General features: G+C 54.3%; 57 protein-coding genes (2 of these 57 cut by a window edge). 28 read left to right on the top strand and 29 right to left on the bottom strand.

All coding sequences use genetic code 11. From position 1 onward, the window contains the following. Nucleotides 1-642 carry the 3' end of a b(o/a)3-type cytochrome-c oxidase subunit 1 gene (locus DFG60_RS05430; protein WP_114570719.1) on the top strand. The gene continues 1050 nt to the left of window position 1, outside the view, so only the last 642 of its 1692 coding nucleotides appear in the window; the start codon falls outside the window, past its left edge; it ends in the stop codon at nt 640-642. A 49-nt stretch (nt 643-691) separates the two neighbouring features. On the opposite strand, the gene DFG60_RS05435 is transcribed toward DFG60_RS05430, so the two are convergent. The 5 genes from DFG60_RS05435 to DFG60_RS05455 are packed head-to-tail and all read right to left on the bottom strand — an operon-like array spanning nt 692 to nt 4139. Next, entirely contained in the window at nt 692-1321 is a 630-nt protein-coding gene (locus DFG60_RS05435; protein WP_114570720.1) for a response regulator transcription factor, read from the bottom strand. Then, nucleotides 1318-2343, bottom strand: coding sequence for a sensor histidine kinase (locus tag DFG60_RS05440; protein ID WP_114570721.1), 1026 nt, complete (start codon nt 2341-2343; stop codon nt 1318-1320). The genes DFG60_RS05435 and DFG60_RS05440 overlap by 4 nt, the downstream gene beginning before the upstream one ends. Further along, complete coding sequence (gene liaF, locus DFG60_RS05445; RefSeq protein WP_114570722.1) at nt 2340-3059, bottom strand: cell wall-active antibiotics response protein LiaF; 720 nt, start codon at nt 3057-3059, stop codon at nt 2340-2342. The genes DFG60_RS05440 and liaF overlap by 4 nt, the downstream gene beginning before the upstream one ends. Nucleotides 3060-3118: 59 nt before the next feature. Further along, a complete protein-coding gene (locus tag DFG60_RS05450) occupies nt 3119-3730 on the bottom strand; it encodes a PspA/IM30 family protein (protein WP_114570723.1) in 612 nt (203 codons plus the stop codon). Between the two features lie 28 nt (nt 3731-3758). Continuing rightward, complete coding sequence (locus DFG60_RS05455; protein WP_114570724.1) at nt 3759-4139, bottom strand: lmo0954 family membrane protein; 381 nt, start codon at nt 4137-4139, stop codon at nt 3759-3761. A gap of 289 nt (nt 4140-4428) precedes the next feature. Between DFG60_RS05455 and rsgA the strand changes: the two genes are divergently transcribed. Together rsgA and DFG60_RS05465 are read left to right on the top strand one after the other, a co-directional pair. Continuing rightward, nucleotides 4429-5460 (top strand): ribosome small subunit-dependent GTPase A, encoded by a 1032-nt coding sequence (gene rsgA / locus DFG60_RS05460; protein ID WP_198661555.1) that lies wholly within the window; start codon nt 4429-4431, stop codon nt 5458-5460. Nucleotides 5461-5773: 313 nt separating this feature from the next. Beyond that, on the top strand, nt 5774-6313 hold the full coding sequence (locus DFG60_RS05465; protein ID WP_114570726.1) for a GNAT family N-acetyltransferase: 540 nt from the start codon (nt 5774-5776) through the stop codon (nt 6311-6313). Between the two features lie 70 nt (nt 6314-6383). Here the strand turns inward: DFG60_RS05465 and abc-f are convergent, their stop codons facing one another. The 3 genes from abc-f to pflB all read right to left on the bottom strand — a co-directional run bounded on the left by abc-f (nt 6384) and on the right by pflB (nt 11348). Continuing rightward, complete coding sequence (gene abc-f, locus DFG60_RS05470; protein ID WP_198661551.1) at nt 6384-8060, bottom strand: ribosomal protection-like ABC-F family protein; 1677 nt, start codon at nt 8058-8060, stop codon at nt 6384-6386. Between the two features lie 282 nt (nt 8061-8342). Continuing rightward, entirely contained in the window at nt 8343-9065 is a 723-nt protein-coding gene (pflA, locus tag DFG60_RS05475) for a pyruvate formate-lyase-activating protein (protein ID WP_114570728.1), read from the bottom strand. 33 nt (nt 9066-9098) lie between these two features. Beyond that, nucleotides 9099-11348 carry a formate C-acetyltransferase gene (gene pflB / locus DFG60_RS05480; protein WP_114570729.1) on the bottom strand — a complete coding sequence of 750 codons (2250 nt, stop codon included), beginning with the start codon at nt 11346-11348 and terminating at the stop codon, nt 9099-9101. Nucleotides 11349-11690: 342 nt separating this feature from the next. Between pflB and DFG60_RS05485 the strand changes: the two genes are divergently transcribed. From DFG60_RS05485 to DFG60_RS05495, 3 genes are read left to right on the top strand one after another with little or no spacing between them, the layout of a single operon-like run. Continuing rightward, nucleotides 11691-12116, top strand: a complete 426-nt coding sequence (locus DFG60_RS05485) for a hypothetical protein (RefSeq protein WP_114570730.1) — start codon at nt 11691-11693, stop codon at nt 12114-12116. A 29-nt stretch (nt 12117-12145) separates the two neighbouring features. Then, nucleotides 12146-13315 carry a DEAD/DEAH box helicase gene (locus tag DFG60_RS05490; RefSeq protein ID WP_114570731.1) on the top strand — a complete coding sequence of 390 codons (1170 nt, stop codon included), beginning with the start codon at nt 12146-12148 and terminating at the stop codon, nt 13313-13315. Then, nucleotides 13312-13953, top strand: a complete 642-nt coding sequence (locus DFG60_RS05495) for a hypothetical protein (RefSeq protein ID WP_114570732.1) — start codon at nt 13312-13314, stop codon at nt 13951-13953. The genes DFG60_RS05490 and DFG60_RS05495 overlap by 4 nt, the downstream gene beginning before the upstream one ends. Before the next feature lie 84 nt (nt 13954-14037). Here DFG60_RS05495 and DFG60_RS05500 read toward each other — a convergent pair whose 3' ends face one another. From DFG60_RS05500 to DFG60_RS05515, 4 genes are all read right to left on the bottom strand, one after another. Continuing rightward, nucleotides 14038-15918, bottom strand: a complete 1881-nt coding sequence (locus DFG60_RS05500) for an ABC-F family ATP-binding cassette domain-containing protein (protein WP_114570733.1) — start codon at nt 15916-15918, stop codon at nt 14038-14040. After that, nucleotides 15915-16619: a lysophospholipid acyltransferase family protein gene (locus tag DFG60_RS05505; protein WP_114570734.1), complete on the bottom strand. Its 705-nt coding sequence runs from the start codon at nt 16617-16619 to the stop codon at nt 15915-15917. Before DFG60_RS05505 ends, DFG60_RS05500 begins: the two co-directional genes overlap by 4 nt. A gap of 73 nt (nt 16620-16692) precedes the next feature. Then, nucleotides 16693-16950, bottom strand: coding sequence for a hypothetical protein (locus tag DFG60_RS05510; RefSeq protein WP_114570735.1), 258 nt, complete (start codon nt 16948-16950; stop codon nt 16693-16695). A gap of 28 nt (nt 16951-16978) precedes the next feature. Further along, a complete protein-coding gene (locus tag DFG60_RS05515) occupies nt 16979-17287 on the bottom strand; it encodes a hypothetical protein (RefSeq protein ID WP_114570736.1) in 309 nt (102 codons plus the stop codon). A gap of 522 nt (nt 17288-17809) precedes the next feature. On the opposite strand from DFG60_RS05515, the gene DFG60_RS05520 reads away from it, so the two are divergent. From DFG60_RS05520 to map, 5 genes are all read left to right on the top strand, one after another. Further along, complete coding sequence (locus DFG60_RS05520; RefSeq protein ID WP_114570737.1) at nt 17810-18664, top strand: S1-like domain-containing RNA-binding protein; 855 nt, start codon at nt 17810-17812, stop codon at nt 18662-18664. A gap of 334 nt (nt 18665-18998) precedes the next feature. Next, nucleotides 18999-20585, top strand: coding sequence for a DEAD/DEAH box helicase (locus DFG60_RS05525; protein WP_114570738.1), 1587 nt, complete (start codon nt 18999-19001; stop codon nt 20583-20585). A 102-nt stretch (nt 20586-20687) separates the two neighbouring features. Continuing rightward, nucleotides 20688-20948 (top strand): hypothetical protein, encoded by a 261-nt coding sequence (locus tag DFG60_RS05530; protein ID WP_232818638.1) that lies wholly within the window; start codon nt 20688-20690, stop codon nt 20946-20948. Between the two features lie 77 nt (nt 20949-21025). Further along, nucleotides 21026-22216 carry an EAL-associated domain-containing protein gene (locus DFG60_RS05535; protein ID WP_114570740.1) on the top strand — a complete coding sequence of 397 codons (1191 nt, stop codon included), beginning with the start codon at nt 21026-21028 and terminating at the stop codon, nt 22214-22216. 13 nt (nt 22217-22229) lie between these two features. Further along, nucleotides 22230-22976: a type I methionyl aminopeptidase gene (map, locus tag DFG60_RS05540; RefSeq protein WP_114570741.1), complete on the top strand. Its 747-nt coding sequence runs from the start codon at nt 22230-22232 to the stop codon at nt 22974-22976. 77 nt (nt 22977-23053) lie between these two features. Here map and menC read toward each other — a convergent pair whose 3' ends face one another. From menC to DFG60_RS05570, 6 genes are all read right to left on the bottom strand, one after another. Continuing rightward, entirely contained in the window at nt 23054-24124 is a 1071-nt protein-coding gene (gene menC, locus DFG60_RS05545; RefSeq protein ID WP_114570742.1) for an o-succinylbenzoate synthase, read from the bottom strand. After that, entirely contained in the window at nt 24121-25497 is a 1377-nt protein-coding gene (gene menE, locus DFG60_RS05550) for an o-succinylbenzoate--CoA ligase (RefSeq protein ID WP_114570743.1), read from the bottom strand. The genes menC and menE overlap by 4 nt, the downstream gene beginning before the upstream one ends. A gap of 78 nt (nt 25498-25575) precedes the next feature. Next, on the bottom strand, nt 25576-26400 hold the full coding sequence (menB, locus tag DFG60_RS05555) for a 1,4-dihydroxy-2-naphthoyl-CoA synthase (RefSeq protein ID WP_114570744.1): 825 nt from the start codon (nt 26398-26400) through the stop codon (nt 25576-25578). Further along, nucleotides 26397-27179, bottom strand: coding sequence for a 2-succinyl-6-hydroxy-2,4-cyclohexadiene-1-carboxylate synthase (gene menH / locus DFG60_RS05560; protein ID WP_114570745.1), 783 nt, complete (start codon nt 27177-27179; stop codon nt 26397-26399). Before menH ends, menB begins: the two co-directional genes overlap by 4 nt. Then, the gene (menD, locus tag DFG60_RS05565) at nt 27176-28816 is read right to left on the bottom strand and encodes a 2-succinyl-5-enolpyruvyl-6-hydroxy-3-cyclohexene-1-carboxylic-acid synthase (protein ID WP_114570746.1); all 1641 of its coding nucleotides are present in this window, start codon (nt 28814-28816) and stop codon (nt 27176-27178) included. The genes menH and menD overlap by 4 nt, the downstream gene beginning before the upstream one ends. Continuing rightward, a complete protein-coding gene (locus DFG60_RS05570; protein WP_114570747.1) occupies nt 28806-30182 on the bottom strand; it encodes an isochorismate synthase in 1377 nt (458 codons plus the stop codon). The genes menD and DFG60_RS05570 overlap by 11 nt, the downstream gene beginning before the upstream one ends. Before the next feature lie 159 nt (nt 30183-30341). On the opposite strand from DFG60_RS05570, the gene DFG60_RS05580 reads away from it, so the two are divergent. From DFG60_RS05580 to DFG60_RS05595, 4 genes are all read left to right on the top strand, one after another. Next, the gene (locus tag DFG60_RS05580) at nt 30342-31235 is read left to right on the top strand and encodes a 1,4-dihydroxy-2-naphthoate polyprenyltransferase (RefSeq protein ID WP_114570749.1); all 894 of its coding nucleotides are present in this window, start codon (nt 30342-30344) and stop codon (nt 31233-31235) included. A 149-nt stretch (nt 31236-31384) separates the two neighbouring features. Beyond that, nucleotides 31385-32299, top strand: coding sequence for a PfkB family carbohydrate kinase (locus DFG60_RS05585; protein WP_114570750.1), 915 nt, complete (start codon nt 31385-31387; stop codon nt 32297-32299). Nucleotides 32300-32347: 48 nt separating this feature from the next. Beyond that, nucleotides 32348-32773 carry an NUDIX domain-containing protein gene (locus DFG60_RS05590; RefSeq protein WP_114570751.1) on the top strand — a complete coding sequence of 142 codons (426 nt, stop codon included), beginning with the start codon at nt 32348-32350 and terminating at the stop codon, nt 32771-32773. An 89-nt stretch (nt 32774-32862) separates the two neighbouring features. Next, the gene (locus tag DFG60_RS05595; protein WP_114570752.1) at nt 32863-33771 is read left to right on the top strand and encodes a YihY/virulence factor BrkB family protein; all 909 of its coding nucleotides are present in this window, start codon (nt 32863-32865) and stop codon (nt 33769-33771) included. 103 nt (nt 33772-33874) lie between these two features. Here the strand turns inward: DFG60_RS05595 and DFG60_RS05600 are convergent, their stop codons facing one another. Continuing rightward, entirely contained in the window at nt 33875-35815 is a 1941-nt protein-coding gene (locus tag DFG60_RS05600) for a heavy metal translocating P-type ATPase (RefSeq protein ID WP_114570753.1), read from the bottom strand. A gap of 186 nt (nt 35816-36001) precedes the next feature. Between DFG60_RS05600 and DFG60_RS05605 the strand changes: the two genes are divergently transcribed. Both DFG60_RS05605 and DFG60_RS05610 read left to right on the top strand, forming a co-directional pair. Next, entirely contained in the window at nt 36002-36931 is a 930-nt protein-coding gene (locus DFG60_RS05605) for a DMT family transporter (RefSeq protein WP_114570754.1), read from the top strand. A gap of 147 nt (nt 36932-37078) precedes the next feature. Next, on the top strand, nt 37079-37366 hold the full coding sequence (locus tag DFG60_RS05610; protein ID WP_114570755.1) for a hypothetical protein: 288 nt from the start codon (nt 37079-37081) through the stop codon (nt 37364-37366). A gap of 49 nt (nt 37367-37415) precedes the next feature. Here DFG60_RS05610 and DFG60_RS05615 read toward each other — a convergent pair whose 3' ends face one another. The 3 genes from DFG60_RS05615 to yfkAB all read right to left on the bottom strand — a co-directional run bounded on the left by DFG60_RS05615 (nt 37416) and on the right by yfkAB (nt 40062). Further along, nucleotides 37416-38585 carry an MFS transporter gene (locus tag DFG60_RS05615; protein ID WP_232818637.1) on the bottom strand — a complete coding sequence of 390 codons (1170 nt, stop codon included), beginning with the start codon at nt 38583-38585 and terminating at the stop codon, nt 37416-37418. 93 nt (nt 38586-38678) lie between these two features. Beyond that, entirely contained in the window at nt 38679-38870 is a 192-nt protein-coding gene (locus DFG60_RS05620; protein WP_114570757.1) for a hypothetical protein, read from the bottom strand. Between the two features lie 79 nt (nt 38871-38949). Further along, a complete protein-coding gene (gene yfkAB / locus DFG60_RS05625; protein WP_114570758.1) occupies nt 38950-40062 on the bottom strand; it encodes a radical SAM/CxCxxxxC motif protein YfkAB in 1113 nt (370 codons plus the stop codon). Nucleotides 40063-40145: 83 nt separating this feature from the next. Between yfkAB and DFG60_RS05630 the strand changes: the two genes are divergently transcribed. After that, on the top strand, nt 40146-40343 hold the full coding sequence (locus DFG60_RS05630) for an SE1561 family protein (protein WP_114570759.1): 198 nt from the start codon (nt 40146-40148) through the stop codon (nt 40341-40343). Nucleotides 40344-40400: 57 nt separating this feature from the next. Further along, nucleotides 40401-41786 (top strand): 23S rRNA (uracil(1939)-C(5))-methyltransferase RlmD, encoded by a 1386-nt coding sequence (gene rlmD / locus DFG60_RS05635; RefSeq protein ID WP_114570760.1) that lies wholly within the window; start codon nt 40401-40403, stop codon nt 41784-41786. A gap of 49 nt (nt 41787-41835) precedes the next feature. On the opposite strand, the gene DFG60_RS05640 is transcribed toward rlmD, so the two are convergent. The 6 genes from DFG60_RS05640 to DFG60_RS05665 all read right to left on the bottom strand — a co-directional run bounded on the left by DFG60_RS05640 (nt 41836) and on the right by DFG60_RS05665 (nt 47470). After that, nucleotides 41836-42375, bottom strand: coding sequence for a TVP38/TMEM64 family protein (locus DFG60_RS05640; RefSeq protein ID WP_114570761.1), 540 nt, complete (start codon nt 42373-42375; stop codon nt 41836-41838). 51 nt (nt 42376-42426) lie between these two features. After that, a complete protein-coding gene (locus DFG60_RS05645) occupies nt 42427-43821 on the bottom strand; it encodes a sensor histidine kinase (protein ID WP_114570762.1) in 1395 nt (464 codons plus the stop codon). Next, nucleotides 43818-44504 (bottom strand): response regulator transcription factor, encoded by a 687-nt coding sequence (locus DFG60_RS05650; RefSeq protein ID WP_114570763.1) that lies wholly within the window; start codon nt 44502-44504, stop codon nt 43818-43820. Before DFG60_RS05650 ends, DFG60_RS05645 begins: the two co-directional genes overlap by 4 nt. A gap of 129 nt (nt 44505-44633) precedes the next feature. After that, nucleotides 44634-45194, bottom strand: a complete 561-nt coding sequence (locus tag DFG60_RS05655; RefSeq protein WP_114570764.1) for a GNAT family N-acetyltransferase — start codon at nt 45192-45194, stop codon at nt 44634-44636. A gap of 220 nt (nt 45195-45414) precedes the next feature. Continuing rightward, on the bottom strand, nt 45415-46551 hold the full coding sequence (locus DFG60_RS05660; protein WP_114570765.1) for an amidohydrolase: 1137 nt from the start codon (nt 46549-46551) through the stop codon (nt 45415-45417). Nucleotides 46552-46555: 4 nt separating this feature from the next. After that, nucleotides 46556-47470, bottom strand: a complete 915-nt coding sequence (locus DFG60_RS05665; RefSeq protein WP_114570766.1) for a TIGR01777 family oxidoreductase — start codon at nt 47468-47470, stop codon at nt 46556-46558. Between the two features lie 219 nt (nt 47471-47689). Between DFG60_RS05665 and DFG60_RS05670 the strand changes: the two genes are divergently transcribed. The 5 genes from DFG60_RS05670 to DFG60_RS05695 all read left to right on the top strand — a co-directional run bounded on the left by DFG60_RS05670 (nt 47690) and on the right by DFG60_RS05695 (nt 53350). Beyond that, nucleotides 47690-48505 (top strand): RecX family transcriptional regulator, encoded by an 816-nt coding sequence (locus DFG60_RS05670; RefSeq protein WP_114570767.1) that lies wholly within the window; start codon nt 47690-47692, stop codon nt 48503-48505. 378 nt (nt 48506-48883) lie between these two features. Then, complete coding sequence (locus DFG60_RS05680; RefSeq protein ID WP_114570769.1) at nt 48884-50608, top strand: ABC transporter ATP-binding protein; 1725 nt, start codon at nt 48884-48886, stop codon at nt 50606-50608. A 37-nt stretch (nt 50609-50645) separates the two neighbouring features. After that, entirely contained in the window at nt 50646-52706 is a 2061-nt protein-coding gene (locus tag DFG60_RS05685) for an ABC transporter ATP-binding protein (protein ID WP_114570770.1), read from the top strand. Nucleotides 52707-52760: 54 nt separating this feature from the next. Beyond that, entirely contained in the window at nt 52761-53078 is a 318-nt protein-coding gene (locus DFG60_RS05690) for a DUF1811 family protein (RefSeq protein ID WP_114570771.1), read from the top strand. Next, a complete protein-coding gene (locus tag DFG60_RS05695; RefSeq protein ID WP_114570772.1) occupies nt 53075-53350 on the top strand; it encodes a YfhJ family protein in 276 nt (91 codons plus the stop codon). Before DFG60_RS05690 ends, DFG60_RS05695 begins: the two co-directional genes overlap by 4 nt. Before the next feature lie 157 nt (nt 53351-53507). Here the strand turns inward: DFG60_RS05695 and DFG60_RS05700 are convergent, their stop codons facing one another. Continuing rightward, nucleotides 53508-54491: a metal-dependent hydrolase gene (locus DFG60_RS05700; RefSeq protein ID WP_114570773.1), complete on the bottom strand. Its 984-nt coding sequence runs from the start codon at nt 54489-54491 to the stop codon at nt 53508-53510. 105 nt (nt 54492-54596) lie between these two features. On the opposite strand from DFG60_RS05700, the gene mutY reads away from it, so the two are divergent. From mutY to DFG60_RS05720, 4 genes are all read left to right on the top strand, one after another. Further along, the gene (gene mutY / locus DFG60_RS05705) at nt 54597-55604 is read left to right on the top strand and encodes an A/G-specific adenine glycosylase (protein ID WP_198661552.1); all 1008 of its coding nucleotides are present in this window, start codon (nt 54597-54599) and stop codon (nt 55602-55604) included. 3 nt (nt 55605-55607) lie between these two features. Next, on the top strand, nt 55608-56051 hold the full coding sequence (locus tag DFG60_RS05710) for a hypothetical protein (RefSeq protein ID WP_114570775.1): 444 nt from the start codon (nt 55608-55610) through the stop codon (nt 56049-56051). Between the two features lie 99 nt (nt 56052-56150). Then, on the top strand, nt 56151-56693 hold the full coding sequence (gene ntdP / locus DFG60_RS05715; RefSeq protein WP_114570794.1) for a nucleoside tri-diphosphate phosphatase: 543 nt from the start codon (nt 56151-56153) through the stop codon (nt 56691-56693). A gap of 41 nt (nt 56694-56734) precedes the next feature. Next, a protein-coding gene (locus DFG60_RS05720) for an ABC transporter ATP-binding protein (RefSeq protein ID WP_114570776.1) crosses the window boundary here: on the top strand, nt 56735-57671 show its 5' portion. It continues 842 nt past the right edge of the window; the window shows 937 of its 1779 coding nt (coding positions 1-937); the start codon lies at nt 56735-56737; the stop codon falls past the right edge of the window.

Below are 57671 nucleotides of genomic sequence, written 5' to 3' on the forward strand. Positions count from 1 at the left end.
CTCGCGCCTTTCATTGGGATGCTGTTCTTCATCCCGGCGGGTGCTGGCGGCGTCATTAACGCTTCTCACCAACTCAACATCGTCGTCCACAACACGCTCTGGGTGACAGGGCACTTCCACATCACGGTCGGTGCTGCCGTCGCGCTGACGTTCTTCGGTTCGGCCTATTGGCTCGTACCGGTACTTCGCGGACGGACGCTGACACCTGCCATCCAGCGCCTCGGAATCTGGCAGACGATGGCATGGACGGTCGGAATGCTCTTCATGTCTACGGCGATGCATATCTCGGGACTGCTCGGAAATCCGCGCCGGACCGGTCCTGCGAAGTACTTCCAGGATTCGATCGTCGCGGACTGGATTCCATATCATACGGCAATGGCGATCGGTGGAACGATTCTCTTCATCTCGATCATCCTGTTCCTCGTCGCGATGTATAAACTGTCGTTCACTGCACCTAGAGGGACGGAGGAGTTCCCGGTCGCTGAGACGGAAGAAGCTGCGATGGATACGCCGATGTTCTTCGAGAACTGGAAACTTTGGATCTTCGTGACGTTCGCACTCATTGCGTTCGCCTACACGGTACCGATCTGGCACATGATCGAAAATGCTCCTCCTGGCGCTCCGGGATGGCGGCTCTGGTAATAAGTCGATATGAAAAGAGGAGGATGGTCCGCGGACCGTCCTCCTTTCGTTATTTGACGAGATGATGTTTGAATGCGTAGACGACTGCTTGTGTGCGGTCGACGACGTCAAGCTTCGACAGGATGTTCGAAACGTGGGTCTTGACCGTCTTCAAGGAGATGAATAGTTCGTCCGCGATTTCCTGATTGGCCATGCCGCGGGCCATCAGCTGAAGCACTTCCTGCTCGCGCTCAGTCAGGTCATCATGGAGTTGGCTTTTCGGCTTGCGGAGACGTTCCATCATCTTCCCCGTCACTTGTGCCGCCATGACCGGCTGGCCGCTCGCGGTCTTGCGGATTGCTTCCGCGATCTCGAATGCACTTGCCGTCTTCAGGACATAACTCATCGCACCGGCTTCGATGACGGGATAGACCTTCTCGTCGTCAAGGAAGCTCGTGACGACGAGAATCTTTGCTTCCGGCCAGTCCTTGCGGATCAACCGGGTTCCTTCGACTCCGTCGACCGGCTCCATCACGAGATCCATCAGGATGACGTCCGGCCTGTGGAGGAGGGCGAGTTCAGCTCCTGCCTTTCCGTCTGAAGCTTCTGCGACGACCTCGATGTCAGCCTGGGTCGACAGGAAGGCTGAGACGCCAGCCCGTACCATTTCGTGATCGTCTACGAGGAGGACTCGTATCATGTTTGCACCATCCGTTCTTTTCTGATTTTGACTTCGATCTGTGTCCCTTTTTCAGGGATGCTGACGAGGCGAATCGTGCCTCCGATTTCAGCGGCACGCTCCCGCATCGAATTGATGCCGTAGGAGGCGAGCTTCTTCTCGTCTACGATGAAACCGATGCCGTCGTCGTTCATGCTGAGTGTGACGGTATCGCTGAACTCCCGAAGCTCAATCGTCATGTGCGTCGCTTTTGCATGACGCAATGTGTTGGTCAGACCCTCCTGGACGATCCGGAAGAGTTCGTTCTCGACTTGTCTTGGCAGGGAGATGTCTTCAAGCTTCCATGACAGCTCCGTCGACTGTTTCCTTGAGATTTCTTCAAGGAGTTGCGTAAGTCCTTGCTGGAGCGTCAATCCTTCCAGCTCGACAGGACGAAGCTGGAGGAGGAGCGAACGCATCTCGGACTGGGCGGTCTGAGCCATCGTCTCGACGAGATCGATCTGTTTCGCGGCGGTGTCCGGCTGCGTCAAAATCGTCTGTTTCGCTGCTGTCGTCATCATAGAGATGGCATACAGCTGCTGCGAAACGGAATCATGGAGTTCGCGTGCGAGACGCTTCCGCTCCTCTGTCACGGCCTGAAGACGGGCCTGTTCGACTTGGTGCGGGCGTGTGCTGATTTTCTGGAACGTTTCCGTCTGCTCTTCGATCTGTCTGCCGATTCGCGCGAGACGTGACAGCGTATGGCGGTATGGACCAGGCGAGACGTTCACTTCTTTTCCTTGCTCGAGTTCGATGATGGCAGAAGTCACTTTCTTAAAATCCCGACGCAAGAAGAAGTAGTGGACGCTGCCGATCACGAGTGACAGGACGAGCGCGAAGGAGATGATCAAGAGGAGAATCGGGAAATCGTAGGCACGTACGAACAGGACGTGCCAATCGATTTGCCTCGTGCTGAGGAATAATGCCATCGTCACGATGGAGACGAGCAGACCTGTCAGCAGCTGGACGGTGATGACGCCAATCGGAAACTGGTCCTTCTTCATATCGAAGACACCTCCACGTTCCCGACGGCAAGCATGACATGGACACGAATTTTCCTGCCGGCATCCGCGTATTGGGGAGCACGGAACTGGATGCGCCGGTTGAAGAACGTCGGAATCCGTCGCGAATCCGTCTTGACGCTCCCGAACCCGATCGAGGCATCGAGCGCATAATCATAACCGGAAGGAAGTAGAATCCGGACGTCGCCGATCACTCCGCTGATGACGATCAGCGTCTCACCTTCAGGGACGTAAGCACGCGTCAGGTCGATCTCAAGATCACGGACGAGGAACTGCTCGCTGACATCGGTCAAGACATACGGAAGTTCCTGCTGGGTCGAAAATGAATAGGCGGGCTGAATCGTCAAACCCTCCTCCTGCTGCATCTGAGGTGAGATCTTCGAGAAGAAAAATTCCCTTACTGAATGTCTCGTCACGAGAATCAAGCCGAGATAAAGCAGACCGCCTGCCATGACGAATCCAATCGCCGCTGAACTGAGAACGACACCTGCAAGGATGACGGTACCGACGATATAAAACAGAATGGCGAGCTTTTCATGTCCCGTCCGCCGGAAATACGTTCCGACATAATAGAGCAGGAAAGGAAATAGCACGCCGAACAGCACGTTTCCTGCGCCGGTCATCAAATCATAGAAAAGTCCAAGGGCGAACAGAATCGCCAAGTAGCCGACGAGTTGTTTCGTACTCCAGCGGCGCATCACGCATTCTCCTTTCTGTACATGACAAAGGGAGGCCCGAGGCCTCCGGTTCGTCTTCTTTATTGTTCACGGCGTTTCAACGCGGCGATTCGCGCATCGATTTCGTCTTCTACAACAGTCTCTTCGATTGACGCTTCAGGCACCGTGAACGGATGTGATTCTTCCTTAATAGTAGCATTTGGCTCGCGTTCTAGCATCTGGTTCATTTTCGCTTTCGCGTTCGAAACGTTCTCGCGCATCATCCACTCGTATCGTTTGTTCTGGAGGTCCTCGAGTTTCAACTTCAATTCGAGTGCGTCCCGTTCGAGCTGCTGAAGCTCACGCTCGGTCTCTGCGACAAGGTCTTCGAAGAAGCGGAACTGTTCACCGTAATGTTTCGACTCGACAGCAGCCCGTTCCGCGAGTGATTGCTCGCCGGCTTCCTTTGCGATCTCGACTTGACCAAATCGCTTGTCTGCGAGCTCCTTCGCTTCGTCACGCTTCGCCTCGAGTTCGGTCAACAGTGTGCGCTGGCGTTCGAGCAGTCGGTCGACTTCGTGGATGTCAGACTCCGTTCCGCGGATGTAATGGACGAGCTTCTTCGCAGGCGTGTCATTCTGTTCGGCAGCTTTCTTTACTTCGTGCATCATCTGCGTGGCAAAATCATTCAATTGATCGAATACGTTTTTCATGTGAATTCCTCCCGTTTGGTTGTTTGGATCAAAAACCCTTCGTATTTTTCAAATCCTTCCACTCCGCTTCGAAGTGGCTAGTCGTCTGTGCACGCCGGCGTCTGAACAGATCATCTGCTGCAAACGTTCCCGCCTTCATCTTCATATAGCCGACATAGAGAAGGACGGCTGCTGCGATGCCGATGACTGCCCAGATGTTCGAGAGTGCAGTTCCTGCACCGATGGCGACGAGTAATCCGTAGCCGATTTTTCCCATGACGCTCGAGCGGGTGAACTTACTTCCTGCCCATAGTGCGAGCAAAACACCGATCCCGAGTCCGATCATGTTCGGCAACATGCCAATGATGATCGACAAGAGTGCGATTGCTGCAAGGACCATGAGCACTTTCTGAAGCTTAGGTGTCTTCATCGTGAAGCCTCCCTTTCGTTGATACCTTCATGATAGAGCGTCATGAGAACTTGAACGACGCCCTTGCGACCGGACTTGTCTACGCCTCTGGGCGGATGTGCTCATCCACCTCCTGTTGAAAGCGCTACACCCTTATGTATTTTTGTGATAGATTGAGACTATCGAACGATTGGAAGGAGTGGTTGAGTATGAGCATTTTCATGAACGCTTTAAACGCATGTATCGGACCTAAGGGAGGGATCCGCCTCCCATAACATGAGGAGGAAACCATTTGAACGAATGGGGTAGAATGCCGGCTGCAGAAGTCGGCGACAAAGAACAGACAGGACGTGTCGTCGCTGTCTTCCAGAAACAATACCGTGTCATGACACAAGCAGGCGAGACGCTCAGCGAGCTCTCAGGCAAGATGCGCTTCGAAGCGCTCGCGAAGGCGGAACTGCCTGCTGTCGGGGACTGGGTCATCCAGTCGATGCGCGAGCAAGGAAAGGGACGGATCGAGCGCGTGTTGCCGCGGTCGTCCCAGTTCTCAAGAAAGGCAGCCGGGACGGAGACGGAGGAGCAGATCATCTGCGCGAACGTCGACGTCGCGTTACTCGTCATGGCACTGGGCCATGATTTCAACGTCCGCCGCCTTGAACGTTACTTGACGGTCGCTTGGGATGCTGGCGTCACGCCGATCATCGTGTTGACGAAGCGAAGCCTCGTCGACTCGGTGGATGAGGAGCTGCAGGAACTCGACCTCGTCGCGTTCGGCACGCCTGTCTTCGCTGTCGATTCGCTGACGGGCGAAGGGATCGATGAACTGAAGATCGCACTTTCGCCTGGTCAGACGATCGTGCTCGTCGGCTCTTCAGGTGTCGGCAAGTCGACGCTCGTCAATGCGCTCGCAGGCAGTCACCTGATGGAGACGGGGGGAGTCCGGGAAGACGATGAACGGGGGCGCCATACGACGACCCATCGTGAGTTGAAGAAGCTCGACAGCGGTCTTATCCTCGTCGATACGCCAGGGATGCGGGAGTTGGCGTTATGGGACGGGGCGGATGGTCTTGAGACGACGTTCTCGGACATCGAGACGCTTGCTGTAAATTGCAGATTCCGTGATTGCGAACATGGGAAGGAACCGGGATGTGCCGTCCGCAAGGCGCTCGAGACCGGTGATCTCCTGCGGGAACGCTGGGACAGTTACTTGAAGCTCAAACGTGAGATCGCCTATGCTGAACGCAAGCAGAGCGTGGCTCTGCAGGCGGCCGAACGCGACCGATGGAAAAAGATCCACAAAGAGAATCAGGCACGAATGAAAACGAAGTACCGAAAAGCCTAATGAAGAGGATGGCTCAAAAGTCCATCTGTAAAAGAGATACGGGAGCGGATTCCAAATCTGCTCCCGTATCTCGTCTAGACGAAACCATTCGCTTCACGCGACTCCTGCAGGAAAAAGCACGATGCGTCGCGCTGTCAGAGACAAAAAAGACCCGGTTCCCTGTCCGAAATGGAAAGGGAGCTTGCTGCTTGTGTCTCGCCTGAGGAAAGCAAGTGAAGAACGAGTGGTTCCTTTTTTGAGTCAGCCTCATTCTTTTTTAGGGGAACGAGACGAATTTTGGCTAAGATAGGAAAAATGGATTGGGGGAATCAGCATGTTCGATATGAGAATCAGAGAGGATTTGGCACTTACGCTGATCGAGCGGCACCATGCCGAGGAGATATATGAGATGGTCGATGCGAACCGGGCGTACTTGAGGGAATGGCTCGGCTGGGTCGACGGGGCGACAGGACCGGAGTTGTACCGGGAAGATGTCATCCCGGCCTGGCTGCAGCAGTTCGCTGAAGGGGACGGATGTACGGCAGGAATCCGTCACGACGGGAAGTTCGTTGGAATCATCAACCTACACTACATCAATCGGCAGCTCCGTTCGACGAGCATCGGGTATTACCTGCGGGAGGACGCGCAGGGCAAGGGCATCATGACGGCTGCCGTCAAAACGCTGACGGACCATTGCTTCGACGTGCTGGATTTGAATAAGGTGACGATCCAGTGCGCGACAGGTAACGTCAAGAGTCGGAGCATCCCGGAACGGCTGGGCTTTACGCTTGAAGGAGTCAGCCGGGACGAGGAGTTCATCAACGGACACTATAACGATATCGCGACCTACAGCCTTTTGCGTAAAGACAGATGAGACAAAGAAAGAATGAAGACCCGCCTTGCACTCGCCTGATACAGGGGAACGCAAGACGGGTCTTTTACTGTCAGTCGAAGATGAGCGGCGTATCAAGTGCCTGTTTCAACTGCTTCAGTTCAGCAATCGTCACTTCAGGATTTGCTTTCGAGCCGACCCGGAGTTCAAGTGTTCCGACCGGATGGACCTCGATCCGCTCCCCGAGCACGATCGTCTTGTTCGACAGGCGGTCCGTGAAGTGCGTATCATGCGAGATCATGAGGAGCTCGCCCGGGAAGGCTTCGAGCGCCATCTCGATTCGCTCGCGCGTCATGACATCAAGGTAGTTCGTCGGCTCGTCGAGTGCAAGCACGCGTGCTCCGGAGAAATAAAGACGAAGGAAGGCGATACGGCACTTCTCTCCCATGCTCGCCTCATGAATCGGTTTGAATACCTCGTCACGTCGGAAGAGGAAGCAGGCGAGGAGTGTCCGGGCCTCCGTCTCAGAAATCGGCAAATCGAGCAGTGCGTCGAGCAGGGTGCCGTCTTCGGGCAACGTCGACAACGACTGGGAAAAGTAGCCGATTCGAAGCGAAGGGTGTCGATCGACCTTTCCGGAAAGCGGTGGGAGGGTCCCGAGCATCACTTGAAGGAGGGTCGTCTTGCCGGAACCGTTCGGTCCGACGATTGCGATGCGGTCACCTCGAATGGCTTCGAATGTCACGGGTTCGAATAGAGCGTTGCCCTCGTGGCCGAACGTGACGTCTTCAAGACGAAGCAGGCGTTTTACGTGCAGGGTGCCGGCATCGAATTCGACGCGGATACCTGCTTCTTCCCGAGGCTTTTGGACCCGTTCCTGTTCCAGCTTCTTCAATTGCTGTTCTTTCGCCTTGATTTTGATAGCGTGCTTGGCTGCGCTCTTCTTCGCGGTCGGATTGCGTTCACTCGCTGCAGCCGTCGCTTTTTTATGCCAAATGTCATATCGTCCGATGATCTGCAACAGTTCGTTCTTCGCCTGTTCCTGTTTCTCATACAGTGCTTTGACAGTCTTCTCCTCATGATCCTTCTGCTGTCGGTAGGCGCTGTAGTTTCCTTTGAAGCGCCGGATACCTGCGTTCGTCAGCTCGAGCACTGCACCCGCCGTCGCATCGATGAAGGACCGTTCGTGCGAGACGTAAAGGACCGTTCCGGGATATGCCATGATCCAGTCGGTCAGCCAGTCGAGCGTCTTGCCGTCGAGATGGTTGGTCGGCTCATCGAGCAATAGTACGTCGGGGCGCATCAAATACAGGCGTGCGAGTTGGGTACGTGTCTGCTCCCCGCCGCTCAGCTGGTCGAAAGGCTGTTGGAAATGTTCGCTCGACAGCCCGACTTCTTTGAGCACCCGTACAGCGTCTGCCTCAAGCGAAAAAGCATCCTTGTCGAGTGCTAGCTGATAATCATCGAGATAGGACGGGGATTCCGAGTCATCGAGTTTCGCAAGCAAGGCGGCTCTCATGACGTCTCCTGCCATGACGTAAGAAAGGACCGGTTCTTTCGTGTTGACGGACTGGTCGAGGACACCGAACCGGACATCCTGCCAATGGATCGTCCCTGAGGTTGGAGACATACGGCGGGCCAGCAGTTTGAACAAGGTCGTCTTGCCGACTCCGTTCCTGCCGAACAGGGCGGCCTTTTCCCCCTCTTGCAGAGTGAAGGACAGGTTTTCAAAGAGGAGGCGATGCTCGACTTCCATTTTGAGTTTGTGGACGGATAGGATTTCATTCATAAGATCAGCTCCCAGTATGTTCATTTCGGGTAGGATGAAATGAAAACACACCATCCGCGCACGCGGATGGTGTGAGACTGGTCGTATGCCAAAGGGATGCCATGCATGGGCATGGCAATACCGAGAGATGGACACACTTCTAGCGTCAAACCTCCACGCGTCTTTCGCGCGAAAGCGATGAATTCATTCATCGATTAGACGTTAGCAAGTGTAGTGTACATGTCTTCGGTAGTACCTCCTATGATTTCGTTACTCGAATTGTAACAAGATGGAAGCGCTTCGTCAATGGACGAGGTGGGCGTTCAACAGTGATTCGGCCCACTGCGTCTCCTCTGCTGTCGGCGGCTCGACGTCCTTCAATGCGTATTCGAGTCCGAGCGCTTCCCATTTATAGACGCCGAGCTGGTGGTAGGGGAGCACCTCGACGCGCTCGACGTTCTTGAGCGTACCGATGAACTCGCCCGTCCGGCGGAGGAACTCTTCGTTCAGCGTGATGCCCGGAATCAGGACGTGCCGGATCCAGACCGGGATTCCGCGGTCCGAGAGAAGCTGTGCGAATTCGAGCGTGTTCTTGTTGCTTCGCCCCGTCAGGATGCGGCAGGCGGCATCGTCGATGTGCTTGATGTCGAGCAGGACGAGGTCCGTCTGTTCGAGTATTTGTTCGATGTTGGCCGGCTTGACGGATCCGGCCGTATCGATCGCCGTGTGCAAGCCATGCGATTTCGCTTCACGGAGCGCCGCTTCGAGGAATTCAGGCTGCGCGAGCGGTTCCCCTCCTGAGAAGGTGATACCGCCGCCTGAAGCATCAAGGAAGGACCGGTAACCGAGCGCTTCCGAAACGATCGATTCGGGTGTCACGCGGCGGCCGCATCCGAATTCCCAAGTGTCCGCGTTATGGCAATATTGGCAGCGAAGGGGACAGCCTTGCGTGAAGGCGATGAAGCGGATGCCCGGCCCGTCGACGGTGCCGCAGGATTCTGTTGAGTGGATCATTCCGTAAGTCATGGTCAGTCAGTCCTTTCCGAATGGGAGGCCCGGTCAGATCGAGCCGTGGAACGTGCGGTTGATGACGTCGATCTGCTGTTCGCGTGTCAGCTTGATGAAGTTGACTGCGTAGCCGGAGACACGGATCGTCAATTGCGGATACAGTTCTGGGTGGTCCATCGCTTCCATCAGCGTCTCACGGTCGAAGACGTTGACATTGAGATGGTGTCCTTTGTTCTCACCGCCCATATAGCCGTCGAGCAGAGCGACCGCATTGCTGATGCGTGTCTGATCGTCCTTGCCGAGCGCTTTCGGGACGATCGAGAACGTGTAGGAAATACCGTCGAGTGCGTGCTCGTAAGGGAGCTTTCCGACGGAAGTCAAAGCGGCGACTGCACCTTTCGTATCGCGGCCGTGCATCGGGTTCGCTCCTGGAGCGAACGGTTCGCCGGCACGCCGTCCATCCGGCGTGTTGCCGGTCTTCTTGCCATAGACGACGTTCGACGTGATCGTAAGCACCGACTGAGTCGGCAGAGAGTTGCGGTAGGTCGGATGTTTGCGGATTTTCTCCATGAACAGTTCGACGAGATCGACTGCCATCGAGTCGACGCGGTCGTCGTTGTTCCCGAATTTCGGGAAGTCTCCTTCGATTTTGAAGTCGACGGCGATCCCATCCTCGTCGCGGATCGGCGTGACCTTCGCATATCGAATAGCAGAGAGACTGTCCGCTACGACCGACAGACCAGCGATGCCGCACGCCATCGTCCGCAGGATCTCAGGGTCATGAAGCGCCATCTCGATCCGCTCGTAGCTGTACTTGTCATGCATGAAGTGGATGACGTTGAGCGTGTTCACGTATAGTTCAGCAAGCCAGTCGAGCTGTTTGTCGAACGCAGCGATGACCGTTTCGTAATCAAGCACCTCGTCGAGGATCGGTTCCGTCTTCGGTGCGACTTGCATCTTCATCTTCTCATCGATGCCGCCATTGATCGTATAGAGCAATGCTTTCGCGAGGTTAGCGCGAGCGCCGAAGAACTGCATCTGTTTCCCGATTCGCATCGCCGAGACGCAACAGGCGATGCCGTAGTCGTCGCCGTAGATCGGAAGCATCAGCTCGTCGTTCTCATATTGGATCGAGCTCGAGATGATCGACATCTTCGCGCAGAACTCCTTGAACCCTCTCGGAAGCTTCGTCGACCAGAGGACGGTCAGGTTCGGTTCCGGTGCAGGACCGAGGTTCGAGAGCGTATGGAGGAAGCGGAACGAGCTCTTCGTGACGTTCGATCGTCCGTCTTCGCTCATCCCGCCGATCGATTCCGTCACCCATGTCGGATCGCCGGAGAAGAGGTCGTTATAGTCAGGCGTCCGGAGGAATTTGACGATCCGCAGTTTCATGACGAAATGGTCGACGAGTTCTTGAGCTGTTTCTTCCGTCAGTGTCCCATTCTCGAGGTCCCGCTCGATATAGATATCGAAGAAGGTAGAGACGCGACCGAGTGACATCGCAGCTCCGTTTTGTTCCTTGATGGCTGCCAGATAGGCGAGATAGACCCACTGGAAGGCTTCCTGCGCGTTTTCGGCAGGACGCGAGAGGTCACATCCATATTTTTGTCCGAGAATCTCGAGTTCCTTCAACGCCCGGAGTTGCTCATTCATCTCTTCGCGGTCACGGATGTCCGTCTCGCTCAGGAAGCCGCCCCGTGCGTCGAGGTCGTTCTTCCGCGATTCGATCAGGTAGCGCGTACCATACAAGGCGACACGCCGGTAGTCACCGATGATCCGCCCGCGCCCGTATGCGTCGGGGAGCCCGGTGATGATCCCTGCCTTCCGTGCAGCCCGCATCTCTGGCGTGTAGGCATCGAATACGCCCTGGTTATGCGTCTTGCGGTATTCGCTGAACACTTTCGTCACCTGATCATCCGGCTTGAATCCATACGCTTCAAGCGCGTCATTGACCATCCGGATTCCCCCGTTCGGGTGAATCGACCGTTTAAACGGTACATCCGTCTGAAGACCGACGACTTTTTCGAGGTCGCGATTCAAATAGCCCGCCTCGTGGGAGAGAATCGTCGACGGGGTCGATGCATCGACATCATAGACTCCTCCGCGGACGCGTTCTTCGGCGGTCAGGCTCATGATCTGTTGCCACAGCGCTTCTGTCGCATCAGTCGGACCGGCTAGGAATTGATCGTCTCCTGTGTATTCCGTCCGGTTGCGGCGGATGAAGTCGGCGAGATCGATCTGTTCCATCCACGGTCCAGTCGTAAAGCCGTTCCAAGCAGGTAATGTTTTTTCGAGTAGCATGTGAAAACACTCCTTCATCTGTATTTGAAAAGGGTTACACTCTTCCATGTGAATAGTTTAACAAACTAATCGATCGTAATGTATTACATGTTTGTGAAAGTTGTATCAATCAAGTGAACAGGCAATTCAGCCATTTGGTTCATCTGTTATACTCTAATCAGGAGTATTGGAAAACAGGGAAAGTGTGAAGCAAGAAGGAGACACGCTTCTACTGTTCTACTGAAAACCTGATTCTAGGAAAGATACAGGGAAGGAGCGTGAGTAAAGTCACGGCCCTTCTTGTGTTTTTAGGACGTATCGTCGACAATGAAAAAGGGAATAACGACCGTGGAGGTGCCATATATGGAATACACAGCATTGAATGAGCGGGGTGACTACCGCTCGGGAGACTGGATTTCACTCAAGACGAATGAAGCAGGGGAATCGCGGGACGGTATGATCACGGAATTCGAGAGTGACGGGTTCTGGATGCGTTTTGAGGACGACTGGGAGTTCGAAGACTTCATCGCGTACACAGACCGCTATCTTTGTGCGCTCATCAAGCGACCAATCGATGTTCTTGCGAATTACCCGGCGCTGGAAGGATATCCGAAATTGACGGCCGAACTGCAGGATCGTATCAACCAAGGATTCGAGATAGATTCATCCGAGACGCAAGAGGACAGCATCCTCTTCCATATCCGGATCACAGAGGCAGGTACACCTTACACGCAGACACTTCGTGGTTACTACGAAGATGAAATCGACCGTTTTGAATATGTCACATAAGGATTCGAAAGAGAGAGTAGGAATTTAACATGAACTTTAACCAACCATTCATTCAAGAAGCATGGGACCGGGCACGTTTCGAAACGATGATGCCGGTCCAGGAACAGGCAATCCCGCTGTTGCGGGAAGGCAAGGACGTCCTGATCGAGGCGCCGACCGGAACGGGGAAGACGCTCGCATACGTCATCCCTGCGCTCGAACGGATCGACATCGAGGCGCCTACCGTACAGGTCGTCATCACGGCACCGACGCGTGAACTCGTCATGCAGATTCATCAGGTCATTCAATTGTTCGCGCAAGGAAGCGGCATCCGTTCCGGATCCTTCATCGGCGGAGTAGAATTGAAACGCCAATACGAGCGCTTGAAGAAGAAGCCGCAAATCGTCGTCGGTACACCGGGCCGTCTCGTCGAGCTGATCGATTCGAAGAAGTTGAAGATGCATGAAGTCAAGCTCATCGTCCTCGATGAAGCGGATCAGATCTATGAGAGCGGGATGAGTGAATCGGCGACGCGAATCGCGAACAGCGCGCTTCGTGACCGCCAGATCGCCTTCGTCTCAGCGACGCTGCCTGAACGGACGGCTGAATGGGGACGGACGCTTGCGAACGATCCTGCTGTCGTACGCGTTGAACGTCAAACGAGTTCACAGGTGCAATTCGGCTATATCGAGACATCCCGCCGCCTCAAGCCGGAACTTTTGCGCCGCCTTGCGAACATCCGTGATGCGAAAGTGCTTGCCTTCATCAATAACCGGTCATTCCTTGGGCCTTTGAATGGCGAGTTGAGCAAGTTCTCGATGGACTACCGGATTCTTGACGCAGAGAAAGGCAAGCGAGAACGAATGGAGACGTTGCGCTCTTATAAACGCGGCGAATTCCCGCTCCTCGTCACCACGGGGCTCGCTGCACGCGGTCTCGATATCGAAGGCGTCTCGCACGTCGTGCACTTCGATCTACCGGAATCGCTTGACGACTTCGTCCACCGCTCAGGGCGGACAGGACGCGGAAACGCAGAGGGGATGGTCCTCGCGCTCGTTACGGACCAGGACAAGAAACATCTCCAGACACTCGCTCGTCAGATGGGCGTCGAGCTGCAAGAGATGGAAATCTACCGTGGCGAAGTGATCGAGAAACGCGAATTCACGGAACCGAAGACGATCAAACGGCCGGCTGGGCATCGGAAAGGACCAACAAGATGAAGAGCGAACGTAAAATCATCCCGTTCCCGACCACCGTGTCGGAAGCAGAAATGAATGCGGCGCTGAAAGCGATGTATCAGGAGGCTGCTGTTTCACGCAGCACCGACTGGGTGGCATTCATCGAAGAGATCGCGACGGAAGGCCGCTGGTATATGAAGGACGCGGAATTGTTCCGTGACCTGTTCGTCGACTGGGCGATTTTCTATGAGACGGATGAGGAAGGGAAGACGCCGCACGGGCGCTTCCTCGAACGGTCGAAGGAAGAGCTTTCGCACGGACTCTACCGTGCACTTCGCGGACTTGCCGATCCGGTCCCTTCCTTGTTTGAAGTCGGAGAGGATGGCGTGACGGATATCATGTCCGGCCAGGTCTATCAGCCGGATCTTTCTGAGATCGATGTCGAGCAGGGTGATGTACTCGTCGGCAAGATGCTCTATATCGCAGGAAAGTGGCGTTTCGCGATCGCCTACATGAAGGTAGGGAAGAAACTCGTACCGGAAGTCAAAGCGCTGCTCGACGACTTCGTCAATGAAGTCGGTGAGGACGCATTACTGCGCCAATATCCGGAGTTCTGCGCCGAGTTGATCGACCTGTTGCTCGATATCGAGGAAGGAAACATCACACCTCGTCCCGAGTGAAGAAAAGAATGTCAAAAAGTCCTTCATCCCTCTAGCGAGGAATGAAGGACTTTTTGCGGTGCCTGTCATTCAGGGGGAAGAAGTTCAATCCCGCTTTGCTGCTTCGACGGCTTCGACTTTTTCCGAAAGGCGCGTCCATTCGTCCATCAGGGCGTCGAGTTCCTCCTTGGATCGCTCGATCATCTTATACAGGTCGTTGACCTTGCCGATATCGCTCCCGGCGCTGCTTAGCTCCTGTTCTTCGGAGGAGAGCCGCTCCTCTACCCTCGCGATTCGCTCCTCGATCGTCTCCCAGTCCTGTTGCTCCTGATACGTCAGCTTCGGTGCGGTCTTCTTCTCGCGTACGACCTCTTTTTTCGGTGCGACGGCTTGCGGTGTCGTTCGCTGATCGAGGTAGTCCGTATAGAGACCATGGTACGTGACGACCTGTCCATCCTCGAAGGCGATCAGGCGATCGACGGTCCGGTCGAGGAAGTAGCGGTCGTGGCTGACCGTGATGACTGTACCGGGGAAGGACTCGAGATAGTCCTCGAGCACGGAGAGTGTTTCCGTATCGAGATCATTCGTCGGCTCATCGAGGAACAATACGTTCGGCTCCTCCATTAAAATCGTGAGCAGCTTCAGTCTGCGGCGTTCACCGCCAGACAGCTTGCCAATCGGCTTATACTGGGCTTCCGGCTTGAACAAGAATTGCTCGAGCATCTGGCTCGCGGTGATTTCCTGACCGTCGAGAGTCGTGATGACTTTCGCGATCCGTTCGACCTCGTCGATGACACGGCGTTCCGGGTTCGGGAATTCGGCGAACTGCCCGTAGAATCCGACTTTGACCGTCTCGCCATGAATGACTTCACCGGATGTCGGATCGAGCTGTTTCGCGAGAATCGCGAGCAAGGTCGATTTACCGCTTCCGTTTCTTCCGACGATCCCGTAACGTTCCTTTCGGCCGAACAACCAGTTGAAGTCGCTGAACAGCACGCGATCGCCGAACCGTTGGCCGACGCTGATTGCCTCGATGACTTTCTTGCCTAGACGGGTCGAACCGACCTGTACTTCGAGAGACTCGTCCTCTTCACCAAACGACTGCTCTTGCAGGGCATCGACACGCTGGATCCTTGCCTTTTGCTTCGTCGTCCGGGCTTTCGCACCGCGTCTCAGCCAAGCGAGTTCGCGGCGCAGGATGTTTTGGCGCTTCTCTTCCATGGAAGTCGCCCGTTCCCGGCGTTCCGCCCGCTTCTCGAGAAAGGACTCATAGTTCCCGACATAGAAGTAGGCCGCGCCATTCGCGATTTCCATCATGTGGTTCGTTACGCGGTTGAGGAAATACCGGTCGTGGGTGATCAAGATGACGGCGCCGCGGTATTCCCTGATCTGTCCCTCGAGCCACGCGATCGTCTCGGCATCGAGTTCGTTGGTCGGCTCATCGAGCAGGAGGAGGTCCGCCTCGTCGAGCAACGCCTCGGCTAGGGCGACGCGCTTACGCTGGCCGCCTGAGAGGGAACCGATTTTCGCTTCGATGTCCGTGATGCCAAGTCGATTCAAAATCATCTTGAGCCGGGACTCGGTGTCCCAGGCTCCTGCGGCATCGACTTCCGTCTGAGCAACGAGGAGGCGGTTCAGCAACTGCTCGTTCGAAGGGTCATGTTCGAGAGCGAGACGAGCTGTCTCATAGCGGCGAAGCACTTCGATCGTCGGCGTTTTGCCGGACAGAAGCACCTCCATGACGCTTGATGTTTCAGGATAATCAGCTGTCTGGGAAAGAAGGCGGATGCGGTAGTCATTAGGATGGTTGATCGTTCCGGCGTCAGCCGTCTCCGTCCCGGCCAAGATGTGCAACAAGGTCGATTTTCCTGTCCCGTTGACACCGATGATCCCGATCCGGTCTCCTTTCGTGACGGAGAACGTGACATCCTCGAAGACGACCTTGTCAGCGAATTCCTTCTTCAATTGTTCTACTTTGAGTATCATTTCTTTTCACCTTCTACGATCTGTCTGATTTGCTGTTCTACGAGACTGACGAGTTCCTTTTGCGGCAAGCTCGTCGAATCGATTGGCGGAAGTACGGTGACGGTGACATCCGCAGGACGGATCCGGCCGGTCTCCTCCATGACGCGATAGCTGCCTGAAATAGCGACAGGCACGATCTTTACTCCACTTGATGTCGCAAGCGTGAAGCTTCCCGCCTTGAAGGGAGCCATCGTCCCGCCGCGCGAACGTGTCCCTTCAGGGAAGATGATCATCGATTGACCGGACTTGATCGTCTCGATGCCTTCGCGGATCGCCTTGAGCGACTGGCGACGGTCTTTTCGATCGATCATGACACACCCCATGTATCTCATCCATGTACTGACGATCGGAATCTTGTCGACCTCGATCTTCGAGATGAATCCTTTCGGCTTGTCGATTTTTCCTAAAAGAATCGGGACATCGAAATTACCTTGGTGGTTGGCGATGAAGACGACCGGCTCATCTTCCGGGATGAGATGTGCGCCGACGAGGTCGACGCGTACTCCGGCCAGTTTGAGCAATGAGTTCGCCCACGTGCTTGCTACGCGTTCGGCGTAGGCGTATCGTTCTACCCCTTGTCTCTTTTTTGCACCCGGTAAGAACGGGAGAGTGAAGGGCAAGACGAGCCCGAAAAAGATGAACCAAATAACTGTCCGTAACATGTTGCTGTTCTCCTTTCATATCCATCGTTGTTATTGTACAAAAAAAGACCAGGTATCGCACCCGGTCGGCAGCTCATTCCCAGTATCGTGGTTCGGATTCTTCTTCGTCTTCACCGAGTTCGAACGTCAGGCGGCGTGTGACGGGATTGATCGAGAAGTGTGCATTGTCCTCGTCGATCCGCTTGATTTCCATCGTCTCCTCGTCAAGGACGAGCATGAGGCGTACCTTATCATCATGATCGACAAGCAGGACACCGTCTTCTTTAAGCCAGAGGTCCATGACTGGAGAATAGCGGAGCGTCCATCCGTTGGACAGCGGTATTTCATTCATGAGCAATCACCTCCCAAATATGTCTTTCTTATTTATCATGAGGTTCAGCGCTCTGGAATGCAAGTGAAGGGGAGGATGCTTCCTTATCCTCGTAGATGGCCTTAAATGAATGCTCGCGCTCGATCATTCGTTTCAATTGACGCTGGACGCGTCGTTCGTCACTGAAGTCGGAATATGTATGGTAGGATGTACGGAGCAACTGGCGGAGCGATGATAGGGTCAGACAAATCGCGAGCGTGAACACGAACACGCCGACCGAGTCAGTGTAGTAACCGCTTTGAAAACTGAGGTAGACGCTTACAGCTCCAGCAAGCGTGGTACATAAGTAGAAAACCATTCCATGTCCTCCTTCTGCTATCGTTCTATAGGAAGAGGATTCGGGGTGAGGGGGATAATTCCTTTCTTTTTCGAGAAACTTTTGTAAAAAACAAAAAAATCCACACGACAGGTGCGGATTTCATGGAAGTTCGATGTGTTGTAGAGTCGGAGTCTGTGGTGTCACATCTGCATTGTTCGAACCCTCTGCGAACACGATCCCGATTGTCGCAAGGAAGGCGAAGAAGGCGAACATAAGCGTTTTCATAAATCGTTTCGCGAAAGAACGCGATTGAATATCACGAATCATTATTTTTCCCCCATATTACCAAAACTAAACCTGCATTTTCCTGTTGATTTCATCATATAGCTTTTCATTAAAAAAATCTCACAATTTCATTACGTTCACAAAAATGTAACAATTAGGGTTGGATGATTCTTGTCAGGATTGGACGGAAACAGAGTATAGTATGGAAGGCGACGTGGAGAACCGTAACGGTTCCGCGAATAATAATGATGGAAAATTGAGAGGAGAGGAAGCGACATGGCATTACGTGCTGGACAAGTCGTTACATTGAAAGTAGAACGGGAAGCGGCATTCGGTGTCTTCCTGACGGACGGGAACGAGGATGTCTTACTTCATAAGAAAGAACAGACTCATCCGGTAGAACTCGAGGAGGAAGTGGAGGTCTTTCTTTATCAGGACAATGAGGGACGCCTTGCTTCTTCGATGACAATCCCGGAAGCATCGTTCGAAGATTATGTCAAGACGACGGTGACCGGTACGCGCTATAACACCGGCGTATTCGTCGGCATCGGAATCCAAAAGGACGTGCTCGTCTCACTCGACGACCTGCCGCAGCGCCGGACATATTGGCCGGAAGAAGGAGATCAGCTCTACATTCGTCTGAAACATGACCAAAAACTTCGCTTGCTCGGGGATCCTGCGCCATATGCCTTCTTTAATTTGATGGCGAAACCGGCTCCCGAGGAGTGGAACAATACGGAAGTCGAAGGTCTCGTCTTTGCGCAGCGTGAGCCGGGAGTAAACGTTTTCGTAAATGGCCAAACGATCGGTTTTCTTCATGAGAACGAGATGGAACATTGGCCGAGACTCGGTGAAGTCATGAAATTACGGGTGACAAACATCAAGCCAGATGGTACAGTATTACTTTCAGCAAGACCACGTGCGTATGAAGCGATCGATACGGATGCCGAATTGATTCTGAACCACTTGCTTGAACATGGCGGTCAGATGGCGTATGGTGATAAGACACCACCCGATACGATCCAGGACGTTTTCGGTCTGAGTAAGGCCGCGTTCAAACGGGCGCTCGGGCGTTTGTTGAAAGATAAAAAAATAGAAAAAAATGAAACGGGCGTACAGCTGAAAAAATAATTCAGCTCAACACTTTAGCCTGCGTTTCGAATAAATAGGTTGGAATTCATCATTTTGGTGGTTGCGGCTGGCTCTTCCATACGAGCCGGCGACCATGCAGATACAGATCCCCATCACTAGTGGGGGCAGCGGCTTACGCCGCACGGTCCGGGCTCATCCCTTACCTGCCCTTCTGGCAACGATTATGATGGTGACTTCCATAGAATCATTATAGCGAGCATCCTGCTATCTTTTCTGAACAGGTCCTGCTATAATAGGTAGTCGATTGTATTCGTAACGGTGGCGTCTGTTTAGTGGCAGACGCTTTTCATAAGAAAAAGGAGAGTATTTAGCATTGACAACATTCCGCGAACTAAATCTAAGTGAGGCACTTATCAAAGGTGTCCTAAAAATGGGCTTTGAAGAAGCAACTCCAATCCAAGCAGAGACGATTCCTGTCGGTTTGAGCGGCGTTGACCTTATCGGTCAAGCACAAACTGGTACTGGTAAGACGGCAGCGTTCGGTATCCCGACAATCGAGCAAATCGATGCAAAATCGCGCCATATCCAAGCACTCGTCCTCGCTCCGACTCGTGAGCTTGCAATTCAAGTCGCAGAAGAACTCAACAAAATCGGTGAAGTGAAACGCGTTCATGCGCTTCCTGTATACGGTGGTCAGCAAATCGACCGTCAAATTCGTGCACTCCGTAAAAACCCGCAAATCGTAGTCGCTACACCAGGCCGTCTCATGGACCACATGAACCGTAAGACGCTTGCACTCGACCACGTTCAAACGGTCATCCTTGATGAGGCGGATGAAATGCTCAACATGGGCTTCGTCGAAGACATCGAGACGATTCTCGGAGCACTCCCTGAAACACGTCAAACACTTCTGTTCTCGGCAACTATGCCGCCACAGATTCGTAAAATCGCAGATCGTTTCATGACGACTCCGACTCACATCAAAGTCAAGGCGAAGGAAATGACTGTCGAAAACATCGACCAATCATTCATCGAATTGAAGGAAAGCCAAAAATTCGACGTCCTTTGCCGTTTGATCGATATCGATTCACCTGAACTCTCGATCATCTTCGGTCGTACGAAAAAACGCGTCGACGAGATGACAGAAGCATTGGTCCAACGCGGATACACTGCTGACGGTCTCCACGGTGACTTGACGCAGGCGAAACGTGACCAGGTCATCCGCCGCTTTAAAAAGGGAACGATCGACATCCTCGTCGCGACGGACGTCGCAGCACGTGGTCTCGACATCTCTGGTGTGACACACGTCTACAACTTCGATGTACCGCAAGATCCTGAGAGTTATGTCCACCGTATCGGCCGTACTGGTCGTGCTGGTAAGACAGGTTCTGCGATCACGTTCGTCACGCCACGTGAATTCGGACAGATCAAGACGATCGAGCGCATCACGAACAAGAAGATGAATCGTCGTCATGCACCGACGCTTGACGAAATCCTTGAAGGCAACCTCAAACAGTCTGCTCAAGAATTGATTCAACGCCTTGAAGAGAAGAAATACGCAGAGTACACGACTCTTGCGCAAGAACTTCTTGAAGAATACGAAGCAGTCGATCTCCTCGCGGCAGCGCTTAAAGGCCTTACTAAAGAGCCAGACGGCACGCCAGTCGAAATCTCTTCGATCGAGCCAATCCGTGTCAAACGCTTTGGCGGCGGTGGCGGTGGAAATCGTCGTCCTTACGGCAACAAAGGCGGCAGCGGTTCAGGTAACCGTACTGGCGGCGGCGGATACCGTGGCGGTTCACGCGACTCGCGCGGTGGAAGCGATTCACGCGGTGGAAGCGATTCACGCGGCGGCCGTGGAAACGAACGCCGTGAAGGCGGCTATGCAGGACGCAGCAGCAGCAGCCGTCCTGAAGGCGACCGTAACCGTGGCGGACGTAAGCCACGCTTCGAAAAGTAATGCATTCATGAACCGATTTGTCACAGACAAGTCGGTTTTTTGATGGAATCCAATGGTAAACTGGGCATTGAAGACTGGGAGAGGACGGAATCTTTCGTGTATATGATCTATATAATCGCTTTTATCTGCCTGATTGCGCTCGTCTATGCGACGAAAATAATTTGTGATCGTACGAGGAAGGGACAGTTTCGATACATCCCGCTTTCGACGCTCTTGTTCGGGGGATTGATATTCCTTATCCTTGCGATAGGAAGAGGCGGTGCTGAAGGCATCCAGTATGGCGTGCTCAGCATCATCTATCTCACAGCGAGCTTTGGCGTCTACCTCTATATCGCGCTGAAGAAAGATACGACAGCTTTTTGAACTATTGAAGAACCTCAGTTTTTACGCGGAGGTTCTTTTTTTGTTATGATGAGACGAGAGAAAAGGAGGGGAAGCCTGTGGACGCCTTAGAAGTCATTGTCCATCCCGATCAAATCGAAGCATGGTTCCAGCCGATCGTAGGGGCGGCCCCTTTCAAGGTCGAAGGATATGAAATCCAGTCACATTTCAGAGGGGAACCGTTGAAGCCGTTCTTCCAAGAGGATGATGTGCCAATCGAATATCAGCTTGAAGCGATGGGGCACGTCGTCGCGCATGCGTTCAAAAGCGTGCCGGAGGATGATCATTCATTCGTTTTACTGCGGTGCCGTCCGACCTGGTTGTTCGAGAACGGCGGGGAGGATTTTTTGAATCTGCTGCGCCAAGCGAACATCAGTCTGCCGAAGGAGCGGCTTTATATCACCTTGACGGACGTATTGGTCGATGATCTCGACCGGCTTGGGCGGATCGTCGCCTATTATCAGAATTCCGGGCTGAAAGTAGCGCTCGATCATGCAGAAGCGACGAGCCTCGAACGTGTCTTTTCGCTGTCGCCGGACATGCTGATCGTCGACCTCGCTTCGATGACTGAGAAGAAGACGGTCTCTGCGACCTACCCGAAATTGCTGCAGACGATGGAGCATCTGTGTGACCTTCTCGGTGCACCGCTTCTCTATAAGAATATCAGTCATATCGGACAGCTAAGGTACGCGTGGCAGCATGGCGGAAGATACTACATGGGTGACTTGCTAGGCGAACCTCGTCCCGAGTGGGTATCCGTCTGTCCGGGGATGGGCATCCTCATCCAGGAAGTGCCGACGTTCTATAAGCACGACAGAGAACAGATGCACCGCCTGTTCCAGCTCGAAGCCGATTGGGCGGAACAATTCGCCGAACCGTGTCGCTCGATCAGACTGGGGGAGAACCTCGATGAATGGCTTGAAAATCTCGCGCGACGGGTCGATCCCGCCTTCATCCGATTCTACATCACGGACGCGAGTGGTTTTCAGCAGAGCTCGAACATCTACGTCCATGACGGGAAGTGGGCGAGGTCGCCTTTCTACAGAGGATACAATTGGAGCTTCCGCCCTTACTTCATTCGGACGACAGTCGCGATGGAGCGCCGTCACACCGGGTATTTGTCAGACCGGTATGTCGACTTCAGCTCAAGTGAGCTGACACGTACGTTCAGCATGCCGCTCAGCAATGGGATGTATTTGTTCGCCGACGTTTCAGCGAACTTCTTATACAAAGAACGATTGATGGATTAGGAGGATTTTGAAGATGTTGGATTATGATTATGACGCACTCCGCGAGATCGGGAAGATCGTCGCGATTGCACGAGATGAGATGGCTAAAGCAGTTCGCCCGGGTGTGACGACGAAGGAACTCGACGACTTGGGTGCGAAGATTCTTGAAGAACACGGTGCGCAGTCTGCTCCGATCGTGATGTACGCATTCCCGGGGGCGACATGCATCAGCGTCAACGAAGTGGCGGCCCACGGGATTCCGGGTGACTACGTCATCAAGGAAGGCGACATCGTCAACGTCGACGTCTCTGCCGTCAAAAACGGTTACTATTCGGACACTGGCAAGACCGTCATCGCCGGAGAGGCGAAACGTCCGGAAGACGTTCGTCTCGTAGAAGTGTCGCTGACCGCGCTTGAGAAAGGTCTCGAGAAGGTCAAGGCGGGCACGAAGGTCAATCAGATCGGGAAAGCGATCTACGCCGAGACAAGAAAAAGCGGGTTCACCGTCATTCGAAACTTGGCAGGTCACGGACTCGGAAAGACGCTTCACGGTGAGCCGGAATCGATCTCGAACTACTTCAGCCGCGAAGAGAACCAGCTGTTGAAGGAAGGGCAGGTCATCGCGGTAGAGACGTTCATCTCGACTGGCGACGAATTCTGCGTCGAGGATGAGAAGGACGGCTGGACGCTCTATACACCGAATAAGAGCCTCGTCTCGCAATTCGAGCACAGCGTGATCGTCCTGAAGGATGGATATGAAATCCTGACGAAAGCGGACTGATGCAGTCTTTCTGATGTAACTACAGAAAAAGGAGGAGAAACCGCGGATCTTGCGCGGCTTCTCCTCCTTTTAGTTTGTCAAAGCATGTTGTATTCATATGTCAAAAATCGCAAGGCCTCTTCCGAGACGGAAGGAGACGAGTAGCGGATCGAACCACCTGTCAGAGTGTATGGCGCTTCGAGTAGATCGAGCTCGAAATAGGCGTCGGTCCCGGCGAAGTCAATCGGATAGTCCGACGATAATGTCGCGAGCGCTAGCGTCTGTCTGCGCCCGATTCCGCTGTCGAACATGCCGCCGAGCCAGGACGGGGCGAGCTTGCGCATCGCAAGAGCGTTCGAGAGTCCGCCGACCCGTGCCGGCTTGATGTTAAGGATCGAACCGGCGCGAAGACGTGTCATGAGCAGGGCGTCACCGGGCGTCTCGATCGACTCGTCCAGGCAGATCGGCGTCTCGATGCGAGAGGCAAGATGCGCCGAGAGCATCCAGTCATCACGGTCGAACGGCTGCTCGATCATCTGAAGACGATACGGATCGAGCGAGAGCAGAAACGGGATATCAGATTCGCGGAAATTGCCGTTAGCATCGAACATGAGCGGAGCGTCCGGAAAAGAGGTACGGACCGACTCAAGGACGGGCAGGGCGTCTTCCTTCCCGAGCTTCAACTTGATGCGGGTGAAGCCGTCTTCGAGAGCTGCGGCGACGGCTTCCGTCGTCCGTTCGATGCTCATCCGGCCAATCGCTTTGCCGCAGGCGATGACGCAATCCGGATTCCCGCCGAGCGATTCTGCAAGCGTCATATTGTTTCGCAAGGCGAAAAGTTCGTGAAGTGCCCCGTCGAACATCGCTTTCGCCATCTGGTTTCCCCGGACGGGGGCGAGGCGCTCTGTGGCGTCAGCAGGACGTACGATCGGAGCGTCCTTGAGCAGGGCATAGAGATGGGGAGAAATGCTGCGGATTGAGTCCTGCGTCTCCGGTGTATACCAGGGCGTCGAAAAGGCCGCTCCTTCTCCATAGCCGACGAATCCTTCCGTATCGGTCAGACGGAGGATCGTCGTTTCGCGCTCTGTCATTGCCGACAGCGCCGTTTTCATCGGTTGTTTGAAGCGGAGACGAACAAGGAACAGTTCCGCTGAGCGCAACATGATCATTCGACTTGTTCCTTCAGCAGGTGTCGCATCAGCTTACCGTTCGCATTGCGGGGGAGGCTGTCACGGAAATAGTAGTCGACCGGGCATTTGTACTTGGCGAGAAGACGCGACACCTCCTCGCGAATCTCGGTCTCCTCGAGACCGCTGATCACGAAGGCGACAGGAACCTGTCCCCACTTGTTGTCGGCTCTTCCGACGACGCCGGCTTCGATGACACCAGCGACAGACAGGAGGGCGGATTCGACCTCTGCCGGATAGATGTTCTCTCCGCCTGAGATGATCAAGTCACTCCGTCGGTCAAGCACATAGAGAAATCCTTCCTCATCGAGGCGACCGATATCTCCGGTCCGCAGGAAGCCGTCTGAAGTGAAGGCTTTACGCGTCGCTTCCTCATTTTCGAAATAGCCTCGCATGACTGTCGGCCCCTTTACTTCAATCTCCAGGTCACTGTTGACCCGAATATCAGTCGGTGAGATCGCCTGACCGGACGATCCGATTTTGCGAAGCGCGTCTTTTGGGAGGAGCGTCGCGACTTGAGAGGCGGTTTCTGTCATTCCATACGTCTGGAGGACAGGGATCTGTGCATCGATCGCCCGCTTCAAAATCGGGAGCGGGACAGGGCCGCCGCCTGTCAGGACGACGCGCAAGCGGTGGCGTCTCAATCCGGCGTCGAGCATCCGCTCAAGCATGATTGCGACGAGCGAGACATGGGTGACGTTCTCCTGTTCGATCCACTTGTTTGCGCTCGACGGTGAGAAGTGCGGTTCGAGAACGAGTGGCACTCCGTAAATGACCGATCGATAGACGATGGCAAGTCCGCTCATATGGAAGAGCGGTGTGACGGCGAGCCAGACATCATCAGGTCCAACGCCGAGATGACGGGCTGCATTCATCGCACTTGAAAAATGATTCATCATCGTCTGTTCGACGATTTTCGGCCGCCCGGTCGTTCCGCTCGTGAACAGCATCGACTGGACGGACTGCTTCGGCATCTGGCGGACGATCAATTTTGTTCCGTGAGAACGGGCAGTGAAAGGAAGCGTCGGGATGATCGGACTGATCGCCCGGTTCGTGACGACGAGCCGGACCTTCGCCTGCCTCAACTGTTCGCCGATCTCATGTTGCGTCAACCGGGTGTTGATCGGCACGAGGATCACTTGGAGAAGTTGAGCTGCGTGGATGGCGACGATGTAGTCGATGGACGATGGTCCGTACAGGGCGATACGATCACCTTTTTGGACATACTCCGTCCATGCGCTCGCCATCTCGCTCGCTCTGTCGAACAGTTCGCTCCACGTCAGTCGGGCTTCCGACGTGATGAGGGCAGTGTCTTTCGGCTGCTCTTTCGCCCTTGTGTATAGCCAAGGATACATAACGTGTCCCCCTTTGAGGAAAATGATGCGAAAAAGGTTCAACAGCCGAAGCCATGAACCTTTTTCGAAAGACGGGTATTATGGGAAACGCGGGAACTGACCGAAGTCAGGCTGGCGTTTTTCTTTGAACGCATCGCGTCCTTCTTTTGCTTCATCCGTCGTGTAGTAGAGAAGCGTCGCATCGCCTGCTAGTTGTTGAAGACCTGCAAGACCGTCTGAATCAGCGTTGAAGGCTGCCTTCAGGAAGCGGAGGGCAGTCGGTGAATGTTGCAGGATCTCTGCACACCACTGGATCGTCTCCTGTTCGAGGTCTGCAAGCGGGACGACCGTGTTGACGAGTCCCATGTCGAGTGCCTGCTGCGCGTCATACTGACGGCAGAGGTACCAGATTTCGCGCGCCTTCTTATGACCTACGATGCGTGCGAGATAGCCTGAGCCGTATCCTGCATCGAACGAACCGACTTTAGGACCCGTTTGTCCAAAGCGTGCGTTGTCCGCTGCAATCGTCAAATCACAGACGAGGTGGAGCACGTGACCGCCGCCGATCGCATAACCAGCGACCATCGCGATGACCGGTTTAGGGATGACGCGAATCAGGCGTTGGAGATCGAGGACGTTCAGACGTGGAATCTCGTCTTCCCCTACATATCCGCCGTGACCGCGTACCTTTTGGTCTCCGCCTGAGCAGAATGCCTGGTCGCCTTCCCCTGTAAGTACGATGACGCCGACTTCCTGGTCATCCCGTGCACGTGAGAATGCGTCGATCAATTCGTTGACCGTAAGCGGACGGAACGCGTTCCGTACTTCCGGGCGGTTGATCGTGATTTTGGCGATCCCGTTCCATTTTTCGTACTTGATGTCTTCGTAGTTACGGACGGCTGTCCATTCTGGTGCGTATGTCATCTAGATTCCCCCATATGAGTTAGTAGCAGTTGCTCTATCATTGTATCAAACTTTTCGGGCTGGTCGACATGTGGTGCATGCCCGGCGCCGGAAATTATATGAACCTCCGAAGATATTCCGGTTGCGATCGTCCGAAACTTGCTGTCATCCTCCCCGACGACCCAGCTGATGCGACCGACTGGAAGGTTCTTGAGCGGAGGCATGCTGCCCGTTCCGATCGCGAGCAAAGAGCGCGCGAGACCTTCTGCTTGGTGTGACATCCGTTCTGCGCGGAGCGCCTGCCGCGTTTCGCGGGGGAGCGTTTCATGCGAGGCGAACAGCGGGATGCGTTCCCATCGTTCGATGAATCGCGCGAGTCCCTCTTCTCTCAGCTCATTCGCCAGTTGCAGGTCCTTTAGACGGCGCGCTTTCCGTTCTGCGGCACTCATGATTCCAGGCGTCGAGCTGACGGCGACCGTATGCAGGACGCGACGTGAGCAGGACAGTGTCAGAGCAATCCGGCCGCCCATCGAATAACCGACGACCAGCCATCGTTCGGGACGGATCGCCAGCAGCTCTTCCATGTCCTTGACCTGTTCGGTCATGCGCATGCGATTTACGGCCGGTGTGTCTGTATGTCCGTGTCCGAGCAGGTCAGGGGCGTAGACGGTAAAGGATTCTGAAAGGCGTTCAAGCTGACGACGCCAGGTCGCGTGCGTTCCGGTGAACCCGTGCAATAGCAACAGGGGAGGGCCGCTTCCTGCGACCTCGATATGATAACGCACTCCGCGAAGAATCATGTCCATAGCTCATCAAGCGCACGGTTCGTCTGTTCCCAGATTTTGCGATGGACGTTGACGTTCTCTTCGCGGTTCGTTCGTACCTCGATGATACGGCTCTGCTCGGCAGGCGTCTCGATGATCGATTCGAGTTCGTCGATCGTAGCGGCGTGAGTGTATGAGATACCGTATCCGGCTGCGAGAGAAGCGAAATCGAGAGACTGGGGAGTCCCGAAGAGCGCCTCATAGACATCGTGTTCAAGTGTGCTCTGTGGCAGAAAGCTGAAGATGCCGCCCCCATCATTGTTGATCAGCAGAATCGTCAGTTTCTGCTCCTTGGCGGCCATCAGACCGTTTATATCGTGGACGAAGGCGAGATCACCGACGAGGAGGTAGGCGTGCTCCTGGCCGAACGTAGCACCGAGAGCGCTCGAAACGATGCCATCGATCCCGTTCGCCCCCCGGTTCGCGATGACGCGAAGCGGGGAAGGCGCTTGAAGGAATGTATCGAGATCCCGGATCGGCATGCTGTTCGATACGAATGCGACGGCGTTCTTGTCCGTCACTGTCCGCACGACATTGAATTCGGTCAGCTGCTTTCGGTCGACGGAGTCTAGGACGGCTCTCGCCGTTCTCTCTGCCTGCTTGACCTGTTGCAAATACGTCGGATCATGAGCAGTAGACTCGAGGTTCAGCAGTGAGAGCGCATGACCGGTGATGAAATCTTGGAGGAGCGGGTCGCGCCAGTTTGCCGGGTGACCGATGACGGTCGTCGGGACCGATTTCGAGAAGATCAAGTAAGGTTTGGAGGTCGGCATCGCACCGAAACGGATGATACGCTCAGGACGAAGTCTGGAAGCTGTCTCTTCATGCTTCAGCCATGTATCATAGGCGCTGCAGACGACGTGGCTCGCGACGCGGCGTCCCTGACTGAGCGGGTCGGCAAGGACCGGGACACCCGATCGCTCCGCATAGGCGATGATTGCCTCGCTCTCTTCAAGAGACAGTTGAGGACCGATCACGAGCAATAGTCGTTCTGCTTCGAGAGCGGCGATGAGTTCTTCCGAAGGCGCGGCTGTATTTTGCCTTGCGATCTCCCCGAGTGCTCGGCCCGTGCGAAGACGCTCGAGTTCCGGGACGAGTGGCTCCCGAAGCGGAACGTTTATGTGGACGGGACCTGCCGGCTCCGCAATGGACAACAGAACGGACCGCGTGGCTGCATGGGCGGCGTAATCAAGCGATTGCTGATCAGGGAGAGGGAGGTCGAACGATTCCTTGACGTGTCTCCCGTAAAGATTGACTTGATCGATTGCTTGAGGCGCACCGACGCCGCGAAGCTCATGCGGGCGGTCTGCCGTCAAGATGATCAGAGGAAGCTCGAAAATACGCGCTTCGGCGATTGCAGAGAAGTAGTTCGTCGCTGCCGTGCCGCTCGTACAAATCAGTGCGACAGGGCGGATCGATTCTTCGACGCGCGTCAAGCCGAGCGCAAAAAAACTAGCCGACCGTTCGTCCACGAGGACATGGGTACGGCTGTGCGGGTGAAGCAGCGCCGAGATAGCCAGCGGCGTCGAACGGGATCCGGGACTGATCACGAAATCCCGGACTCCTTTCGCGACAAGCGTATCAACAAGCGTGTGCGTCCATTCAGTCAACATATACATCATCCTTTTCCTCGACGCAGAGCGCATTCATGGCGGAAAGCATCGGCGAGAGTTTCGTCTCCGTCTCAGCGAGCTCCTCCTCATAGACGGAATCCGGGACGAGTCCACATCCTGCATAGAGGACGGCAGACTTTTCAGTGATAAGGGCGGAGCGGATTGCTACGATGAATTCCCCGTCATCGCTCTGGTCGATCCATCCGACCGGCGATCCGTACCAGCCGCGTTCGAAACCTTCGAGCTCTCGAATGGCTTCCATGGCTGCAAGTTTCGGTTCTCCGCCGAGTGCAGGAGTCGGATGAAGATTCCCAATCACATGGAACAGTGTCTGATCTGTCTTCAGCAGGCCGGTAATCGGCGTATGAAGATGCTGGATGTGACGATTCTTCAGGAGGACCGGCTCAGCAGGGACGTCGAGCAATGTCGTCATATCCGAGAGCGTCGTCTTGATTGAATCGACGACGATCCGGTGCTCGAACAGGTTCTTCCCGTCATCGAGCAGACTCTGGCCGATGACGTCATCGGCCTCAGCATCTGTTCCGCGTCTTGCTGATCCGGCGACGGCAGCAGTTTCGACGTGTTGTCCCTCCTTCTTGACCAAACGCTCCGGCGTCGCGCCGATGAAGGCTTCTCCTGCATTCGGCTGGAAGAGGAAAATATAGCTTCCCGGCTGACTTCGCTCGATTTCGTGCAGCAACGCAGGGAAGTCAGGTGTAGCAGAAAGCTCATAGACGACCTCGCGTGCGAGCACGATTTTCTGAAGTGTCGATTGAAGAAGCTGAGCAGCTTGACTGAAGGCGGCTTCAAAAGCCTCGTTTCCATCGCGAAGCAGATGGATCGTCAGTGGTGCCGCTGCTGCCGGACGACCATTCATCGTCTCGGCATGTTCAGCTGAGAGGCGGGTCAGCACCTGATCAGCGCTTTCTTCAGGCAGGACGAATGCGTTTGCCGTCATCGTCTTCTTCCCCTTTTGTTCCCTGTATAAGTATTTCGGGATGAACATCGTCGCCTCGTCAAAAGAAGTCCAGCGATAATCGACCGCCTTCATCTCGCTGAACGAGAACCCTGTGAAGGCAAACAAGTCCTCACCGAGCGCTTCCCGTTTCAGTGCGGTCCATTTCGTCTGGATGCGCTGGAAGCGGTCGGGACCTTTCGCGGTCAAGCGATGGGCGATGCCAAAGCCGATTGCCCGCATCGTACGCTCCCGGTCAGCGAAGTAGAAGCGTTCTTCTTGTCCGCTCAAAAATGGTGGCGCCGTCTCGACTTCCCATGAGTAGGAAGCGATGACAGGGCGTCTGTAGGCATTCGCAGACAGGACTGCTTGTTCGATTCTTTGTTTAAGCTCTTGCTGAGCGTATGGCATACCGCTCATTGCCCCCTCGTCTGAATGTACTGTGATGTGTTTCACTTATTTTAAGTGTAAACTTTTTACCTATAAAAATGAAGGAATAAGCTGTCACCCGTCAAGCATTGACAGTAAAATTCGAAACCCGATAAACTAAGACGGAAAGGGGCTTACTATATGACTAAAATGACATCCGCCTATTGGCGCATGACGCGTCCGCACACGCTGACGGCGAGTTTCGTACCTGTCGTCGTCGGCACGGCCGTCGTCGCGCCGCGCGTGGAACATTTGCGATTCGATCTTTTCCTTGCGATGTTGATCGCCTCGATGCTGATTCAAATCGCGACGAACTTGTTTAATGAGTACTATGACTACAAAAGAGGGCTTGATACGGAGGAGTCTGTCGGTATCGGGGGCTCGATCGTCCGGGATGGCTTCCGGCCGGGGACGATTCTCGCGTTCGCACTCTCTCTCTATGGTATCGCAGCGCTGCTCGGTCTCTATATCTGTCTTGAGACGACCTGGTGGTTGCTGCTCGTCGGAGGCATCTCGATGTTCGTCGGCTATGTCTACACGGGAGGACCGTTTCCGATTGCCTATACGCCGTTCGGTGAAGTCGTCGCCGGTTTCTTCATGGGGTATGTGATCATCGCGATCTCAGCTTATCTTCAGATCGGCTACGTCCCGACGGAGGCGAAGGCGATTTCTGTGCCGGTCGCCATTCTGATCGGATCGATTCTTCTTGCGAACAATATCCGTGACCTTGATAATGACAAGGTGAACGGGCGGAAGACGATCGCATGCCTCGTCGGTCACCGTAATGCAGTGTACGTTCTTGCAGCCTTCTTCATCGCAGCCATCGTGACGCTGCTCATCGCGGTGTTCGTCTTCGGAGTCTCGTACTACGCGCTGCTTGCTGTCGTCAGCATCCCGCTCATGATCAAAGCAGTCCGTCTCTTCTGGAAGGACCTGCCGCCGCAGGAGCTGATGCCTGGCATGGCACAGACAGGAAAAGTGAATACGATTTTCGGATTGTTGCTCGCACTCAGCCTGAGCATCGCCGGTTTCTGAAAGAAAGCGCTTCTTTGAAAAAAGAGGCGCTTTTCGTTCGCCTGCGTCAGTTGTCACCCCTTGAAAAGTCTACTATAATGAAGGCAATGTGCCTGAAAACGCTCAGGCGAAGAGCGGTCAACGATATTATTTCTAAGGTGGAACTGATCATGAATAAACTTGCAGTAATCGGTAAAGTATTCGTCGACATAAAAGGGACCTCGTTCGCGCCCCTCCATAAAGATGCAAAAAACGTCGGGGACATCACGTTCTCAAACGGCGGGACAGGGCGTAACGTCGCTCAGAATCTGGCTGTGCTCGGAAATGATGTTCGTTTTATCTCGACGGTTACGAACGACCAGATTGGCGTCGGTGTTCTTGAGGAATTGAAGTCCTACGGAGCAAACGTCGATCATGTCGAAATGCTCGAGGACAACGGGATGGGAATGTGGCTTGCGGTCATGGACAACGAGGGAGATCTGCAGACATCCATCTCGAAGCAACCGGACGAGAAATTGCTCGAAGAGGCAATTCTACGCCAGTCGGACTATGCGCTCGACGGGGTAGGGGCTGTTGCGATCGATCTCGATCTCTCGGTCACCGTGCTCGAACGGATGATCCACCTTTGCCGGAAGATGGACCTTCCGCTATATGGCGTTTGCGGACATTTAAGTGTCATCGAGCGCAACCGCCACTTGCTGCAAGGATTCACGGGCTTCATCTGCAGCCGAGAGGAGGCGGAGATTCTGTCCGACCTCTCGATCGTCACGGTCGAGGACGCGATTCACGTCGCGAACGAACTGGCGAAAAAAGGTGCGCCGTTCACGGTCGTGACGATGAGCGAACTTGGAGCCGTCTACGTCGACCGGCGGAATGCGACTTCAGGTCATGTCGGAACGAAGAAGGTCAAGGTCGTCGATTCAACCGGAGCCGGGGATTCATTCTTCTCGGCCGTTCTGTCGGAACTGTCGCACGGCAAGACACCTGAACAGGCTCTCGAGCTCGGCATGAAGGTCGCAGGACAGGTCATCGCTTCGAGCGAGAACGGACTCGTTCCTGAAATGCTCGAAACGATCAACGGTTAATCATGAACACCGACTTCCGTCGGTGTTTTTAAATGGAGGTATAAAGCGATGGCGATTCAGCGGAGTGCCATCATCCTGATCAATGGGCAGGATGAAGTAGCACTGATCAAACGGGAAAAGAAAGACACGGTCTACTACGTCTTTCCGGGTGGGGGACGTGAGGACGGAGCGACGCTCGAGGAGACGGCCATCCGAGAAGCATGGGAAGAACTCGGTCTTCACGTCGAGCTTGAAGGGCTCGCCGCGGAAGTCGTCTTCAATGATCACTTGAACCCTTACTTCTGGGCGAAGGCGACAGGCGGAGAGTTCGGTACTGGGACAGGTGAGGAATTCGTCGACGGAATGAGCGGATATACGCCGGTCTGGATTGCGCGCGAGGATTTATTGTCCTATCCGGTACGCCCGATGAGCCTTGCGAAGAGGCTGGCCGAAGGAAACGAACGATTCCACGGCTTGCGTCTCGAAGAAAACTAATGTTTTATTGAAAAAGAAACGGGTAAAAATAGAACAGTGACTACGGGGGAGGGTAAAGCACCTTCCCCTTTTGAATAGGAGAGAAGTGTATGGCGCATAAACGCGATTGGAAAGGGCTCGCGCTCAACTTGAAGGAACGCATGTCTGATCACAACATCTCAGATTATGCGGGAACGCTCGCTTATTACTGGTTCTTGTCTATCTTCCCGGGTATCATCTTCGTCATCTCGGTTTTGTCCTTCTTCAATATCAATCAGAAGACGCTCGAGAAACAGCTGTCGGACCTCGCTCCAGGCGGATCGGTCAACACGTTCACGGAAGTCATCTTCCAGGCGATCAAGGAGCCGCAAGGCGGACTGCTGTCTGTCGGTGCGATTCTCGCGATCTGGTCGGCGTCGAGCGGTGTTTCCCGTCTGATCACGACGGCGAACCATGCATATGGTGACTTTACACCGCGTGGATTCGTCGCTGCCCGCGGCATCGCCTTCGTGCTGACGATCCTGCTCGGGATTGGAATGCTCTTGCTCGTCGTCCTGAACGTGTTCGGCGGACCGATCATCAGCTACATCGCAAGCTTCGTCATACCGATCGACATGGGGCAGAAAGTGTTGCTCACCGTCCTACGTTACGCGATTTCGACGGTCCTCCTGATCGGCATCCTGTCGCTGTTCTATAAGATGGCGCCAAAACGGCCGATCACGATCAAGGAGACGATTCCGGGCGCAATCTTCGCCGTCGTCGTCTGGCAGCTCGTCTCGGTCGGGTTCGGTTTCTACGTCTCGAACTTCGGAAACTATAACAAGACATACGGGTCTCTCGGGAGTGTCGTCGTCGTGTTGCTCTGGCTCTATCTGACAGGTATCATCATCTTGCTCGGATCAGAAATCAACGCGGCGTGGGATCGCTTCATGAAGCGTCCGGATCCGAAGAAGATGGAAGAGAAGCGTCTCAAGGAACAGGAGGAGCTCGATTCAATTCCGATCAATACGTACGGCTGACGGTCTTGAAAGAGAGCACTGGTTAGATATCGGTGGCGCATCGAATCAGAAAAAAATGGTGAGGCGGCCATTAGCCGTCTCACCATTTGCAAGAGGAAGTCATTCAAGCGGCGGCTCTTTGAGCGGCCGTTTGTTCTTTTGCTTGTGTTTGCGTCTTGTTCGTCAACAGCCGGAGTCCGTTCAGGATGACGAGGATGGTCGATCCCTCGTGTCCGACGACAGCGAACGGCATGATCAGGAATTGAGAGAAGTTCGAGATGATCAAGAGCAGGATGACGCCGATCGCAAGCGTGATGTTCTGTTTGACGATCCGGTTCATCTTGCGGGCTTTCTTGACGGCATAAGAGAGACGACCGAGGTCATTCTTCATCAGGACGACATCCGCCGTCTCGAGTGCCGCGTCCGTTCCTTCGCCCATCGCGACGCCGACGTCCGCGAGTGCGAGTGCGGGCGTATCGTTGATGCCGTCACCAATCATGGCGACCGTCTCCTTGTTCTGTTTGAAGCGGCGGATGTGATTGACCTTGTCTTCCGGAAGGCATTCTGCGACGAAGTCGGACAGACCGGCTTCCTCTGCGATTGCGGCTGCCGTCACAGGGTTGTCACCCGTCAGCATGACGGTCCGGATACCGAGTGCATTCAGCGACGAGATTGCCGCCTTCGCCTCGGGACGGATCGTGTCGCGGAGAGCGAACATGGCGATGATCGAGGTGCCGTTGCTGACATAGACCATCGTATGGCCACTTTCCTTGAGCTGTTGCTCCAAGTGAATGAAAGGATCGGTCACACCTTCGTGGAAGGAATACTTGCCGACGCGGTATGTCACACCCTCGACGACTGCTTCGATCCCGAAACCGGCGATGTCCTTGAACTGGGACGGTGGAGCCGCTTCGACTTTCAAAAACTGGACGATCGCTTGAGCGAGCGGGTGTTTCGATTGCGACTCGATTGAAGCGACGGCTCGGCGGACGCCAAGTTCATCGATTCCTTCCGCGAAGTAACTCTCATGGACGACCGGTTTTCCTGTCGTCAATGTGCCGGTCTTGTCGAAGACGATCGTATCGACTTGTCCGAGCATCTCGAGGTGAGCACCACCTTTGAAGAGGACGCCGTAGCGCGCGGCTGCAGCGATGGCTGAGAGCGCGGCCGGCGTGATTGACGCGACGAGAGCACACGGGGAGGCGACGACGAGCAAAATCATCGCACGATAGATGCTCGTCTCGAACGACCAGTCGAAAAGATAATGAGGCAGGAACATCATGACTGCGACCGTCGCGAGGACGACCTTGACGTAGTTGCTCTCGAATCGCTCGATGAACTGGGCGGCAGGAGATTGTTCGCTTTGTGCGTTCTGGACCATGTGGATGATTTTTTGGAAGAGCGACTCGCTTGCCGCCTTCGTCATTTCAATCGTCAAAACACCGTTCATGTTGACTGTCGAGTTGTAGACCGTGTCACCGACACGCTTTTCGACCGGGACCGATTCGCCGGTGATCGAAGCTTCCTCGATTGCGGCTTCACCGCGCAGGATGACCCCGTCGACCGGAATCCGTTCGCCCGGACGGACGTAGACGATGTTTCCGACCTCGAGCTGTTCGATCGGAACGACCTCGAGCTTACCGTCAGCGTTCATTCGTGTAGCTTCTTCCGGCTGGAGTGACATCAGACTATGGAGGGCTCGTTCATTTTTGCTCATAGTATACGTCTCGAGTGCTCCGGAGAGAGCGAAGATGAAGATCAAGACGGCACCTTCCATCCAGTACCCGATGCTCGCAGCGCCGATCGCTGCAAGGATCATCAGCAGTTCGACGTTCAATTTCTTCTCTTTGAACGTTTCCGTCAAACCTTCCTTCGCCTTCGCATATCCTCCGATTCCGTATGCGGCTAAGTATAATGTGACGAAAACTAGTGGCAGGGCACCCGTCTTTTCGAAGATGTAGGCAAGTAGAATCAATAATCCGCTGAACAATGCTAAAATCAATTCGTGATGCTCATCCCAGGCATAGCGCAAGGTAGAGCGTCCGTCAGCTGTTTCTGTCGTCATGGAGAAAACTCCTTTCACTTTCTAATTGAGAATGGAACTCATTATGTTGAGAAAATGGGGCGCTGATAAAACGTTGAAAAAGAGCAAATGATAATGAGTTTCATTTTTACTAGATTATAATTATTATTATCTGTAAGAATACTATATCACGTCCTTGTAAAAAGGAAAAGGGAAGGGTTTTTAGAAATGGAGAAATGGTTCACCGCTCGATTCAGCATGGTTCTGACCGCGCTGTTCACCACCTTTTTATGGGGGAGTGCATTCCCCTTCATCAAGAAGAGCTACATGCTTCTTGAAATCGATTCATCCGAGTACGGAGAGCAACTGCTGTTCGCGAGCTATCGCTTCTTTCTCGCCGGTGTCCTTCTGCTGATTGCGAGCGTCGTGATCTTCAGACAGTCAATTACTGTGAAAGGGCGAATTCTTCAATATAATCGCCTCGGCCTCTATTTGACATTCCTTCAATACGTCCTGTTCTACATCGGATTGTCACTTTCTACGGGGGTGCAAGGATCAATCATCGCGGGATCGACTTCGTTCTTCCAGATGTTACTCGCGCATTTCCGATACGAGAATGACAAGCTGAACCGGTTCAAAGGGATTGCCCTTTTTCTCGGGTTCACAGGCGTCATCTTCGCCAACTGGCCAAAAGGTGACGCAGGGATTGATTTCGGTGCAGGTGAGCTGCTGCTGATCGGGGCGATGGTATCCGGAGCATTCGCGAATCTTGTCGCAAAGGAATACTCTGCGACCTACCCGGTAGCACCGATGACGGGCTGGGCAATGGTGTTCGGCTCGCTCGGGCTGTTCGTCGCAGGTGCCGTTCTTGACCGGTCATCATTCCCGTTCACTTTCGACGCGGCGACCGGTTCGATGCTCCTTTATCTTGCCTTTTTGTCTGCGACCGGCTTTACTCTCTGGAATCTGCTCATGAAATACAATCCGGTCGGCCGTGTCTCACTCTTCATGTTCTTCGTCCCGATTTACGGGGTGACGCTTTCTGCGTTGATACTGAACGAGACCATCCCGCCTCAGGCACTGATCGGTCTTCTGTTCGTAGTAGCCGGTATTCTTGCATCGACCTACTTGCCGACATGGTTCCAAAAGCGCGGTTGACTGTATTTTAGAAACGTGGGAAAATAATGTAACTAATTCTATTCGCTGTTCTTTTCGTGTTGAAGCCGATCGTGAATCGGCTTTTTGTGTACGGTCGCAAGGTCTATGGGACGGGGACGATGACTGAAGCAGAAGGAGATGAGGGGAATGGAACGCAATGAGGTCGTTCGAAAGATCATCGCGGCAAGACGCCCGCGCGACGAATATGCGCGATTCGTCGTCGGTTGCGTCAGCCAGCAATTGAAAGAGACGTATGGTGAGGTCGCGGTCGAAATCGTACGGGCCGATCGCGGATATGATTCCGTGTGGTCGATCAACGGCCAAGAAGTGGTCATTTTGCTTGAGAATGATGAACTCAAGAAGGCGAAGGAGGATCCGTACGTCCTCGACGATAAGATATGGCATAGCTTTCGCAACGAAGGAATCGTAAAATGAAAAAAAGGATGACGCGGGACGCGTGTCATCCTTTTTTGTGTCTCGGAATTCAGGAAGCTTCTGACTCCTCGAATTGACTGGCTGGTTCTGACTTTCTCGCCCGGAAGAGCAGATAGCTGAGTGTCGAGAGGACAAGGACGAACAGCGTGAAATAGAAAGATGGCGGCAGTGTCAGCCAGAGGCTGCCGGCGAGCGGTCCGGTGATCGAGCCAAGGCTGAACGCGATTCCGGCAAGCAGATTGCCGGTCGGAAGCAAATGGGCCGGCAACTGTTCACTCATGTAGGCGACGCCGAGCGAATAGGTCGATCCGAGCGCCATCCCGCTGACTGCGAAGATGAGGAAGAGGGCACCGAAGTTCATATAGAAGAAGCAGGCGGCGGCGAAAGCGACCGAGCCGATGAAAAGAACCGTGATGAGCGTCTTTCGCTTGCCATACCGGTCGGCGAGCCTGCCGAGCGGCAGTTGCATCAGAAGAGAACTGACGACGAAAGTCGTGATGAGCGTCGTCGTTTCAGAAAGCCCATAACCGTTTCGCGTAGCGAACACAGGGAAACTCGCGTTCAGCGTCGCTTCGAGGAAACCGTATGTGAAGCCCGGCAAGAGCGTGAACCAGGCGCTCGCAAGGACGAGACGGTAGCGGCTCGCCGCTGAGTTCAATTCTTCCGGCATGACGCTTGAAGGATGTTCGTTCTTCGTCCGGCGGATCAGCAGGAAGACGATGATCGTCAAGACACCCGACAGGACGAATGGGAGAGGGCGCGCGACGTCGACGAGTGGAGCGGCGAGCGGACCGAGGGCGAAGCCGAGTCCGAAAGCCATCCCGTACAACGACATCGTCCGGCCGAGCCGCTCCCTCGGCGTGATCGCGGTCACCCAGACTTGTGAGCCGTAATGAAGCGTCTGGTCACCGAACCCGACGAGGAAGCGAAGCACCATCCAGGCGATGACGCTTGGGAGGAGCGGAAAGGCGAACAGTGAGACGGCGACGAGAGCGAGACCGAACGAGATGACAGGCACGTAGCCGTGCTTACGGAGCGGTCTCTCGACGAGCGGTGCTGCGACGATGACTCCGATGTAGAGGACGGCGGCGCTCAGCCCATTTAAAAACGTAGAGGTGCCGCTGCGTTCGAGCAGTACGGAAAGCAACGGTATGAGCAACCCCTGCGTAAATCCGGAGATGAAGACGATCGATAGTATAAGGGCGAAACGACGATTCAAAGCAACTGACTCCTTTTTTCCTTCCATCATAACACGGCCCGAAAACGCAAGGGCGTCTCCGGGCCGTACTGAGTTACGATTGAGTTGTCTTGATTATTTCGCGTGATGCTTGATGTCTTCGAGATGAGGTGGGGGAGGCATGTGGAGCAGATGCTCATCCCATTCTGTCTGATCGAACATCTCGTCGTGCTCGATTCTGTGCGAGAAGCGGATTGCGGCCATCATGAAGAAGAGGACCATACTGAAGGTACCGATTACGGCACCGATTCCGATTAACCAAGTCATAGGAAAACCCCCTCGTGTTAGATGTGACAAAAATGTGTCTGTTTACTAACTCTTCCCGAATCCAAAGGGGATAAACATGTCAAAGGCGGCTTGATTGCTTCAAGAAATCGATGTCCGCATAATAGGCATTCTTGACGAGTGCGTTCGGACCGAGACATTTGACGGCCGGGCAATGACAGGACAGGCTCGCATTCAACTTCGTCGAGCGCCACTTCTCGTATGCCTCGTTGAATGACGTATCCGCGATCGAACCGAGCGATCCGAGTTCATCACCGAAGTCGGTCACGATGATCTCACCGTCGAAAATGTTGACGTTGAGGCGCGAACGGCCGTCCGGGTCATTGCGTACGGTCACATTCTGTTCATCGCGCAAACGTCTGTGGAGCACGAGGTCCTCCTCGTTCGATGAGCAGGCATAGAACGGGAGTGTCCCGAACAACATCCAGACGGATTCATCGCGGACATCGAGCAGACGGTGAATCCCTGACCGGATCTCGTCGAGGCTCGCCGCTTCGATCATCGAACCAAAATCTGCGGGGTACATTGGGTGAATCTCATGCCTTGAACAGCCCATCTCGATGATTTCCTTGTGGATTGCTTCGATATGGGGAAGTGTCCGTCTGTTGAGCATCGTCTCGGCTGAAACAAGGACCCCACGGCTCGTCAATGCACGTGTGTTCTCCTTCATCTGTTCGAATAGCCGAAGGCGCGCCTCGCGGGAAGGTTTTCTCTCCATCATGGCGAATCCGCCGTCGATGAAATCATCAGCCGTACCCCAGTTGTGTGAGATGTGAAGAACGTCAAGATAAGGGAGAATCAATTCATAACGAGAGAGCGGGAGCGTCAAATTCGAGTTGATTTGGGTTTTAGCGCCACGCTCGTGGGCATACTTAAGTAAAGGGACGACATATTCTTTGACCGATTTCATCGAGAGCATCGGTTCGCCGCCAGTAATCGAGAAGGCGCGTAAGTGCTCGATCTCGTCCAGTCGTTCAATCAGCTGGTCAGCCGAGATGGCAGGCGATTCCGTCGTGCTGAGCATGAACCCGACCGCGCAATGCTCGCAGCGCATGTTGCATAACTTCGTCGTCGTGACCTCGATGTTCGTCAGCTTCGAGGCCCCGAACTGTTCGACGTCGAGATAAGCCTCCCAAGGGTCGTTTTGGGGATTGATGGTGGAGCTATGTATCATGAAAGTTCCTCCTAAAATGGTCATTCCATACTAGAGTAAGCGAAAAGCAATCCGGAATCCACGTGTGAAAGGAAGTCAGAATAATGGGAAAAGCAAGAATGGACAAACTTGGACAGATGAATGTGCTAAAATCGAGAGTGCAGCTTTTATGCCATACAATCGAATCACTCGACGAAGAGTCGGATGTCGAAGACTTGGAACGCCTCGCGGAATCAATCGATCAGCTGAAGGTGAAAGTGCTTCGTTACGCAAAAGATATCAAGGAACATGAGGGACACTGAAGAAGCGGTCGCAAAAGAACCGCTTTTTCCTTTTCCCATTTAAAAAGGAGAACCGATATGACTACTAAAATCAAATTGAAAGTGGGCGACGTACGCTCGGTCAAAATTCTGCGCATGGGGATCAACGGGGAAGGGATCGCGACGCTCGAACGGCAAATCGTCTTCGTTCCCGGTCTGCTCGTCGGGGAGACGGCAAAAATCGAGATCACGGAAGTCCATAACAACTATGCGACAGCTAAAGTCGTCAAGCGCGACGACAGCTCACCGGATCGTGTGACACCGCCTTGTCCGGTCTACAGCGTCTGTGGCGGATGTCAGCTTCAACACATGAGCTATGAAGCACAACTTCGCTACAAGCAGGACATGATCAGGAATGCCTTCACGAAATCGACGAAACTCAACGTCGAGAAGGCAGACCTGCGTCCGACGATCGGTACGAGCGAATGGCATTACCGGAACAAGTCCCAGTTCGCCGTCGGAATGGAGAAGGACAAGCTCGTCAGCGGGTTGTATGCACCGAGTTCAAACAATCTGATTGCGATCGAGGACTGTATCGTCCAAAATGCCGATACGCTTCGCGTCAACAATGCGGTCACCCGCCTTTTGAACGATTACAACGTCCCTGTCTACAACGCGGCGAAAGGAACCGGCGTCATGCGCAACATCGTCGTCCGGACCGGAATCAAGACAGGAGAAATCCAAGTCGTCCTCGTTGCAGGAAAAGACGGATTCGAGAATCTCGAAGGTCTTTCGCGTGACATCATGAACATTCCGGGAGTCGTCTCGGTCGCGCTCAACATCAACGATAAGATGACGAGCCACGTGTTTGGTGAGGAGACGGAAGTGATCCGCGGTGAGGAGAAAATCGAGGAAGTGCTCGGTGAGTTCACGTATCAGTTGTCGCCGCGTGCTTTCTTCCAGTTGAATCCTGAGCAGACGGAGCGTCTTTACCGCGAAGTCGTCGAAGCGGCGGCTCTGACGGGCGAGGAACGCGTCGTCGATGCTTACGCGGGAGTCGGTTCGATCGGTCTCTGGGTCGCCGAAGGGGCGAAGGAAGTCCGCGGGATGGAAATCATCGAGGAAGCGGTCGAGGACGCGAACGCGCACATGACGCGTTACGGGTTCAAACACGCCCAATACGTCGTCGGGAAGGCGGAAGCCTGGATCCCGCGCTGGGTGAAGGAAGGCTGGATTCCGGACGTCTTCATCGTCGACCCGCCGCGCTCAGGATGCGACACGCAACTGCTGAACGCGATGATTTCGTCGAAGGCGAAGAAAATCGTCTATGTCTCGTGCAACCCGCAATCGCTCGCTCGAGACTGCGACCATTTGATGAAAGCTGGCTACAAGGTCAACTACATCCAGCCGTATGACATGTTCCCGCAGACGGCGCATGTCGAGGCGATCGTCGTGCTCGAGAAGAAGAAAAAGAAGAAGTTCTAAAAAAACAGGTCATGAACCCCTAGTTATTGAGGGTTAATGACCTGTTTTCTTATGCATTACTTTTTTTCCACGAAAGGTAAAAGAAGACAACCAAGAGGGAAAGAGTCAGCGAGAGAAGGACAGGAGACATCTTCAGCGCCTCCTGAACAGCGAACGCTTCGAGTACGAGCGCCGGAATCTTGCCGACCGTACTCGCTGCCGCGAACAGCGGCAAGCTCACCTTTGATCCTGCGCTGATCAACGTAACGAGTCCTGACGGGACGAACGGGAAGAGGCGGAGGATCAGGATCAGCGAGAACGCTTCGAATCCTTGCGTCTTTTGAAGCCGGATCAGCCATCTGTTCTTCAGCGGGTGGCGCCGAGTCCATTTCGAGAGACCCTTTCGGTATAGGACGAAGCTTACGATGGCACCGAGTGCTTCTCCGATGATAGACAGCGTCAGACCGTCGGCGAATCCGAAATAGGCGAGGTTCGCCCCGGTGATGAAGACGCTCGGTAAAGCGAGCGTGCTGACGACGATGCTCGCAATCAGGCTGACGAGGACAGCGAAACCTTCGCTGCCTTCAAATAATTGAATCAGTTCGTTCAAAGTAGTGCCTCCTCTAAAAAAGAAGACGTCCGCGCCTGCGCAGACGTCCGATCAAGCGAAACCATCCTCGTCTTCCGGAAGGAGAGGGAGCCGGATGGTGACGGTCGTACCTTCGCCGACGGTCGACTCGAAAGAGAGAGAACCGTCGTGCCGGTCGATGATGTGTTTGGTGATGGCGAGTCCGAGCCCGGTCCCGCCGTCCTTTCGCGTCCGCGACTTGTCGACACGGTAGAAGCGATTCGTCAAGCGATCGAGATGTTCGCTTGATATCCCTTCGCCCTGATCCCTGACGACGCAGACGGCAGTCCCATCCTCGGTGTGGGTCGAGATCTGGATCTGTTTGCCCTCCCCGGTATAGCGGAGGGCATTATCGAGCAGGTTGCCGATGACTTGTTCGAGCCGGTCATGATCTCCAAGCACGATTTGTTCCGGATCGAAATCGGTCCCGAGCCTGACACCTTTCGCCTTCGCGATCGGATCCATCCGGTAGACGACATCTTCTAGCACCTGGCTGAAGACGACAGGCTGCTTCGTCATCGGATAGGAATCGCGTTCGAGCTGGGCGAGATCGAGCAGGTCATTGACGAGACGTTGCAGACGCTCAGTCTCGCGCTCGATGATCTCATAATACTGCCTGCGGGTCTGATCATCGAGCGAGTCATCCTGCATCATCTCGGTGTAGCCACGAATATAAGAAAGCGGCGTCCGCAATTCGTGGCTGACGTTCGCGAGAAACTCCTTACGCTGCTCGTCGACCTCGCCGAGCGATTCTGCCATCTTGTTGAGCGTCTCGGCGAGTTCGCCGATCTCGTCGTTCGACTGGATCGGGATCCGGTAGTCGAAGTCGCCTTGCGCATAAACATTCGATGCCTTCTTCATGTCGATCAACGGCCGGATGATCGTATCGATGATTTGGCGGCCGAAGATGACGAGGTTCAAAACGATCAGACCGAGCATGAAGAAAATCATCAGCCGGAGCGGCTTGAACGGCTCGCTGATTCGGCCGAGCTCGAGATAGAGTATCAAGGTGCCGACAAGCCGGTTCTTCTCGATGATCGGGAAGCCGGTCATCAGGATATCGGTCCCTTCGATCGGATGTTTTCGGTTCGAGACGATCGTCTCCCCGTTACGGAGCTGGTTGACGTCCCGATTCGTCAAAAAACGGAGACCGGACGGGTTCTCTTCGAGGAAATTGACATAGAAGACACGCGACTCGGTCAACTCGTTCGTATAGGTCATCCCGTCGTAGAATGCTCCGGACAGCCCTTGTGCCTCGTAAATATTGATCAGCTTCTCGCCGCGGTTGAGCAGGATGTCCTCCTGTGTCTGGAGATAGAAACGGTCATACAGATAGAATGTCAAAAGGACGAACAGAACGGCAGAGAAGACGCTTGTGAACCAGATCGTGATCCAGATCCTGCGACGGATCGTATAACGCCTGATCATGCTTCCTCGAATTTATAGCCGATGCCCCAGACGGTCTGGATCGCATTGCCGGCCTCTCCGAGCTTCAAACGAAGCGTCTTGATGTGCGTGTCGACCGTCCGCAGGTTGCCGATGTAATCCGCTCCCCAGATTTGGTCGAGCAGCTGCTCGCGAGAGAACACTTTGTCATTGTGCTGTACGAATAAATGAAGGAGGTCGAACTCCTTACGCGTCAGACTGACGAGTTTGCCGCTGACGTGGACCGTCCGGCTTTCCGTGTCGATCTCAAGCTTCCCGATTTTGATCGTCGCTGCCTGATCGACCGTGAACCGGTGCGAGCGCCGCAGCGTCGCTTCGATCCGGGCGAGCAGCTCGCGCGGGCTGAACGGTTTCGTGATGTAGTCGTCCGCCCCGATCTTCAAACCGTGGATCCGGTCGAGTTCGTCGGAGCGGGCCGTCAGCATGATGATCGGTACGTTCGAGAACTCGCGGATGCGCATGCAGGCAGTCAAACCGTCCATCTCCGGCATCATGACGTCGAGCAGGACGAGGTGGAAATCGCCGTTTTGCAGTCGGTCGATCGCCTCCTGCCCGTTCGACGCCGTCATGGTCGTGTAATTCTCCTTCTCGAGATTCGAGACGAGCAAGTCGCGCATCTGCGCCTCGTCGTCGACGACTAGAATATTGAATGTAGTATCAGCCATGGTAGATCGCTCCATTCCATCGATTATATGTTAGGAAAATCACAATATCTCTTCCTCTTCATCATACCACTTGCGCTCTGCGTCCCGCACTAGGAGAAATACAAAAAAGCATGAGAAGGCGGGAGCCTCTCATGCTTCGAGTTGTTGGTGGTCGTAGATCGTCTCGAGCTCGCGTCCATGGATGTACATCTGGAAACTCGATTTTGATACTTCGTAGAGTGTGAACTTCGTCTCGCCCGTGTTCAATTGCTCAAGCAGGGCAGGGCGGAGCTCATCCGCGCAAAAAGCGTAGGGCAGTTTAGCTGCCGCCTTCTGTGAACGGACATTCGTCTCGCGAATCTTCATGAAGACGCTCTCGAATCCGAGTTCGAAGAACAATTCCGAGAAGAACGCTTCTTTCGCGAGGTTGTTGTAGCCTTTCCCGTGATACGGTTTACCGAGCCATGTGCCGAGGAACCCATATTGTCCTTCGACATCCAGTAAACTGATCGTACCAATAGGTTGGTCAAATTCATTAAGGATGGTACGCGATACGATTTCACCGCGTTCCTCCGCTTCGATTGCCTGCTTTGTAGTAAACAGAAATTCATCAAAGAACCGTGTTTTTTGGCGGACGTACGGATATACGTCTTGATGCTGCATCAGTTCGAACAAATCAGCGCAGTCGCTCAGCTCCCGTTGCTTGAGCATACTTCCACTCCTCCTTTTTAGGACCGCAAGAAGATTGTCGAAAGCTACCTGTCTGACTCAATCGAACCGCGCATGGTATGCCTTCTTCAGTTGTCGGATAAGATAAATATTATCGTCTTTTTCAAAAAAAGCAAGCAAATAATTTTCGATGAAAATAATGAAAAAAGAACCCCTTCAGCAGCAAGGGGTTCTTACGTGAAAACAGTCCTATTCTTCACCCTCAAGAGGTGAGCTGCGGATGCTCATAGACGATCTCTCCGTTGATCATCGTCATGAAAGGTTTTGCCAAATAATCTAATGGAAAATGGCTCCATAATACGAGGTCCGCGTCCTTTCCGACTTCGATCGAACCGGTCCGGTCCGAGACGCCGAGGGATTCCGCCGGATTGATCGTGATGGCCCGAAGTGCCGCGTCGACCGGAAGACCTTCGCGGGCGGCCAGGCCGGCGCAAAGATTGAGATACTGAACAGGCGTGTAGGGATGATCGGTCGTGATCGAGACCGTCAGACCGTGCTCATGTAAAATCCGGTACGTCTCCCACGTCTTGTTCTTCAACTCGATCTTTGATTTTCGGGTGAAGGTCGGTCCGACCGTTACGTGATCGATCGGCAGACGCTCGAGTTCGCGCGCGACGAGGTGACCTTCCGTACAATGTTCGATCCGCAGATCAAGCTTGAACTCCTCCGCGAAGCGAATCGCTGACAGGATGTCGTCTGCGCGGTGCGCGTGGACCCGAAGCGGCATCTCGCGTGTCAGCACCCGTTTGATCATCCGGTGAGCGAACGTCCGCGGCTGCGGCATCGTCTCGACTTCGAGGAACGCCTCGCGCAGCATCCCCATGATCCCCATCCGTGTCAATTCGCCGGCACGTCCTGCGCTATGGACGCGTTTCGGATTCTCGCCGAGCGCGATTTTCAGGCCAGCGTATTTTCGAAGGATCATATCATCGATGAAGCGTCCGCTCGTCTTGATGACACTCGTCACGCCGCCGATGATATTCATGCTGCCGGGCATGACTTGGACGGTCGTGATGCCATGGCGAATCGCTTCGCGGAATCCTTCGTCGAGCGGATAGACTCCGTCGATCGCACGGAGGTGGGGCGTCATCGCGAAGATCGTCTCGTTCGCGTCGTTTCCGACCGTACCGGTTCCTTCGTCATAAAGACCGAGGTGGGTATGGGCATCGATGAATCCAGGAAGCAGGTAATGTCCCTCCGCCTCGATGACACGCTCACCTTCGATCGCATCGATCAGCTCACCCATCTCCGCGATGATACCGTCACGAATCCGGATGTCACCGAAGAAACTCTCTGATGTGATTGGATAGATATGTGCGTTTCGAATCAATAAATCCACATGGTCAACCCCTGTTCTTGTTGCGCTCTAATGCCGTCAACGCTTCTTTTAATTCAGGATACCGAAAATGGAAGCCGTTTTCGAGCGCTTTTTTCGGAACGACCCGCGCGCCTTCGAGGACGATGACGCTTTTTTCACCGAGCGCGAGCTGCAGGGCGATGCGCGGCGCAGGAAGCAGATGCGGACGATGAAGGACCTCGGCGAGAGTCTTCCCGAAGTTCCGCATGATTTCAGGATGCGGAGCCGTTATATTGAGTGGTCCCTCGACCGGGTGGGTGAGGGCGAACAGGAAGAGACGGACGAGATCATCGATATGGACCCAGGAAACCCACTGCTTGCCGTCACCGAGCGTTCCACCGGCAAACAGCTGGTACGGCATCCGCATGAGCGGGTAAGCGCCGCCTTCCTGGCTGAGGACGACGCCGATTCGAGGATGGACGAGGCGAACCCCTTCCTTTTCGATCGGTTTCGCGAGTGCTTCCCATTCGACGCAGACGTGGCTGAGAAAATCCTCGGTCGGCGGAAGCGGACTGTCCTCGGTGAACGTTTGATGGCGATCGTGTCCGTAGATACCGACGGCTGACGCCGACAGCACGACTTGCGGCTTATGTTCGAGGGTCTGGATGATACGGACGAGTTCGCTTGTCGCAGTGATGCGGCTGTTGAGGATTTTTTGCTTGCGTCCATCGTTCCAGCGACCTTCATTGATCGAGGCGCCTGCGAGATGGATGAAACCGTCGACGTCCTTCAGTTCGAGTTCCGGCGCGGCGTCGGCCGTCAGCCACTCGACATACGTGACGCCCCCGCGTTCTGCTCGCGGATGGCGCGTCAAGATAATGACATGATGCCCTTCCTTCAGTAAAGCTTCGGTCAGGGCACGACCGATCAGGCCGGTTCCCCCTGTGATGGCGATTTTCATATATGACGGCTGATCTCACGTATGGAGAGTCAGCCTCCCACTTCCTTTCAGGATGGATTTTCGTTCATGGCATGTTTCGCCGGGCGGAATCAGATACCCGGACACTTTCTATCCTGATTGTTCCCTTTAGTCATTTCTCCTGAAACGTGCCCGCTTCCTGCTACTGCGTTGATAGTGTATCCTCATATACATATAGACAGGACAGAAGGAGAGGATCACGTGAAGATCACACGCATCTCGACCCAGAAGAAGAACACGGAGCGTTTCAACATCTACGTCGAACGGGACGGGAAAGAGGAGTATGCCTTCGCTGTCGACGCTGACATATTGATCAAATACAATCTGCAGCGGGACCGGGAGTTGGATGATGACTTCGTCAAGGAAGTGCTGACGGCGGAAGAACGGCAAAAAGCGTACCGTCTCGCCTTGAATCATCTCTCGTACCGCATGCGGGCGACGAGCGAAGTACGAAAACATCTGCTTGAGAAGGAGATGCCGGAAGAGGCCGTTGAGCACGCGATCAACCGTCTGACGGAACAGAAATATTTGAATGACGAACAGTTCGCGGCAGCATACGTCGCGACGAAGAAGGCGACGACGCCGCACGGACCTGGACGTATCCGGCGCGACCTCGAAGCGCTCGAAGTACCCAAGCCACTGATCGAGGAGGCGCTCAGGCAGTTCACGAGCGATGAGGAACTTGAGAAGGCGCTCAAGTTCCTGCGGCAAAAACAAAAGGAGCTGCAACGCCGTTCCGTCCGGGAACTGACGCAAAAACTCCAACAAACGCTCATGCAGCGCGGATTCACGAAAGAAGTGTCGGCCGAGGCGCTTCGGATCGCCTTCGAGGAAGTCGACCAGGACGAGGGGCTCGACGCCGCGGTCTATCAGGCACGCCGCTATTACTCGAAATACCGGAACGCAGAAGCTTTCGAACGCGAACAAAAAACGAAGCAGGCGCTCGTTCGGAAAGGATTTCCGTACTCGCTAGCTGCCGAGGCGATCGAGCAGGTGAAGATGGAAGAGGACGAATGATCGTGCTCGAAAATGGACATCGGAAATTCAAAATCAGAAATTTCTAAATTAATCAATAATCAAATTGACAATTGTTTGAAAATTGTGTTACGATTCCGTAAGACTAAGAAAAGGAGGAACCGCCAAATGAAAAAGCCAAACCTGAACCAAGCTATTGGAATGAAGATGGCGGAGACTCTCGAACTCGTGTAAACACTTTCGTGCGCGACTGACAGGGGATCCAAGCAATACCCCGTGAGCGCGCAGCTGATTTCATAAGGATTCGTATCGTTTTTTTCAGGCGTACGATCTTTCGGGCTGCTCCGAGGATCGTGCGCCTTTTTGCGTTCTCACGGGGAGATAAAGAGAGAGAAGATTAGAAAAAAAGGAGGGACCACCATGCGATTATTTCGCCAATTGAGCTGGTTTCTAAAAGAACACAAGAAGTCCTATTTGACGGCAGTCATCCTGCTTATTCTCGCCGGCTTCTTCGATTTGATGATACCGTGGCTCGTCGGCCAGGCGATCGACGGTCTGCGGACCGGTTCGCTCGACCGGACTGAGTTGATCAAACTCGTCGGAACGCTGCTTGCGCTCACCGTGACCTCATTCATCCTGACGTACACGTGGCTCTCGAAATTGTTCGGGACTGCCTTCCTGCTCGAACGGACGTTGCGGAGCCGCTTCTTCGCGCACCTGCTCAAGCTGACGCCGTCCTTCTATCAAAAGAATCGGACGGGTGACCTGATGGCGCTCGCTACGAACGACTTGAAGTCGATTGAACGGACCGCCGGATTCGGCGTCCTGACGCTCGTCGACTCATTGAACATGACAGCGATCACGCTCGTCGTGATGGGTGTCGCGATCGACTGGAAGTTGACGCTCGCCGCACTCCTGCCGATGCCGATCCTCGCGTATGCGATGAACAAGCTCGGAGGGAAGATCCATCATCGCTTCATTACTGCGCAGAATGCGTTCGGTACGATGAACGACCAGGTCGTCGAGTCGATTTCCGGGCTCCGTGTGATCCGGTCATTCGTTCAGGAAGATGTCGACGTCAAGAAATTCGATGATGTGACGGACGACGTATTCGAGAAGAACATGCACGTCGCGAAGATCGACGTGCTGTTCGAGCCGATCATCAAATTGCTCGTCGGGATCAGTTACCTGATCGGGCTTTCCTACGGGACGCTCCTCGTCTTCAAGAATGACATCACGCTCGGTGAGCTCGTCGCCTTCAACATCTACCTCGGTATGCTCATCTGGCCAATGTACGCGTTCGGTGAGCTGATCAACGTCGTCCAGCGCGGGACGGCGAGTCTCGACCGACTCGAGCGCACGATGAAGGTCAAGCCCGTCATCGTCTCGACGCCGCGCGTCGAGGTCGCCCGTCCTGACCGGATCGAGCTGATCGGATTGACGTTCACCTACCCGGAGGCTCAGCGGGCGTCGCTCGAAAACATCGACCTTACGATCGAACGGGGTAAGACGATTGGGATCGTCGGACCGACCGGATCTGGGAAGACGACGTTGTTGCGTCAATTCCTGCGTGAATACCCGCTCGATGATGGGATGATGAAAGTAAATGGACACCCGTATGCGGACATCGCACTCGAGACGGTTCGCGGGTGGACAGGGTATGTCTCGCAAGAACACCTTCTGTTCTCGAAGACGATCCGCGACAACATCCTGTTCGGTGCGGGGGATGCGACGGAAGAAGAGCTTCAAGAAGCGATTCGCCTAGCCGCCTTTACGAAGGACATCGCGAACCTTGAACAAGGGCTCGACACGATGGTCGGCGAGCGCGGCGTTATGCTGTCGGGGGGGCAGAAACAGCGCCTCTCGATCGCCCGCGCCATGCTGAAGAAACCTGAACTCATGCTGCTTGACGATTCATTGTCAGCGGTCGATGCGAAGACGGAAGCTGCGATCATCGACTCGATCCAGCAAAATCGTTACGCGACGACGCTGATCGTAGCGCACCGCCTGTCGGCCGTCGCCCATGCGGATGAAATCATCGTCCTGCAGGATGGACGGATCGCCCAGCGCGGTACGCACGAAGAGCTGATGAAGTTCGGCGGCTGGTATGCGGAACAGTTCGAACGGCAAAGTGAAGAAAACTGACGAAAAATAATGAATGATCCTAAAAGGAGGTGCTCCAATGCGCGAACAAGATCAACTCGTACTTGATCCCGTGCGAAGAAGGACGACGATACGCTCCCTCGTACGCTACGCGATGCAGGTTAAAAAGCCGATTTTCCTCGGCTTGTTCCTGCTCGTACTCGCAGTCGGAGCGGAATTGACAGGTCCGTATATCGCAAAAATCATCATCGACGAGCATATCGTTGCGATCGAGAAGGACTGGGTCGAAGTCGAGAACGACGGGACGGTCACCTATGACGGTCGGGAGTTCTCGAAAAAGAAGGATGCTCCGAACGATTCGATCGTCCGTGAAATCTCGATCATCCAAACGGCGAAAGGGTTTTACTTCGTACCTGACCTCGTCGCGAGCGGCGGAGTCCGGAAAATCGAGGGTGAAACGCTCACCGTCACCCGGGGTGATACGGTCGATACGTATACCGGGGCGGAGAAGCTGACGGAAGGAGAGGTCTATTCCTTCTACTCTTCAGATTTGAAGGCGGTCCTTTGGCTGTCGCTGCTCTATATCGTGCTGCTCGTGATCGCAGCCGGACTGAACTGGCTCCAGCAAATCCTGCTGCAGCGTTCGGCCCATAAGATCGTCAAGCGCATGCGCCTCGATGTGTTCGAGCACTTGCAGCGGATTCCGGTCCGCTATTTCGATCAGACACCAATCGGTAAGATCGTAAGCCGGGTGACGAACGATACGGAAACGATCCGCGACTTCTATCTGAGCGTGCTCGCCCGTGTCTTCTCAGCCATCATCACGATGGCGGGAATCCTGGTCGCGATGTTCTTCCTCGACGTTCGTCTCGGGCTCGTCTCACTCGTCATCATCCCGATCGTCTTCTTCTGGATCAAAATCTTCCAGAAGCTGTCGACGACGAACAACTTCAAGGCTCGTGCCCTCGTGGCCGACATGAACGGACAGTTGAACGAGAACATTCAGACGATGCCGATCATCCAGGCCTATACGCGTGAGAAGGAAGTATTCGCAGAATTCGAGGCGAAGAACGAAGAAAATTATCAGACGCGCCGCAAGCTGCTCCGGCTCGACGCGCTGATGACGCACAACCTCTCGTACGCGATGAAGAACCTCGCTCTCGCCGTCTTGATCTGGGTCGTCGCTGGGCAGAGCATATCAGCGGGAGGCATCCTCTCGCTCGGTATCCTGTATGCCTACATCGACTATGTCTCCCGCCTGTTCGAGCCGGTCACGCAGATCATGAACCAGCTTTCGCCGCTCCAACAGGCGCTCGTCTCGGCGGACCGGATGTTCCAGTTGCTCGACGAGGACGGGGAGGATGTAGAGAAGGAACGAATCCCGCGCTTCAAAGGGCGCGTCGAATTCAAGGATGTCATGTTCAGCTATGATGAAGGCGTTCCGGTACTGCAGGAAATCGACATCGAAGCGAAACCGGGTGAGACGATCGCTCTCGTCGGTCATACGGGAAGCGGGAAAAGTTCGATCATGAACTTGCTGATGCGCTTCTATGATCCGACCGCAGGACGCCTGTTGATCGACGGACAGGACGTGTTGGAGTTGCCGAAGCAGGCGGTACGCGATCATATGGGTATCGTGCTTCAAGATCCGTTCCTTTTCACGGGGACGATTCGAACGAACATCACTCTCGGCAATCCGGACATCCCGGAAGAACGGATACGAAAAGCTGTCGAGGCCGTCGGTGCGGACCGCTTCATCGATCGTCTGCCGAACGGGCTCGATGAGGTCGTGATCGAGAAGGGTGCGACGCTCTCGGCTGGTGAACGCCAGCTGATCAGCTTCGCCCGTGCGCTCGTCTTCGACCCGGCCATCCTCGTCCTTGACGAAGCGACGGCAAGCGTCGACTCCGAGACGGAGGCGCTCATCCAGGAAGCCTTGTTGACGTTGACGAAAGGACGGACGACGTTCATCATCGCGCACCGTCTGTCGACGATCAAGGATGCTGACGAAATCGTCGTCCTCGACCACGGGCGCATCATCGAGCGGGGACCGCACGACGAGCTGCTCGCCCGTCGCGGCGTCTACGCGAAGATGTACGCATTGCAGAGTAAAAGAAATCAGGAAGTGAAGACGTCATGACCTGACGATTCCCCCTTTTCCGGTCTATAATAAGACCGTAGAGGGGGAATTTTTGTGGATACACGTATGAGTCAGCTGTCGCGTTATGAGCTCGAGATGCTCGCGACGAAATTGAACGAGCAGAAACGAAAAGCGGAACAGCACGGGAACATAAGCGAGGTCGAGGTGATCGTCCGGAAAATCGCCATCGCTGAGAGCTATCTCGTCGACGCGAGCCGGTTCGAACGGGGGAAGCACTACCAAATTGCCGATGAAGACCGTCTGTTCGAGCTTCACTTCGTCAACGGAGTCATGGGGTGGGGACATTTCGAAGGGACGGCGAACGAGGTCGCGCTCCCGTTGTCCGTGATTGGCAAGGAGGTAACGGTATGAGCAATGAAAGAATGAAAGAGATGGAACGACTCGCCTGCGAACTGGAAGCCGTCAATGAAGTATTGACGCCAGCCGAAGCGTTGACTTGGGTCGAGGTGCTCTGGGAGGATTTCGAAGCCACGCGGGCACGGGCTGGAGAGAAGTATCAGGGCGAGGCGGTCGCGGTCCATTATGTCGAACAGCAAATCAAGCAGCACGGTGCAGTGCTCCACCATTTCAACACGACGAACGAGAAGTTCGTCCATTTGATGACAGGTCGAGAACCGCAATGAAGAAAGAGGAGGACTCAACAGTCTCTCTGTAAACGAAATGCGGGGGCGGATCTCAAATCCGCTCCCGCATTTTCGTCCAGACGAAAATCACTCGCTTCACGCGACTCCTGCAGGAAAACGCGTGAAACGAGTGATTCCTTTTGAGCCACCCTCTTTCTCATAGAGCGGGAATGATGAGTTTCTTTTGAAGGGTCCGTTCGCTGAACACCCAGCCTGTATAAGAACTGACGATCTTTTTCGTCTTCTCGTCGATACGGACGACGGCGACGAACGGATAGACTTCCTTCGTGAAGTACCGCAAGTTCGTAAAGCGGTACTCCGTGATCCCATCTTTCCGCGAGACGGTGTACGTGTGAATCTTCGAGAATTCGAGGAACGCCTGAAGGTCCGCGTTTTGTTTGACGAGTTCGAACAGCGGATCACCATGGGGTTCTTCCTTGATGTGGAAGTTGCCGCACTCGACGACGACCCCGCTGCGCAGCTTGACGACGGAATACTCGTCACGAAGTTGGGCTGCGACATGCCATTCATCCCACTTCATGCCAGGTGAGATGAAGAGCTGATGTGCCCCGCCGAAATAGCGGGCGGCCGAGGCGAGTGCATCGTTTCGCAGCTTGAACTGGACCGCATAGTAGATGATGACGATCGCGACGAGTATCGGAAAGATGACGACGGCGGCACCGGTCAAAACCCAGATACCGAACGCCCCGTAATAGAGGGCGAACAGGAACGGGTCGAACGTGTTGATGACCCCCCATCCGATCCAGGACGTCTTGATCGGATGAAGCGCCTGCGTACCGTATGCGTTGAACAGGTCGACGAAGACATGAAGGGCGACAGCAATCTGTGCCATCAGCCATAATGAAGTAGGGGCTACCCCGAACAGGGCGCCGACGACCAAGCTGATCAAAAGCGGCCACGCGACAAGTGCGATCAACCCGTGCGATTTGCCGCGGTGTTGCCGCAAGTAGGCACTGTTTCCTTTTAATTTAAAAATCGTATCAAAATCCGGGGCGTGCGATCCGACGAGCGCAGTCGTCGTCATCGCCGCGAACAGCGTCGCACTGGCTGCGACATCTGGATCAATGGTTGAGATGGCGGAGAGGCAGAGCCCCATTCCGATGTGGGTAGCTGTATCCAAGTGGCAATCGCTCCTCTGTCTCATAACTTTATTACTCGACATTCAATCAAATCTTCTTAGAATTTGCCTTCACTATAACGTATGACCAGGAAAAGAGGTAGAAATTTGACTTTCATCCATGAATATTTCAGAGACTTCAACAAAGCACATTTCACGGTCGAGCTCATCGACTGGTTTCGGCGCGAGCAGCGTGATCTGCCTTGGCGGCGAACACGTAACCCGTATCATATTTGGGTCAGTGAAATCATGCTCCAGCAGACGCGTGTCGATACGGTCATCCCGTATTATGAGCGCTTCATCGAGCGCTTCCCGACACCGCACCATCTGGCGGAAATCGAGCCGGACGAACTGCTGAAGTATTGGGAGGGCTTAGGGTACTATTCCCGCGTGAAGAATCTTCAAATCGCGGTAAAGGAAGTCGTCGAGAAATATGGCGGAATCGTACCTGAGGAGAAGGAATTGTTCGAGAGCCTGCGCGGGGTGGGTCCCTATACGACCGGTGCGGTCCTGTCGATTGCTTACGGGCTGCCAGAACCGGCAGTAGACGGGAACGTCATGCGTGTGTTATCGCGCGTGCTCGGAATCTATGAGGATATCGCAGCACCGAAGACGCGCAAAATATTCGAGGCGGCCGTACACGAACTCATTGATCCGGCAGACCCATCGAGCTTCAACCAGGGGCTGATGGAACTCGGTGCGATCGTCTGCACCCCGAAATCCCCGATGTGCGGACTTTGTCCGGTATCTGATGTCTGCTTTGCCTATGAAAGGAACGTACAGGCTGAACTCCCGGTCAAGACGAAGAAGACGAAGACCGAAACATTGCGTTACGACGTCCTCGTCTACGAAAAGGACGGGAAAGTCGCAATCGAGCAACGCCCGGATAAAGGTCTGCTCGCGGGGATGTGGCAATATCCGCTCGTCGAATCGCCGGGAGAAGGCGAATACGTGGGAAGTGCGAAGCACATCTTCTCCCATCGTATTTGGGAACTCGATGTCTATCGTGTAGCCAAACAGCCGGAAGGGACGATTCTCGTCGACGAGGAGACCTATCGATCGCTTCCGATTTCGGTCGCCCAGATGAAGGTCGACCGCTTGTTGAAAGGAGAATGACCTATGCATAGTTATCTTCACGAGACGAAGACGGGAGCATCGAAAGAGGAGTTGCGCATCTTCTTTGCGGATGCCAGGGCACTGACGGACATGACGACTTTTCCGAAGGTCCGGACATACGGCGATACGAAAACGCAGACGGGGAACCTCATCCACCTGAAGATCGGGTTTCCGCCTGTCATGTTGAACTGGACGTCAGTGATTCCGCTCGTAGCCGAAGACCGCTTCGTCGATATCGGGATTCGGCTCCCGCTTCCTTTTCTCGCGTGGTGTCATGTCCACCGGATCGAAGAGCGGACAGACGGCGTCTATGCCGTGGACGAATTATTGTATAAGAGCATATTCCCCTCTTTTTTGACAAAAGCGCTCATTTTGAGACCGATGTTCAAGCAGCGTGAAAGGGCGTTGATGAAACGGTTTCCTGTTCGATTCCAGTCAATTTCCTGAAATATGATCCTTTCGTTTTTCATGCGTTCTGAAAATGGGTATAATGGTTTCGAGAGTGTATGAATAATGAAAGAGAAATTGATCGGAAAGGAGCAGCACATGAGTCGATTTCCCAAAGCAAGCAGCAAGATCGAGATTCAAAGCTTCAAGCATAACGGCAGTCTACATCGAGTTTGGGAAGAAGCGCTCGTGCTTAAATCGACTGAAGAAGAACTGATCGGGTTCAATGATCGAATCATGGTCAGCGAATCGGACGGACGTCAGTGGCGGACGCGGGAACCGGCGATTTGTTATTTCTCGACGGAACTTTGGTTCAATGTCATCTGCATGATTCGGGAAGACGGGATTTATTACTACTGTAACCTCGGTTCACCTTCGACGTTTGATGAAAAGGAACGGGCACTGAAGTACATTGATTACGACCTCGATATCAAGGTCTATCCGGACATGTCCTACACGATCCTCGACGAGGACGAATATGAGAAACATCGCCGTGAGATGAACTATCCGAAAGCGATCGACCGCATACTCAAGGACAACGTCCAGACGCTCATCCAGTGGATTCGGAGCCGCCGCGGCCCCTTCAATCCATCGTTTGTCGAGACATGGTATCGGGAATATGAAACGAGGTATCGGAGATGATGGTTCGCCATCGTCTTTTTTAGTTGAAGGAAGTGAAGAGAATGAAACAGGCAACAAAGAAGAAGGCGGGTTCTATCCGCCGTTACATGGGCTTCGTCAAGCCCTATAAGAAGCAGATCATCGCGACGGTGATCGTCGGGATCTTGAAGTTCTCGATCCCGCTCGGTCTGCCGCTCCTCTATAAGTACATCATCGATAACATCCTGACGAGCGATCAGGTGCCGGCGGCGGAGAAGGGTGAGACGCTCGCCTGGATCATCGGAGGGGCGGTCTTCGTCTTCCTCGTCGTCAAGCCGCCGCTCGAATACTTCAGGCAGTACCTCGCCCAGTGGTCGGCCTCGCGGATATTGTTCGACGTCCGCAACCGGCTGTTCGACCACGTCCAGCGGCTGTCGCTGCGTTTCTACTCGAACACGAAGACGGGCGAGGTCATCTCACGGATCATCAACGATGTCGAGCTGACGAAGGATTTCGTCGTCACCGGGTTGATGAACCTCTGGCTCGACATGATCACGATTTTGATCGCGATCGCCATCATGTGGACGATCGATCCGAAACTGACACTGATCGCGATCCTCCCGCTCCCGTTCTATGCATTCGCGGTCAAGTTCTTCTATGGCCGGTTGCGCGGATTGACGAGAGCACGTTCGGCGGCTCTTGCCGAACTGCAGGGTCACTTGACGGAGCGGGTCAACGGTATGGCCGTCATCCGCAGCTTTGCGCTTGAACCGCATGAGAACCGTGCCTTTACGAAACAAAACGATGGATTCCTGACTGCGGCTTTGAGACATACGAACTGGAACGCCCGGACGTATGTCGTCGTCTCGACGATCACGGACTTCGCCCCGATCCTCATCTTCGGGACGGCTGCGTTCCTCGTGTTGAACGGAGAGGTGACGCTCGGTACGATGGTCGCCTTCATCGGTTATATCGATCGTCTCTATGCCCCGCTTGGTCGTCTCGTCAACTCGTCGACGA

It is taken from the genome of Exiguobacterium flavidum (genome assembly GCF_003344535.1).
In the GTDB taxonomy this organism is placed as follows: Bacteria; Bacillota; Bacilli; order Exiguobacteriales; family Exiguobacteriaceae; genus Exiguobacterium_A; species Exiguobacterium_A flavidum.

Excerpts from the sequence above, each read along its gene's own strand:
- menB (WP_114570744.1), bottom strand. The coding sequence starts at position 26,400 with ATGACATACGCACCAGAATGGACAGCCGTCCGTAACTACGAAGACATC.
- pflA (WP_114570728.1), bottom strand. The coding sequence starts at position 9,065 with ATGACTTACGGAATGATCCACTCAACAGAATCCTGCGGCACCGTCGAC.
- DFG60_RS05645 (WP_114570762.1), bottom strand. The coding sequence starts at position 43,821 with ATGATCAGGCGTTATACGATCCGTCGCAGGATCTGGATCACGATCTGG.
- DFG60_RS05495 (WP_114570732.1), top strand. The coding sequence starts at position 13,312 with ATGAAGAGCGAACGTAAAATCATCCCGTTCCCGACCACCGTGTCGGAA.
- menD (WP_114570746.1), bottom strand. The coding sequence starts at position 28,816 with ATGTTGACTGAATGGACGCACACGCTTGTTGATACGCTTGTCGCGAAA.
- DFG60_RS05620 (WP_114570757.1), bottom strand. The coding sequence starts at position 38,870 with ATGACTTGGTTAATCGGAATCGGTGCCGTAATCGGTACCTTCAGTATG.
- DFG60_RS05580 (WP_114570749.1), top strand. The coding sequence starts at position 30,342 with ATGACTAAAATGACATCCGCCTATTGGCGCATGACGCGTCCGCACACG.
- rlmD (WP_114570760.1), top strand. The coding sequence starts at position 40,401 with ATGACTACTAAAATCAAATTGAAAGTGGGCGACGTACGCTCGGTCAAA.
- DFG60_RS05610 (WP_114570755.1), top strand. The coding sequence starts at position 37,079 with ATGGAACGCAATGAGGTCGTTCGAAAGATCATCGCGGCAAGACGCCCG.
- DFG60_RS05695 (WP_114570772.1), top strand. The coding sequence starts at position 53,075 with ATGAGCAATGAAAGAATGAAAGAGATGGAACGACTCGCCTGCGAACTG.
- DFG60_RS05510 (WP_114570735.1), bottom strand. The coding sequence starts at position 16,950 with ATGAATGAAATACCGCTGTCCAACGGATGGACGCTCCGCTATTCTCCA.
- menE (WP_114570743.1), bottom strand. The coding sequence starts at position 25,497 with ATGTATCCTTGGCTATACACAAGGGCGAAAGAGCAGCCGAAAGACACT.
- DFG60_RS05455 (WP_114570724.1), bottom strand. The coding sequence starts at position 4,139 with ATGAAGACACCTAAGCTTCAGAAAGTGCTCATGGTCCTTGCAGCAATC.
- map (WP_114570741.1), top strand. The coding sequence starts at position 22,230 with ATGTTGGATTATGATTATGACGCACTCCGCGAGATCGGGAAGATCGTC.
- ntdP (WP_114570794.1), top strand. The coding sequence starts at position 56,151 with ATGAGTCGATTTCCCAAAGCAAGCAGCAAGATCGAGATTCAAAGCTTC.
- DFG60_RS05500 (WP_114570733.1), bottom strand. The coding sequence starts at position 15,918 with ATGATACTCAAAGTAGAACAATTGAAGAAGGAATTCGCTGACAAGGTC.
- DFG60_RS05630 (WP_114570759.1), top strand. The coding sequence starts at position 40,146 with ATGGGAAAAGCAAGAATGGACAAACTTGGACAGATGAATGTGCTAAAA.
- DFG60_RS05595 (WP_114570752.1), top strand. The coding sequence starts at position 32,863 with ATGGCGCATAAACGCGATTGGAAAGGGCTCGCGCTCAACTTGAAGGAA.
- DFG60_RS05585 (WP_114570750.1), top strand. The coding sequence starts at position 31,385 with ATGAATAAACTTGCAGTAATCGGTAAAGTATTCGTCGACATAAAAGGG.
- DFG60_RS05520 (WP_114570737.1), top strand. The coding sequence starts at position 17,810 with ATGGCATTACGTGCTGGACAAGTCGTTACATTGAAAGTAGAACGGGAA.
- DFG60_RS05465 (WP_114570726.1), top strand. The coding sequence starts at position 5,774 with ATGTTCGATATGAGAATCAGAGAGGATTTGGCACTTACGCTGATCGAG.
- abc-f (WP_198661551.1), bottom strand. The coding sequence starts at position 8,060 with ATGAATGAAATCCTATCCGTCCACAAACTCAAAATGGAAGTCGAGCAT.
- DFG60_RS05605 (WP_114570754.1), top strand. The coding sequence starts at position 36,002 with ATGGAGAAATGGTTCACCGCTCGATTCAGCATGGTTCTGACCGCGCTG.
- menC (WP_114570742.1), bottom strand. The coding sequence starts at position 24,124 with ATGATCATGTTGCGCTCAGCGGAACTGTTCCTTGTTCGTCTCCGCTTC.
- DFG60_RS05600 (WP_114570753.1), bottom strand. The coding sequence starts at position 35,815 with ATGACGACAGAAACAGCTGACGGACGCTCTACCTTGCGCTATGCCTGG.
- DFG60_RS05650 (WP_114570763.1), bottom strand. The coding sequence starts at position 44,504 with ATGGCTGATACTACATTCAATATTCTAGTCGTCGACGACGAGGCGCAG.
- yfkAB (WP_114570758.1), bottom strand. The coding sequence starts at position 40,062 with ATGATACATAGCTCCACCATCAATCCCCAAAACGACCCTTGGGAGGCT.
- DFG60_RS05490 (WP_114570731.1), top strand. The coding sequence starts at position 12,146 with ATGAACTTTAACCAACCATTCATTCAAGAAGCATGGGACCGGGCACGT.
- DFG60_RS05680 (WP_114570769.1), top strand. The coding sequence starts at position 48,884 with ATGCGATTATTTCGCCAATTGAGCTGGTTTCTAAAAGAACACAAGAAG.
- DFG60_RS05435 (WP_114570720.1), bottom strand. The coding sequence starts at position 1,321 with ATGATACGAGTCCTCCTCGTAGACGATCACGAAATGGTACGGGCTGGC.
- DFG60_RS05440 (WP_114570721.1), bottom strand. The coding sequence starts at position 2,343 with ATGAAGAAGGACCAGTTTCCGATTGGCGTCATCACCGTCCAGCTGCTG.
- DFG60_RS05450 (WP_114570723.1), bottom strand. The coding sequence starts at position 3,730 with ATGAAAAACGTATTCGATCAATTGAATGATTTTGCCACGCAGATGATG.
- DFG60_RS05655 (WP_114570764.1), bottom strand. The coding sequence starts at position 45,194 with ATGCTCAAGCAACGGGAGCTGAGCGACTGCGCTGATTTGTTCGAACTG.
- DFG60_RS05570 (WP_114570747.1), bottom strand. The coding sequence starts at position 30,182 with ATGCCATACGCTCAGCAAGAGCTTAAACAAAGAATCGAACAAGCAGTC.
- DFG60_RS05530 (WP_232818638.1), top strand. The coding sequence starts at position 20,688 with ATGATCTATATAATCGCTTTTATCTGCCTGATTGCGCTCGTCTATGCG.
- DFG60_RS05485 (WP_114570730.1), top strand. The coding sequence starts at position 11,691 with ATGGAATACACAGCATTGAATGAGCGGGGTGACTACCGCTCGGGAGAC.
- liaF (WP_114570722.1), bottom strand. The coding sequence starts at position 3,059 with ATGCGCCGCTGGAGTACGAAACAACTCGTCGGCTACTTGGCGATTCTG.
- DFG60_RS05505 (WP_114570734.1), bottom strand. The coding sequence starts at position 16,619 with ATGTTACGGACAGTTATTTGGTTCATCTTTTTCGGGCTCGTCTTGCCC.
- DFG60_RS05710 (WP_114570775.1), top strand. The coding sequence starts at position 55,608 with ATGCATAGTTATCTTCACGAGACGAAGACGGGAGCATCGAAAGAGGAG.
- DFG60_RS05515 (WP_114570736.1), bottom strand. The coding sequence starts at position 17,287 with ATGGTTTTCTACTTATGTACCACGCTTGCTGGAGCTGTAAGCGTCTAC.
- rsgA (WP_198661555.1), top strand. The coding sequence starts at position 4,429 with ATGCCGGCTGCAGAAGTCGGCGACAAAGAACAGACAGGACGTGTCGTC.
- pflB (WP_114570729.1), bottom strand. The coding sequence starts at position 11,348 with ATGCTACTCGAAAAAACATTACCTGCTTGGAACGGCTTTACGACTGGA.
- DFG60_RS05685 (WP_114570770.1), top strand. The coding sequence starts at position 50,646 with ATGCGCGAACAAGATCAACTCGTACTTGATCCCGTGCGAAGAAGGACG.
- DFG60_RS05590 (WP_114570751.1), top strand. The coding sequence starts at position 32,348 with ATGGCGATTCAGCGGAGTGCCATCATCCTGATCAATGGGCAGGATGAA.
- DFG60_RS05665 (WP_114570766.1), bottom strand. The coding sequence starts at position 47,470 with ATGAAAATCGCCATCACAGGGGGAACCGGCCTGATCGGTCGTGCCCTG.
- menH (WP_114570745.1), bottom strand. The coding sequence starts at position 27,179 with ATGATTCTTCGCGGAGTGCGTTATCATATCGAGGTCGCAGGAAGCGGC.